The organism is Salipiger sp. PrR003 (genome assembly GCF_010500785.1).
Classification (GTDB): domain Bacteria; phylum Pseudomonadota; class Alphaproteobacteria; order Rhodobacterales; family Rhodobacteraceae; genus Salipiger; species Salipiger pacificus_A.
Map to the genome: position 1 here is coordinate 1 of NZ_JAAGOV010000024.1, position 56,153 is coordinate 56,153.

The window sequence follows — 56,153 nt, forward strand, 5'->3', positions numbered from 1 at the left end:
ATCTTGTTGCCGTATTTCTTCTTGATCGGCCACAGCAGGCGGCGGCCCTTGTCGGTGTTGACGTTGTCGGGCCAACTGTTCAGCGGCGCGAAGCGCTGGTTTCCGGTGCCAGCCCCGCCACGGCCGTCGGCGAGGCGGTAAGACCCAGCGGCGTGCCAGGCGACGCGGGCGAACATGCCGACGTAGGAGCCCCAGTCGGCGGGCCACCACTCCTGGCTGTCCTTCATCAGGGCGCGCAGGTCGTCCTTAAGCGCCTCCACGTCGAGCGATTTCAGCTCTTCACGGTAGTCGAAGTCCGGGGCGAAGGGCTTCGTCTTGCCATCGTGCTGGTGCAGGATGTCGAGGTTCAGCGCGTTCGGCCACCAGCTGGTCACCGAGGTGGCGGTCGAGGTTTGACCGCCGTGCATCACCGGGCATCCGCCCGAGGGTTTCACATCATTTCCGTCCATCGTTGGCTCCGGCCTTCGCTGCGTTTGGTCCATTGGTGCGGGGCCTCTGCGCCATCGACCTTGGGGCCGTGGGGTGATCAGACACCGCGCACCCTTGGTTTAGAGATCGACAGTGATAGAAAGAAATCGTATTTATTTTAATTTTCGATAGGATAAAACTATATCGACATAGCGCATGAGAGGAACGGGCGCAGGACGGTTGCTTTTTCGGGAACTCCTGCGGCTCTGGACGGTTCCGATGGGATGAATAACCTCGGCAGCCCCTCCAGCCCCAGCTTCAGCAGCAGCGAAACGGTCCACCACCCTGCCGAGGAGCGGTCGGTCGACAGCGCGTCGCGGCTCTCGGCCCGGCTGATTTACGAGGTCGTCCGCCGCGACGGCGAGGAGGAGTTGAACCGCCCCTCGGTGTCGCTGATCTGGTCGGGGCTGGCGGCGGGGATCCTGATCAGCCTCTCGGTGATCGCCCAGGCGGTGCTTCTGACCTACCTGCCCGAGGCCCGCTGGACCGTTCTTGTCGAGAGCCTGGGGTATTCGCTCGGCTTCATCGTGGTGATCTACGGACGGATGCAGCTCTTCACCGAGAACACCATCACCACCGTCATGCCCGTGGTGGCGCAGCGCTCGGCGACCTGCCTGCGCAAGATGATCCGGCTCTGGGCGATCGTGCTCTCGGCCAACGTGCTGGGGGCGGTGATCGCCTCGGGCTTCCTGCTGCTGCCAGGGGTGCTTCCGCCAGAGCTGAGCGAGAATCTTCTGGCAGTGGCCCGCCACGGGGTGGAGGGTTCGGCGGGTGGCAACTTCATGCGCGCGATGCCCGCCGGAGTGCTGATCGCCGCGCTGGTCTGGGTGATGCCCGGCGCACGCGGCGAGTCGCTGGTGATCGTGCTGGCGATGACCTGGCTGTTGGCAGTCGCCGGCTTTGCCCATGTGATCGCCGGATCGGTCGAGGCGGGCCTGTTGGTGTGGCAGGGCGCGCTCGGCATCGGCAGCGCGGTCTTCGACTTTTTCCTGCCGGTTCTGGCGGGCAACGTGGTGGGCGGTACTGCGATCTTCACTCTTGTCACCTGGGGACAGGTGAAGAACGAAGTCGCCCAGGCGGATGACGCGCCCGACGTGGATCAGAGTTAAGCGGCTTCGGCCGCCCCGGCGGGCGTGTTGCCAGTCTGCTGGATCCGGAAGTTCCAGGCGATCACTGCGTTCAGTACTGCCGCACCAACGAAGGAATAGAGCACCAGCTCAAGCGGCAGCACGACGCACGAAACCAGGAAGATCATGGCGTCGAAGCTCATCTGGAACCAACCGGTCTTGAAGCCGGTCTTTTCCTCGACGATCAGCGCCAGAACGCCCAGCCCGCCGGCAGAGGCATTGTGGCGAAAGAGCGCGATCAGCCCGGCGCCCGCGCTCGCCCCCGCAAGGATCGCAGCGACGAGCGGCGGCAGTTGATCGAAGGAAACCCAAGCCTGCAAGAGCGGTGTGGTGGCAGAGATGCCGACGACCGCGGCGATGGTGCGCAGGGTGAAGGCCTTGCCCCGGCGTTTCCACGAAAGCCAGAAAAACGGCAGGCTCACCAGCAGGAAGATCACCCCGAAATCGAGCGGCATCACGTAGGAGAGCAGCACCGAGGCCCCGGCGGTCTGGCCGGTGATCAACCCGGCAGCCTTGAGGAATACCACGCTGAGGCTGGCCATGAGGATGCCGAAGGCGATGCCTTGCGCATCATAGAGCGAGATGGGGGATTTGAGCTTCATGGCGTTGGTCTCCAGCGGGGCGTCGTCTTATGGGAGGCGAGACGGGGCAGGGCGGTCAGAGCCTGCGGCCCGGCGCAAGGGCGCGGGAGAGATCGCTTTCCTCGCCCTCCAGCGCGGCGGCAAGCAGGTTCGCGGTGGTCGGGCCGAGAGTGAAGCCTTGGTGGCCATGGCCGAAATGGAACCAAAGCCCCTTGTGGCGCGGCGCGGCGCCGGCCAGCGGCAGCATGCCCGGAAGGCACGGACGGGTGCCGGTCCATTGCGGCTCGGCGATGCGGTCACCGATCTCGAGCATGTCGGACAGCGCGGCGCGGCCGCGGTCGAGCTGCCGCAGGTCGGCGGGCGCGGTGCGGGAAACCAGCGCGGCACCGGTGGCGATGCGCAGCCCGGCCTGCATCTGACCCGCAACCACCCCGTTGTCCATGTCGACGATGGGCCGCAGCGGCGGGCGTGCGGTTGTGTAATGTCCGTGATAGCCGCGCTTGTAGATCATCGGGATGCGATAGCCGAAGCGGCGCAGCAGCGCGGGCGACCACGGGCCGAGCGCCACCACCGCGTGTTCGGCTTCGGCCCGTTCGGCGACCGTGGTCACGCGCCAGCCGCCGCCAGATTGAACAAGGCTGGAGGCGTCGCCCTCAAGCAACCGCCCGCCGCGGCTGGCAAAGAGCTTGGCATAGGCATGCACCAGGCAGCCGGGCGCGTTGCAGCTCCAGCTGTCGGGCCAGTGAATCACCCCGGCGGGATCGGCGCGCAGGGCAGGGTCCTCGCGGCGATAGTCGGCGCCCGCCAGCGCCCTGTGCCGGACGCCGTAGTCGCGCTGGAGCCGCTCGGCATCGGCGGCATCCGCCTCGAAGGCAGCGCGGTTTCGGTAGAGCTGCACCATGCCCTCGCGCGAAACCATGTTGCCTGCGCCTGCGGCCTCGATCAGCGGCGCGTGGTCCTGGGTGGCGCGGGCCGTGAGTTGGGCATAGATGCGGGAAATCCCGGCGTGGCGGCGCGGCGCGGAGTTGAGGAAGTATGACCAGAGCGCCGGGGCCATCTGCGTGACGCCCCGCAGCGACCATGTCACGTCGTTGCTGCGCCCGGTGGCAAAGGACCAAAGCGTGCCGAGGTCGCGCGGCAGCCCGTAGGGTTCCGCGGCCTCCGCCTGGATGATCCCAGCATTGCCGAAGGAGGTCTCGCGGCCGGGCGCACCGCGGTCGACAAGGCTCACCGCGTGGCCACGGGCCTGTAGCGCGAGCGCGGTGGAGACGCCGACCATGCCGGCTCCGAGGACGAGGATTTCAGCCATGCGAGGGCTCCGAAAGTGCGGGGTCTGCAGGTCGGGATGCGCGGCGGGCGAGCCCGTCGATCAACAATTCAAGCAGCGCGGAAAAGCTCTGGTCATAGCAGACCTGCGCGCCGTTCTGCCAACGCAGCACGAAGATCCGGTTGGCGAGTTGGGGCAGCGCGGCATGGGTCAGCGGATAGGCCTCGGCATCGACCGCGGCCAGGCGCTCGGCGACCCGCCGTTCCCAGGCATCGTCCTCCGATGCCGGGCCGGGCGCCAGCTCCATGGTCACGAAACCGCAGAGCCCGCCGATCAGCGCGTTGAAGGCCTCGCGCAGGTCCGAGCCATGAAATCCGCCGTCGGCCAGCGCCCGGAGCACGGTCTCGATCCACTCGAGGCTGGAATCGCCGTTGGACATCATCTGTGCCCCGAGCAGCGGAGAGATATTCGGGTGCCGGTGGACTGCGGCACGATAGGCGTGAAAGACCTGCCTGAGCCGTTCGGTCCAGGGCGCGCCAGGGTCCTGCGCAGCGACGAGACCGCCGGTGATCGTCGCCGCGATGGCGGCAAAGAGGTCTTCCTTGGCGCCGCCGACATGCCAATAGATCACCGCCGGAGAGACGCCGAGCCCGCGCGCCAGTTCGCGCAGCGAGAAGGCCGAAAGCCCGCGCGCGTCGATCTGCGCGATCGCGGCCTCGACAATTTGCGCACGGGTCAGGCCGATCGCGGCGGCGCGCCCGCGGGGCGCCTTGGCGGGTGCGGGGGTTCCGCTGTCGGCAACGCCGTTCACAGCGCAGCCGTTGCCGACTCGCACCGCGGGCGGATGGTCGAGCGCAGGATATGCGGGGCCGTGTCGCACATGGATATGGGTCCGAAGCTGGGGTGTTTCCGCCATAGCCCATCAATTGAACGTCGTTCAATTGAAAAATGTGACCTCGCCGGACCGGACGTCGCGTGTGGCGCGACGCGGTGTCACCGCGGGCCGTTTGGCCGGCTGAGCACGAAGAACGCGGCGCCGCCCATGCAGATCAGCTGGAGAAGCAGAACGCGCTGCGGGACCGCGAGCCAGAGGCTGAGCGCCAGCGCCGCCAGCATCATGCTCACCGCCAAGGCTTTATAGCGCGGCGCAATGGCGCCATGCGCGCTCCAGTCCGCGATCATCGGGCCGAAGCGCGGATGCTCGGCGAGAAAGCGATGCAGCCGCGGCGAGCTCTTGGAAAAGGCAAAGGCCGCGAGGATCACGAAGGGCGTCGTCGGCAGAAGCGGAAGAACGATCCCGATGACGCCGGCGCAGAGCGCGAGTCCGCCAAGCGCCAGCCAGGCGAACCGGAGCCGGCTGCGCGGCGGAAGGTGCGGATCCTCTGGGGGGACTGGACTCATCTGGAACTCGGGCGTGGGGTCTGGACGATCAAATAGCGCCACTTGCAGAGAACGCCACGTGGCAATCTTGATCCGATCCTCGAAACTCAGCTGAAGGCAACACCGACGCATCCCACATCCTCCATGCAAACTTCTGTTTTGATACAGAATTTGCACTTCGGTTGTGAAACCACCCCCGCCACTTAAACAGATCGCATAATGAGCATTATGGTAATAATTGTTTAATAATGGTTCAAAGCGTTCTGGACCGAGGGACACGCTGGGAGTTGGCGCCTGCGCGTTCATCCGAAGAACAATGCGTCACGCGACCGCAAGTGCGGCCGGATCCGTTTTCCTGGCACACGGCAAGGCATTTGCACGTCACTTCGGACGCGCGTGGTCAGGTTTGGCGGCGTTCCTGTCCAGGGGTCACCGGCATCGGCTCGGTTTCCGAGCGCGGGTGCCTTGCGCTGGATCGGTGCAGAGACAGCAGGAAAAGTGCGAGGATCATCGCGGCGGGTGCCATCAGATAGGCCCCGAGCACGATCAACGGGTGCGCTCCTGCGCCCCAGAGCACGAGACCGGCGAGCACGCCGATGCTTCCCGAAAGCGCTGCAATCACGAAACCGCCCCCCGAGGCGACGGCCCGTTCCGTGTCAGTCTCGTTCTTCTTCTGGTTCATGCTCCTCCCTCTCCAGGCACGTTCCAGAAACGGTGCCCAGCAGCATGAATGACACAAAGAAACCCTACAGCCATCTCCCTGCCCGAGCGGAAATGTCACGGAAACCAACGTGGGGGCAGAAAGTTACCCTTAGCATAACCTTGGGGAAGTTACCTAATCCTAAATGCGGACGGCGCTGTGCGCCCGGCGTAGGTCTCTCAGCGTGGGGTTGTGCGTGGGGTGGATTTCTGCCTCGGTCGGTCCTCAGCCGCCGAAGGTGCCGCGGGCTGCCCCGGTCCGGCCGAAACCGCCACGCGAGGCCACGGTGGCGCGGGACATCGGCGGCTTGCCGACCGTCGCCGGCGGTTTCGAGAACATGCTGGTGCCGAGCTTGGCGCGACCGGAGTTGCTCGAGTAGGTGCTGGCGCCGGTGGCATTGGTGAAGCGTCCGTCGGGCGTGCGGTAGAGCGGTTGCGCCGCGGCCATCCCCGAGCGCCCGCCCAGCATGTTGCCGATCAGATAACCCGCCAGCAGCGGCATGAAGATGCCACCCGAGCCGCCCTGCACCTGCTGCGCCTCGCTGCCGCAGGCGCCTTCGCCGTGCTGTTCCTCGCAGACCTGCAGGCTGTCGTAGCGCGGTGCGGATTCCACGTGCAGCGTCTCGGCCTCGGAAAAGGCGGCGTCGCAGTCCTGCGCCGAAAACAAGCCGCCGGTGAGCGCGGCGCTGCGGCAACTCTCGAGGTCGGGAAAGGCCTGCGCGTCGACCTGCTCTTCGCGGCAGCCCGCGAGGGTGAAGGACGCGGCGCCGACAATCGCCAGCGCGACGGTTCTGGAACGTTTACGCATCTTGGTCTCCCTCTGACCGCGCGTCAGTCGCGGATGAAATGCGGCTTGAACCGCGACAGGTCCTGCGTGATCCGGGCGCGATCCTCGCGCATGCCGATCCCGGCGCAGCTCGCGCCGACCATCCAGGCGCCGACCACCGGCCGGAAGCCCTCGAAGATCGGCAGTGGCTGATAGGCCTGCACCACGCGCGGATGTTCCTCGTAGCCCGCATCGGGCGCGGATTCCAGCAGCTTTCCCTGCTGGAAGATACGCACCGAGGCGCCTTCGCGCGAGAAGATGGGCTTGCTGACATGGCCTTGCGCAAAGACATCCGATGCGCGTTGAAACGCTTCGGGGCCGGACTCGCGCCCGGCCAGCGCTTCGGCCACCTCGTCCTCGAAAAACGCCGGCAGCAGGTTCGGGTGGCCCTCGAACATCCGCCAGAGCACCGGCAGCAGGCCCTTGTTCGACAGGACCGCCTTCCAGGCAGGCTCGAGCATCAGGCAACCCGCGGTGCGCAGGTGGTCGGCGTAATCGTCGCGCAGCAGATCTTCCCAGGGGTAGAGCTTGAAGAGCGTGCCGATTACCCGGTCCTCGGAATCGATGAACTGCCCGTCGGTGCTGATGCCGAGCTTTTCCAAATCGCTGTAATGCGCGCCGAGATCAGCCTCGCGCGCGGCCCAGGCCATTGTCTCGACCGTGCCGTAATCCTCGGGGCTGTCGGCGGCGGCGGCAAAGTGGAGGTCCGTGCCGGGGGCGAACAACGCGCGGAAGCGCTCGACCAGCGCCTCGTGGATGCCGTTGAACTGGTCGTCGCCCTCGCGCAGCACGCCGGCCGCGATCTGGTCTTCGAGCCAGAGCCACTGGAACGAGGCGCTCTCGTAAAGCGACGTGGGCGTGTCGGCGTTGTATTCGAGCAGTTTCGCGGGACCCTGCCCGTCATAGGCAAAATCGAAGCGTCCGTAGATCTCGGGATCGCCGCGCTGCCAGCTTTCGGCCACGAGGTCCCAATGGGCGTGCGGAACGCCGAGCCGGGTCATCAGGTCCTCGCTCTGGACGATCTCTGCCACCGCCGTGCGGCACATCTCGTGCAGTTCGGTCGCCGGGTCCTCGAGGTCATCCTCGATCTCGCGCAGGGTGAAGCGATAGGCCGAGGTTTCGTCCCAATAGGGCTCGCCATGCATGTCGGCAAAGGTGAAGCCGAGCTCCTCGGCCTTCTCGCGCCACGTCGGGCGCTCGGTCAGGGTGAGTTTTTCCATGCAGGTCTGTCTTCGGCCTCCTCGGGGCGGATCGGCGCCTCCCGGACAGATAGGTCGGGAGAAGTCAGCGCGGATCGACCGGTCCTGCTGATATAGGAAGCCCCTGCGAAGCTTTGAGGCCCCGCAGCGAAATTGACGCAACGGAGCCCCGGTTTTTTTTCCCGCGGACGGGCCTTTGGAAGATGGACGTAGCGCGCCGTGCGCCCTACTCCGGGCGTTCGGTCAGGCGCAGGACCGTGACACCCGCCGCATTGGTGAGGCTCAGGTTCTTGCCGTTGCGCACGTAGCCGGTGGTCTGCTCGAGCGCCGCGACCATGTCCTGATCGAGCTTCATGCGCGGCTCGGGGCAGGCCCGGCGCGTTCCCGCGAGCGGTTGCAGGATGCTGAGCGTGCCGTCGCCGATCTCGGCCCGACCCGTGAAGCGGTTGCAGCCCCCGTACATGGAAAAGGCGCCATCGTCGTTGAAGGCCATGCTGGGCGGATCCTCGGTCACCAGCATGCGGCCGCCGATCTCGAAGGCGGCCCATGCGATGCCGGTGATGCGGGGCATGTCGGCGACCGGCGCCGCAGCCATCTGCTCAAGCACGATCTCGGGACGCGCCGGCGCGTCGCGGGTGATCGCCGGAAAGGCGGTGGTGGTGCGCAGCAGCACGGTGTCGCCCTCGCGGACCTTGCCGGCGACCACGTAGCTCATCCGGGTGTCTATCTGCGCCTCATCGTAGGGCAGCTTGACGATCGCCGGCAGCATGTCGATGCGGTAGCGGTGCGCCGAAAGCACAGTGGCCGGTGCGTCGGCGCGGGAGACGTCGAGCAGTTCCACCTCGAGCAACGCCTCGTGTGGCAGGCTTGCTCCCTCGGCAAGGCGCACCACGACGGGCAGATCGACGGTTTCGGCCATGGCGGGCATCCCTCCGAGGCTGGCGAGCAGGGCAATCATCCCCGCGGGTCTGAGGACCTGGCGGACCAGGGGTCGAAAAATGCGCATGTCGCGTCTCCTTCCGGGCTCTGCCGCATTGCCTGACACGGCCCCTGCGGCTGCCGCCTCGCCTTCGCAAAGGGGGGGCAAGGGTCGTCGGCATGATGGCGCAAGCCCCCGGACCGGGCAAGCCGGGCGGGCGCGGCGTAGGCGCAGATTTGCCAAGACCTGCCAATGCGATGAGGGTGATCGGCGGGGGCGACGGACGGGTTTCGCTGTGCTAGGCTCACGGCGGATTCATCGCCGCGCGCTCCGCGGTGCAGCGCAGACCGGCGCTCAAGGGCATTCGACCAAGATATTCGACCACGACTTTTGACAAGGTGAGGATTTTGCCATGGCACGGCGCCAACGATCACCCAGATACGTGACGACCCTGATGATGGCCCTGATCGGGGTGCTGCTGATCGCCGCCTTCATGGCAGAGGATGCGGTCGCCACGGGGGGTGTCACCTGGGCCGACCTGCCCAAGGGGCTGATGCTCCGCTACCTGCTGGCAATGGCGCTCGGCGGCGCGCTCTCGGGCTGGCTTCTTGCCGGGATGTTCGGACGCAGCGGCCTCGGCGGCTTCATCCTTGGGTTCATCGGCTCGGTGCTTGCGACGCTGGTGGCCGGTCTCTTCGGCAGCGCGGCGGGGTTGCTGCCGGACCTGCTGCGTGACGGCTGGTCGAGCTCGGACCTGATTCCGATCTTCTACGGGCTCGCAGTGCTGCCGCTGGCCTTTGCGGGGCAACCGCTGCTGCTGGTGGGCTGGCTGGTCATCATGCTCTTTACCCACCTTTGGGCACGGCGGGTGCGGACGGGCTGAGCCGCCCGGCCAGACGAAAGACGGCAGCGCCGAAGCGCTGCCGGTTCCCTACTTGCAAGGGCCCTGCCCTCAGGGCTTCAGCGTCACGCGGCTGATGTGATCGCCGGTGGCATCCTCTTGACCCCTGCTCTTGTTGACCACGAAGACACCGCCGTCCGCCGCGGCGATCAGGTGGTTGGGGAAGCTGCCGATTTGCGCCTTCGCCACGACCTCGCCGTCGGGCGAAACGGCGACCAGCGAATCCGAGCCGCGCACCGCAACCCACGCCAGATCGTTCACCGTGTCGAAGGCGATGTTCAGCGGCCCCGCGCCCACCGGCACGTCGTGCAGCGTCTCGCCAGTGGCGGCATCGACGATCAACACGTTGTCGGTGTTCACCCCGGCGGTGAAGATGCGGTGGGACTTGGCATCATATGCGACCCCGATGGTGCGCTTCGACAGCGGCAGCGGGTAGACCGAGGTCTCTTCGCCCGACGCAAGATCGACCACGGCGACCTCGTCGGTTTCGAGGCTGACCACGTAGAGCGTGCCACTCGCCGCGTCGATATGCATGCTCGCCGTGGCGAAATCGGCGCCGCGCTTGCCCGAGCTCAGTTCGATGGGCGCCAGTTCCTCCAGCGTTGCCGCATCAAAGACGTGGATCGTCGGCTCGAAGGTCGCGGTGACATAGACCTTGCCGTCATGCGCCAGAGCATCGCGGGGATGCGGCACCGCGCCGGCCTCGAACTGCTTGACCAGCGACAGGTCCTCTCCCGCGTAGACGGCTACGGTGTTCTGCCGCGTGTTGGTCACCCAGACCTGCCCCTGCGCATCGACACCCACGCCGTAGACCGCGAAGACCCCGCCGTCGCGCCCGTCCGGGCCGTCGGGTGCGTCCTGCGGCGTGGCTTCGGCAAGGATTTCCAGTGTTTGCGGGTCGAGCTTCATCAGCTTGCTCTCAGTCACCGGCGGGCGGCCGACGGCCGAGGTGACGTAAAGCGCATCATTCCCCGCGGCGACCTGGTAGAGACCCGGTGCCAGCTTCTGCGAGGTGAACTCTAGCGCGCCGCTGTCGGGCAGCACCGGAGAGACCTTGAGATCGAAAGTCATCGCATAGGCCGGATCGGCGATCTCGGCGACCACCGGGTAGAGGCCCGGCTCAGCGCCCTCGGGGATGCTGACCTCGGTGCGGAACGCGCCCTCGCCGTCGGCGATCACCGGGGCCTGCGCGTTCAGCACCGCGCCGTTTTGACGCAAGGTGACGCTCTGGCCTGGCAGGAAGCCCTTTCCGCGCACCTCTGCGGTGCTGCCCGCGGTGATCGGGGCGCGGTTGAGACCGTCGGCGATCATCTTGCCGTCGAAGCCCTTGGCGAGCCCGGCGAAGGGATCACAGAGCGCGGCGCCGGCGATCAGGGTGGAAAGCGCGATCCCGCAGACGCCGGAACGAAGTGCCGTGACAAGGGACATGGAAGTCCTCCTTTGAAGACGCGGGCTTGCCGCGTGAAATGTCGATGGGCTGGCTCGGACCCGCGGGTTCCGTGGCTCTGCGGCAGGGCACGCAGTTCGCACCTGCCTAGGATGGTTGACTGTTACAGTCAAGTATTCTGGACCGCCCCTACGAGCCTGTGAACGACGGGTGCGACCGGCATGTCTCCGCAAAGTCAGTGCGCGCATTGTCGGATTGTCTGGCAATCTGGCGATTGTCTTGCTACCGATGGAGTCGGAGGACGATTTACAGGGAGGAACCTCATGTCCAAGAAACTTGTCGCCGTTCTGGCTGGCGCGACGCTGCTCGCCGGTGCCGCGAACGCTCAGACCACGCTGCGCATCCAGACCCATCAGTCGCCGGAATCGGTCTCGGGCCAGCTCGTGCGCGACTTCGTCGATCAGGTCGAGACCATGTCGGGCGGCTCGCTCGATATCGAGATGTTCTACAGCTCCGCCGTCGTCGCTTCGGCCGAAACCTTCGGCGCCGCCGCCACGGGCATCCTCGATTGCGACATGACCAACGCCAGCTACCAGACCGGCCTCAACCCGGCGTTCCAGTTCGTCGCCGACACGATGGGGGGCTACGACACGCCCCTGCAGTACCTGAGCTGGATCTCGCAGGGTGGCGGCCGCGAGGCAATCAACGAGCTCTACAATGCCAACGGCATGGAATTCGTTGGCGCCTATCTGGGCGGGCAGGAGTCGATGAACTCGACCGCGCCCATCGCCGGGATCGAGGATCTGAAGGGCTGGAAGTTCCGCTCACCGCCCGGGATGGAATCGGAGATCTTCGCCGAGCTGGGCGCGACCCCGGTCGTGATGGACTTCACCGAGATCTTCACCGCGCTGGAAACCGGCATTATCGACGGCGCCGACGCCTCGACGCTGGCCAACAACGTCGGTCTCGGCATCTATGACATCGCCAAGCACACCACCTTCCCCGGCTTCCACTCGATGAGCTCGGATCACCTTGCCTGCAACAAGACCGTCTGGGACGGACTTGAGCCGGCGCAGCAGGAAATCCTCAAGGCGGCGATGGACACGCTCGCCATGAACCTGATGATGCGCACCATCGTGCAGAACGGCGAGGCGCTGACCGAGCTGCCCGAGAAGGGCGTGACGATCTACGACTGGTCCGCCGAGGACCGCGCCGCCTTCCGCGAGGCCGCGATCAGCCGTTGGGATGTCTGGGCCGAGAAAACCCCGGAAGCCAAGGCGATGGTGGAAAGCCACAAGACCTTCCTCAAGCGCATCGGCCTCGGCCAAGACAGCGCGAACTGAGCCGGCAACGGCACCCCCAGGCGGGCGGCCCCACGGCGCCGCCCGCTCCCACCCCAGAGATACGGAAAGACACACGGGATGAACGTTCTGATCATCGGCGGCGGCGGCTTCATCGGCCGCAAGGTCGCCCAAAGCCTCGCCACCCGCGGCAACCTGCGCGACGCGCCCATCGACAAGCTGACGCTGGCCGACATCGCCGCGCCCGAGCCCGTCGAGGCCCCCTTCCCCGTCGAGACCCGCGCCTGCGACATCACCGACCGCGCCTCGATCGACGCGCTCATCGACGACGACACCGACGTGATCTTCCACTTCGCCGCCGTCGTCTCGTCCCACGCCGAGGCCGATTTCGAGGCCGGCATGAAGGTCAACCTCGACGGCACGCTTAACGTGCTGGAACGCTGCCGCGCGCTCGGCACCTGCCCGGTGGTGGTCTTCACCTCCTCGCTGGCGGTCTTCGGCGGCGAGGTGCCCGACCCGATCACCGATCACACCATCCCCAACCCGCAGACCTCCTACGGCATGCAGAAGGCGATCGGCGAGCTGCTTCTCAACGACTATTCGCGCAAGGGCTACGTCGACGGCCGGGGCTTCCGCCTGCCGACCATCTCGGTGCGCCCGGGCAAGCCGAACCGCGCGGCCTCCTCCTTCATGTCATCGATCATCCGCGAGCCGCTGAACGGCGAGCCGGCGATCTGTCCGGTGGACGAGGGGCAGGAGCATTTCTACCTCTCGCCAAAGCGGTGCGTCGAAAACCTCATCAAGGGCGCCGAGCTCGACGCCGAGGACCTGGGGATGCAGCGCTGCATGACCATGCCCGGCCAGCGCCTGTCCATCCGCCAGATGATCGATGCGCTCACCGCCGTGGCCGGGCCGGAGCCGGCGAAGCTGATCAAATGGGAGGAGCAACCCGAGATCGCCGACATCGTGCGCGGCTGGCGCTACGATTACCGTTTCGACAAGGCGCTCGCGCTGGGGCTTGAAGCGGATGCGAGATTCGAGGAGAACGTGCGCTACTACATGGAAGATGACCTTCCAAAAGCCAAAGCCCCCGCCTGAGGCCAAGATCGAGACCCGCCATGCTGACCCCGATCGTCCAGACCCCGCGATATCGGCTGGTGGCCGAGGAGATCGCCGCGCGCATTCGCGCCGGCGACTTCGCCTCCGGCACCAAGATGCCCGCGGACAAGGATCTGGTTGCCCAACTCGGGGTCAGCCGGACGACGGTGCGCGAGGCGATGATCGCGCTCGAACTGATGGGCTATGTCGTCACCCGCTACGGCGCCGGCGCCTTCGTGGCCGACCCGCTGCCCATGGCGCAGGATGAGACGCACCCCGAGACACCGGGCCTGCCCGGGTTCTTCGAACTGGTCGAGGCGCGCTTCGTCATCGAGCCCGAGATCGCCGCCATCGCCGCCAGCACCGTGACCCCCGGGCAAATCGCGCAGCTGACCCGCTGCATCGAGGGCATGTGCGACACCCGCCTGCCCTTCGACCGGATCGAGGCCCATGACCGCGAGTTCCACCTCGTCATCGCGCGCTCCACCGGCAATTCGCTTTTTGTCACGATGGTCGAGGATTTCTGGCACGCCCGCCAGCGCTACCCGGAATGGACGCGCCTCAACAACCGCCAGAACGCCGAGGACATCGCGCGCTTCTCCCGCGACGAGCATGTCGCCATCGTCGACGCCCTGGTCGCGCGGGATGCCGGGGCGGCGCGCGCCGCCATGGCGCACCATTGCCGCAACTCGGGCCAGCCGCTGCTGGAGCGCTGGCATCGCTTCGAGGGCGAAACCGTCGGCGAGGAGGTTCTGCACCGGCTCAAGGCACGGGCGGGTCAGGGCTGACACCTACCACGGCGATGCGCGGGCTCCGCCATCTTTAAAAAAACGGCTCTGACCCCGGCCTGCGGCCCTCTCCGGGGTACGTCTCCCAGGAAGCAAGGGCGGCTTTCTGATCTGAGCAGTATAAAAAAGGCCCGCACATCTGTCACGTGCGGGCCTTTCCTCAACTTCCGCGCGGCCTCACTTCAGGTCGAAGCGGTCTGCGTTCATCACCTTGGTCCAGGCCTTGGCGAAGTCGGCAACGAACTTGCCAGCGTTGTCATCCTGGGCATAGACCTCGGCGTAGGCGCGCAGGATCGAGTTCGAGCCGAACACCAGGTCCATCCGCGTCGCGGTCCATTTGACCTCTCCGGTCTTGCGATCGCGGATCTCGTAAAGGCCGCCGCTCACGGGCACCCAAGTGTAGCCCATGTCCACGAGGTTGACGAAGACGTCATTGGTCAGCGCGCCCTCTCGGTCAGTGAAGACGCCGTGCTTGGTGCCGCCGTGGTTGGTGCCCATGGCCCGCATGCCGCCGAAGAGCACCACCATCTCGGGGGCGGTCAGCCCCATGAGCTGTGCGCGGTCTAGCATCAGCTCCTCGGCCGAGACCGCGTAGTCCCGCTTGAGCCAGTTGCGGAAGCCGTCGGCCAGCGGCTCGAGCGGATCGAAGCTGCCTGCGTCGGTCATCTCGTCGGTGGCGTCACCGCGGCCCGGCGCGAAGGGCAATTCCAGCTCCACGCCCGCGGACTTGGCTGCCCGCTCGACCCCGAGGTTGCCTGCCAGCACGATCACGTCGGCGATCGAGGCGCCGGTCTCGGCGGCGATCGGCTCTAGCGCCGACAGCACACGGGCCAGGCGGTCGGGCTCGTTGCCCTCCCAGTCCTTCTGCGGGGCAAGACGGATGCGCGCGCCATTGGCACCGCCGCGCATGTCCGAGCCGCGGAAGGTGCGGGCGCTGTCCCAGGCGGTAGAGATCATCTCGGCATCCGTGAGCCCGGCAGCCGCGATCTTTGCCTTTACCGCGGCCACGTCGTAACCTGTGGCACCTGCGGGGATCGGGTCTTGCCAGATGAGATCCTCGGCTGGCACGTCGGGGCCGATGTAGCGCGCTTTCGGCCCGAGATCGCGGTGGGTCAGCTTGAACCAGGCGCGGGCGAAGGTGTCAGCGAAATACTCCGGATCGGCCATGAACTTCTGGCAGATCGCATTGTAGATCGGGTCGACCTTCATCGCCATGTCGGCATCGGTCATGATCGGCATGCACTTGATCGAGGGATCCTCGACGTCGGCGGGCATGTCCTCTGGCTTGATGTCCACCGGCATCCACTGCCAGGCCCCGGCGGGGGATTTCTTCAGCTCCCACTCGTGACCGAAGAGCATGTCGAACCAGCCCATGTCCCATTGCGTAGGGTTGGACGTCCAGGCGCCCTCGATGCCCGACACCATCGTGTCGCGGCCGATGCCACGGCCCTTGGTGTTCATCCAGCCGATGCCCTGGTACTCCGGGCCGGCGCCCTCGGGGTCGGGACTGAGGTTTTCCGCAAGGCCGTTGCCGTGGCACTTGCCGATGGTGTGGCCGCCGGCGGTGAGCGCCGCGGTTTCCTCGTCATCCATCGCCATGCGCTTGAAGGTCTCACGGACCTGCTCGGCGGTCTTCTGCGGGTCGGGCTGGCCGTTCACCCCCTCGGGGTTCACGTATATCAGGCCCATTTGCACCGCGGCGAGCGGGTTCTCCATGGTCGCCGGATCGGCCAGGTCGCCGTAGCGGCCATCGGACGGCGCGAGCCATTCCTTCTCGGCGCCCCAGTAGACGTCCTTTTCCGGGTGCCAGATGTCTTCGCGGCCAAAGGCGAATCCGAAGGTCTTCAGGCCCGCGACCTCATAGGCAATCGTGCCCGAGAGGATCATCAGGTCGGCCCAGGAAATCTTGTTGCCGTATTTCTTCTTGATCGGCCACAGCAGGCGGCGGCCCTTGTCGGTGTTGACGTTGTCGGGCCAGCTGTTCAGCGGCGCGAAGCGCTGGTTGCCGGTGCCGGCCCCGCCGCGACCGTCGGCGAGGCGGTAGGAGCCTGCGGCGTGCCAGGCGACGCGGGCGAACATGCCGACGTAGGAGCCCCAGTCGGCGGGCCACCACTCCTGGCTGTCCTTCATAAGGGCGCGCAGGTCGTCCTTCAGCGCCTCCACGTCGAGCGATTTCAGCTCTTCACGGTAATCGAAGTCCGGCCCCATCGGGTTGGTCTTGAAATCGTGCTGGCTCAGAATGTCGAGGTTCAGGCTCTTGGGCCACCAGCTGGTGACCGAGGTTCCGCTCTCGGTCAGACCGCCGTGCATCACCGGGCATTTTCCCCCGGTATCGACGTCGTTTCCGTCCATGTCAGTTCTCCCATAGGATGAGCATCCTTGCGCGGGACAAGGCAGGGCAGCGGGCGAAAACGCGGGCCGTTGGTCCAGCCGGTGCCGCCGCCGAGGTCCCTCCTGCATCGGCAGTCTAACCAGAGGGCGCGGCTGGGTCAGGTGATTCGTAGCCGCTGACCTTGCGCCTGCGGCGGTCCGTCGCGCTCCGAAAGAGGATTCTGAAATCTCACAAATTCATCCCGGTCCCCCAGGGCCGGGGCAGCAGTCTCCCTGCTCCGAAAAACCGCAGCGCCAGTTTCGGCGGGCACGGACGTCGCGGCGGAGCCGCCGTCCCGTGAGGCCGAGGCTCAGACCTTCGCGAGTGCCTCGGCGATAGCCTCCATCCGCCCTGCCCGCTCGGGCAGCAGCGGCAGCAGCGCGGCGAGCAGCAGGCGAGCCTTGGCGGCGCTGAGATCACCGGACAGGATCGCCCCTGCCTCGACCATCGTCACGCCGCCGCTGTCGGCGCCGTAGATGGCCCGGGTCCGCCCCTCGGGACAGCGGGTGGCAAGGATCACCGGGATGCCCGCCGCGACGAGCTTGCGGCAGACCTCGGCAAAGCCCTTGGGGGCATTGCCGCGCCCGAAGGCCTCGATCACCACGCCCGAGACGCCGTTCGAGGCACACCATTCGAGGTAGCGCGGCGTGCTGCCGAGCCCGAGCGCGATAAGCTCGACGTTCGGGTCCAGCGACGGCGCGTCGATCACCTCGCGCGGGCGCGCCGGGCGCGTGTAGAGATGCACCTCGCCCTCGTCGATCTCGCCCAGCTTGCCATGGCCGTTCGAGCGGAAGGTGTCCACGCGCGAGCTGTGCACCTTGCTGACGTAGCGCGCGCCATGGATCTCGCCCTCGAAGACGATGACCGCGCCCACGCCGGTCAGATCGGGCGCCGCCGCGCAGAGCAGCGCGTCGTGCATGTTGCGTGGCCCGTCGGTATCGGGTTGGCCCGCGTGGCGCTGTGCGCCGGTGAAGACCACTGGCTTATCGGACCTGACCAGCAGCCGCGCGAGAAAGGCGCTCTCCTCCATGGTATCGGTACCATGGGTGACGACGACGCCATCGACCCCGGGCTCGGCCAGTCGCGCGTCGATGTGGCGGCAGAGCTTGTAAATCGTCTCGAGCGTCAGCGCGTTGCTGCCCGCGGCCTCGATGTTGTCGACCTCGACGGTGATCCCAGGCAGTGGTGCGTGCAGGCTTTCGAGCAGCCTGTCGCCGCTCAGCCCGGCGGTGACGGCCCCGCCCTCGGTCTTGGCATAGGAGGCAATTGTGCCACCGGTGGCGACGAGAACGATATGGGACATGCGGACCTCCTGCAGGGCTGAACTGACGGTGCGTGATGTCTGCATATGCGCGCGGGCGGGCGAAAGCCAGATCGCTTGGCGGCGCGCGCCTATCAGGAAGCTTGTGGAGGAAGGGAGGATGCGGCGGCCCCAAGGGAGGAGGAGAAGGGCCGCCGCCGATTTCCGGGGCTGAGGGAGGAGGAGAAACACCCCGAAAAAATCCTTGAACGCGTTGCCGCGTCGACAGGGGCACATTTAGGGGCCCTCCCTGGCCCGGGCAACGCACATTCCTGCAGGGCCGAGTTGTCGAGAATGCATGGCCCGCGCAACCCCTTGCAAACGCCCGCTCCAAGGGTGTCCACCGTGGCCGACTTGCTGCACACAGAGGCTGCAGAATTTTTTTGAAGTCGGGCTCGCACAACAGGATATTGACGCATGACCTGCATCCTGTTCTAGATATAGTTGCTTTTCGGTTCATCGAGTCGGGCGACGGCCCGGCGCGGCGCTAAGAGGGAAACCGGTGTAACACCGGTGCTGCCCCCGCAACTGTAAGCGGCGAGTGAAGGCCCAATGAGCCACTGGGACATCCCGGGAAGGCGCGGCCGGACCCACGACCCGCCAAGCCAGGAGACCTGCCGAAGGCCTGACAGAATGACCACGAACGGAGGGTTCGGGGCGTGCGAGGACCGCGTCAGGCACAAGGCCTGCGCGGTGACGCGTCCCCGCCTTCGCAGCTGAGGACGCAAGAGCATGATCACCGTCTATTCGAAACCCGCCTGCGTGCAGTGCACTGCCACCACCCGCGCGCTCGATGCCAAGGGGCTGGACTACAACGTGATCGACCTCACCGAGGACGACGCGGCCATGTCGCTGGTCACCGAGCTCGGCTACCGCCAGGCCCCCGTCGTGACCTTTGGCGAAGACCACTGGTCGGGCTTCCGTCCGGACCTGATCGCCCGCCTCGCGAGCTGATCGCGGCGGGATCGGCAACAAGGGATCGACCATGTCGGGGCTCGTCTTCTTCTCCTCTGCCAGCGGCAACACCGCGCGCTTCGTCGCCAGCCTCGGCCGGGCGGCGCTGCGCATCCCGGTGTCGCCCAAGGAACTGACGCCCGATCCGCGCGATCCCTTTGTGCTGATCTGCCCGACCTATGCCGACGGCGAAGGTCGCGGCGCGGTGCCGAAGCAGGTGATCCGCTTTCTCAACGACCCGTCCCGCCGCGCGCTGCTGCGCGGCGTGATCGCCAGCGGCAATCGCAACTTCGGCGAGACCTTCGCGCTCGCCGGCCGCGTCATCGCGCAAAAATGCAATGTCCCCCTGCTCTACTCGTTTGAGCTGGCGGGAACGACCAAGGATTTCGCCCGCGTCAACGACGGGCTCGACGCTTTCTGGGGGACCCCATGCTTGACCGCCTGAACGAGACGCTGGACTACCACGCGCTCAACGCCATGCTGAACCTCTACGATGCGGACGGCAATATCCGCTTCGAGGCCGACCGGATGGCGGCGCGGCAGTATTTCCTTCAGCACGTGAACCAGAACACCGTGTTCTTCCACTCGCTGACGGAAAAGCTCGGCTACCTCGTCGAGGAAGGCTATTACGAGGCGGAGGTGCTCGAGCAATACCCGCCCGCCTTCCTGCAGAAGATCTGGGACGCGGCCTTTGCCAAGAAGTTCCGCTTCCCGACCTTTCTCGGCGCGTTCAAGTATTACACCTCCTACACGCTGAAGACGCGTGACGGGAAACGCTTCCTCGAGCGCTACGAGGACCGCGTCGTCATGGTGGCCCTGGCGTTGGCACGCGGCGACGAGGCGCTGGCGATGTCGTTCATGGAAGAGATCCTCTCGGGCCGCTTCCAGCCCGCCACGCCGACCTTCCTCAACGCCGGCAAGAAGAGTCGGGGCGAGCTGATCTCCTGCTTCCTGCTGCGCATCGAAGACAACATGGAAAGCATCGGCCGGGCGATCAACTCGTCGCTGCAGCTGTCCAAGCGCGGCGGCGGCGTCGCCCTGATGCTGACCAACATCCGCGAGGCCGGCGCGCCGATCAAGGGCATCGAGAACCAGTCCTCTGGCGTCATCCCGGTGATGAAGCTGCTCGAAGACAGCTTCTCCTATGCCAACCAGCTGGGTGCGCGTCAGGGCGCGGGCGCGGTCTATCTAAACGCGCACCACCCCGACATCCTCAAGTTCCTCGACACCAAGCGCGAGAACGCCGACGAGAAGATCCGTATCAAGACCCTCAGCCTTGGCGTGGTGATCCCCGACGTGACCTTCGAGCTCGCCAAGCGTAACGAGCCGATGTATCTCTTCTCGCCGCATGACGTGCAGAAGGTCTACGGCGTGCCCTTCTCCGAAATCTCGGTCACCGAGAAATACGAGGAGATGGTCGAGGACAAGCGCATCCGCAAGACCAAGATCAACGCCCGCGCCTTCTTCCAGACGCTGGCCGAGATCCAGTTCGAGAGCGGCTATCCCTACATCATGTTCGAGGACACGGTGAACGAAGCCAACCCGGTCGACGGGCGCATCACCATGTCGAACCTCTGCTCGGAGATCCTGCAGGTGGCCGAGGCGTCGGAGTTCAACGACGACCTGAGCTACTCGAAGCTGGGCACCGACATCTCGTGCAACCTCGGCTCGTTGAACATCGCCAAGACCATGGACGGCCCGGACTTCGGCGCCTCGATCGAGACCGCGATCCGCGCGCTCACCGCCGTGTCGGAAATGTCGGCGATCGACAGCGTGCCTTCGATCCGCCGCGGCAACGACGAAAGCCGCGCGATCGGTCTCGGCCAGATGAACCTGCATGGCTACCTGGCCCGCGAGCACGTCCATTACGGCTCCGACGAGGGCGTCGAGTTCACCTCGGTCTATTTCGCCGCCGTGGCCTATCACGCGCTGCGCGCCTCCTGTGCCATGGCGCGGGAAAAAGGCATGACCTTCAAGGGCTTCGAGAAGTCGAAATATGCCGACGGCAGCTTTTTCGAGAAATACGTCACCCGCGACTGGCTGCCCGAGAGCGAAACCGTCAGCAAGCTCTTCGACGGCATCACCCTGCCCACGCGTTCGGATTGGGACGCGCTGAAGGCCGACGTGATGGAGCACGGGCTCTACAACCGGAACCTGCAGGCGGTGCCGCCGACAGGCTCGATCAGCTACATCAACAACTCGACCTCCTCGATCCACCCGATCGTCTCGAAGATCGAGATCCGCAAGGAAGGCAAGATCGGCCGCGTCTACTACCCGGCCGCCTTCATGAACAACGAGAACCTCGAGTATTACCGCGACGCCTACGAGATCGGCCCGGAAAAGCTCATCGACACCTATGCGGCGGCCACCGAGCACGTCGACCAGGGCCTGTCGCTGACGCTGTTCTTCCCCGCCGAGGCCACCACGCGGGACATCAACCGCGCGCAGATCTACGCGTGGAAGAAGGGCATCAAGACGATCTACTACGTGCGCCTGCGCCAGACCGCGCTCGAGGGCACCGAAGTGCAGGGCTGCGTCTCCTGCACGCTCTGAGGGGATGAGACGGGGGCAGCGCCCCCGCAGCCCCGGAGTATTTGAGGAAAGATTAACGGGGCGCGGGCGCGCGCTCCGGATGGGATGAGGGCCGCTGCGCCCGAACAAGGGATGATCCGATGAAGGACACCGTCACTTCCCCCGCCGTGCCGCGGGCGATCAACTGGAACCGGCTGCAGGACGAGAAGGACCTCGAGGTCTGGAACCGTCTCACGGTGAACTTCTGGCTGCCCGAAAAGGTGCCGCTGTCGAACGATGTGCAGAGCTGGGCGACGCTGACCGATGCCGAGAAGCAGCTGACCATCCGCGTCTTCACCGGGCTGACGCTGCTCGACACCATCCAGAACTCGGTCGGCGCACCGGCGATGATGCCCGATGCGCAGACCCCACACGAGGAGTCTGTGCTGACCAACATCGCCTTCATGGAAGCGGTGCACGCGCGCAGCTACAGCTCGATCTTCTCGACGCTCTGCTCGACCCGCGAGGTCGACGAGGCCTTCCGCTGGTCCGACGAGAACCCGCACCTGCAGGCCAAGGCCCGCGCCGTGCTGGAAACCTATGCCGCCGGTGCCGATCCGCTGAAGCGCAAGATCGCCTCGGTCTTCCTCGAGAGCTTCCTGTTCTACTCGGGCTTCTACCTGCCGATGTACTGGTCGAGCCGCGCCAAGCTGACCAACACCGCCGACCTCATCCGCCTGATCATTCGCGACGAGGCGGTGCACGGCTATTACATCGGCTACAAGTTCCAGCGCGCGCTGGAGCGCGAGACCGCCGAGCGCAAGGCCGAGTTGAAGGATTACGCCTTCTCGCTGCTGTTCGAACTCTACGAGATCGAGGCGCGCTACACCGAAGAGCTCTACGACGGGATCGGTTTGAGCGAGGAGGTGAAGGCCTTCCTCCACTATAACGCGAACAAGGCGCTGCAGAACCTTGGCTTCGAAGCGCTTTTCCCACCCGAAGCCGCCGAGGTGAACCCGGCCATCATGGCCGCGCTGAGCCCCGACAGCGAGAACCACGACTTCTTCTCGGGCTCGGGATCGAGCTACGTCATCGGCAAGGCTGTCGCCACCGAGGACGAAGACTGGGATTTCTGATCCCAGCCTGACCTATCTCAGTCCGCGGGCGGGTCTGCTGCCCGCGGCTTTTCGTGCCTGCCGCCTCTGGCCTACCGCGACAACATAAAGATCTGCCCGCAAGATGCGGGCAGATCTTAGTTTTTTTGAGGAACTACTTCGGAGATCAGAAGGTCTTGGTCAGACCGAAGTAATAGGCTCGTCCGGGCTCGTTGTAGGTGTTCGCACCGTCTCCCGAGCGCAGGATCTCGGTGTCGAAAAGGTTGGTCACCCCGGCCTTGAGATCGAAGCCGTTGTCGAACTGATAGGTCATGCCGAGATTGACCAGCGTGTAGGGATCGCGGTCCTCGTCGTCACCCTGGGCGTAGCCGGTCGCGGCGCTGTATTCCGTCGCCTCGATCGGACCATAGTGGGTGAGCGAGGGGATAAGGCTGAACCTGTCGTTTACGTTCCAGGTCACCGCGGCGTTGATCGTGTACTCGGGCACCAGCGACAGCGGCACGTCGACCTCGACGCCGTCATAGGTCTCGCCATCCGAATTGGTGCCGCCCTTGATCTTCAGCTTCTGGCTCGACTCGATCATGTAGGTTCCGTTCACCGCCAGCGAGACCCGCTCGCCGAGAGGCATCGCGAAGCTGCCCTCAAGACCCTCGACCGTCGACTGGGGAACGTTTTCCCATTGGTAGAGCCGCGCCGCGTTGCCACTGACCTGGGTGGTGCCGGCCTGCTCGGTGCCCGCCTGGATCTTGTCGCGGTAGTCGTTGTGGAAATAGGTCAGCGTCGCGTTGACACCATTGAGGCCGGCATAGGCGATCCCGATTTCGGAGTTGATCGAGGTCTCGGGGTCCAGGTCGTCGTTGCCCAGAACGTAGCAGGGGCCGTCGCCGACGTAGGGATAAGGGCAGCCATTGCCGCGCGTCGTGTAGACGTAGGTGTCGGACAGCTGGTAGAGCGTCGGCGCCTTGAAGGCCCGCGCCACGCCGCCCTTGACCGTCCATTCCGAGTTCACCGCGTAGGAGGCATTCAGCCCGCCCGACCAGTTGTAGCCAAAGCTGTCCGCCCAGTCGACACGCACCGAGGGGGTCAGCGTCAGCCGGTCGGTCCACTCGATGTTGTCCTCGAGATAGAGACCGAGGGTCAGTTGCTCGGTGATCTCGTCGCCGCTGGAGGAATTGATGCCACCGTCATCGCTGGTGATCGACGCGAATGAGCTGTAGTCGCCGAGATCGAGCCGCTCGTAGCGCGCTTCGGCGCCGAGCGTCAGCGCCGAGGGGCGGCCGAGGAAGCTGCGGTCGATGTAGGTCTCGGACTTGGCCGCGATGGCATCGAGCAGCGCCGTATCCCATTCGTCGGTTGCATTGATCATGCCCTCGGACCCGCCGGCCGGCCCCTCGGTCAGACGGGTGTTGTCGGTGTGCTCGTATTGCAGGTAGCTGCGCGTTTCGCCCCAGCCGTAGCTGCCGTTGTGGGTGATGGCGGCGGTGTAGCGCTCCATGACGTTGGTTTCGTCGCCGTCCTCGGCAAGGTCATCGACAACCGTGCCGCCGCTGTCGGTCAAGCCGCCACCGAGCAGCTTGTCGCCGGCGTAGATGTTCCCCTGCCGCGACCAGCCGAGATCGAAGTCGAAGCTGTTGCGGTCGCTCGGCGTCCAGCGCAGCAGCAACGAGGCATCCTTGTTGACCACGCCCTCGCTGCCCGCGTCGTAGCCGCATTCGGTCTCTGCGCCGCTCCGGTCGGTGCAGGTCTCGCCCTCGACGGTTTCGGCATTGAGCTCGGGATCATCGGCATCGGTCTTGTTGTAGCTGCCCGAGAAGCGCAGCGAGAAGTCGTTGTTCAGCTTCCTGGCCCACAGCAGGTTGTAGCGCTGGGTCGCGCCCTCGAGGCTGCTGTCGGGCGCGTCGAAGAAGGTGCCGAGCTGCAGCAAGTCTTCTTCCGGGGCCTTGGTGATGATGTTCACCACCCCGCCCGCGGCACCCGAGCCATAGCGGGCCGCCGCCGGGCCGCGAATGACCTCGATGCGATCGACCATCTCGGCGGGCACCCAGTTGGTGTCACCGCGGGTGTCGCGCTCGCCCGAGCGGCCCATCTTCACCGAGGTGCGCGACAGCACCGGCTTGCCGTCGATCAGGATCAGCACGTTCTCCGGACCCATGCCGCGGATGTCGACCTGGCGCTGGTTGCCGCGCTGACCCGAGGGCGAGGTGCCGCTAAGGTTGACCCCCGGCATCTTGCGGATGATCTCGGCCACGTCGTTGACCACGGGCTGCTTCTCGATGTCCGCGGCGGTGATGGTCGAGGTGCCGAGCGCCTGCTTGATCTGCTCCTCGGCGGTCAAAACGATGGTCCCGAGCTCGTAGCCGCTGTCGTCGCCAAGTGTAAGGTCCTGCGCCAGTGCCGGGGTCAGCGGGGCGGCGGACAGGAGAAATACGGCTGTGCCAGAGGCAAGCCGTGCACGTGCGGATGCCATGAGCGATCCTCTCTGCGCTGAAGTTTCACGATGTTCTGAGGGTCGCTGGCGGAAGCTGGCCCGCGGAGGAAAACCATCATCGCCCCCAGGCGACAATATACCAGATAAAAATACTCAGTTACTTGTCGCATTTCCGCAACAAGGCGGGATACGTCGGGCTCGGCGCCGCGCGCAGCACCCCGGCTGTGGGCACCCCGGTCGTTTCCCCTCCGGCTGTTTCTCTGGGTGGTCGGCGCGCGGCCCACCCGTCGCCCGGCTGGGTCATGGCGCCTCCGCGGCGCCACCGGCAATTGCCCACCCGCGTGGCACTGACGCGATATCGCCCGTTCCATTGCCGCGAAACTTCTGCAAACGTGATTGCAAAATCTTCCCGTCGAGGCCCACATAGGCCGGATCGGGAGACAGATAACAAAACCCGAACAACCACAGAGAGGTACACTATGAAACTCACCGCAGCCGCAGTCCTGACGCTGACCACCGCGCTCGCTGGCGCCGCCTCGGCCGAGACCTGGGACATGCCGATGGCATACCCCGCCAACAACTATCATACCGAGAACGCGCAGACCTTCGCGGATGCGGTCAAGGAATGTACCGGCGGCGAGCTCGAGATCGTCATCCACGCTGGCGGCTCGCTGTTCAAGGGCGACGAGATCAAGCGCGCCGTGCAGCTCGGTGAAGCGCAGATCGGCGAGCGCCTCCTGTCCGCCCATGCCAACGAGAACGCCGTCTTCGCCTATGACTCGATCCCCTTCCTCGCGACCTCCTTCGAGGCGTCCGAGAAGCTGCGCGCCGCCGCCGAGCCCGTGCTGGCCAAGGTGCTCGAAGAGCAGAACATCGTGCCGCTCTACTCGGTGCCCTGGCCGCCGCAGGGTCTCTATTTCTCCAAGCCTGTCGAGACCCCCGAGGCGATGGAAGGCACCAAGTTCCGCGCCTACAACTCGATCACGGCGCGCGTCGCCGAGCTTGCCGGCATGGTGCCGACGCAAGTCGAGGCCGCGGATCTGAAGCAGGCACTGGCGACCGGCGTCGTCTCGGCGATGATTTCCTCGGGCGCCACCGGCGTGGATGAGAGCGTCTGGGAAGACATGACCAACTTCTACGATGTGAAGGCCTGGCTGCCGCGCAACACCGTCTTCGTCAACAAGGACGCGCTGGACGGGCTGTCTGACGCGGCGCGCACCTGTGTGCTCGACGAGGCGGCGGCCGCGCAGACCCGCGGCGCCGAGAAGGCCTCCGAACTGGCCGGCGGTTTCGTCAAGACACTGGCCGACAACGGCATGGACGTGAACCCGCCGAGCGAGGCGATCACCGCCAAGCTGCAGGAGATCGGCAAGACCATGACCGCCGAATGGCTGGAGAACGCGGGCGAGGATGGCAAGGCCATCGTTGACGCCTACGAGGCCCAGTAAGCACTGGCCCCGCAAGCACGGGCTCGACAGACGCAGGGTGCCCCGGCAAGACCGGGGCGCCGACCCTGCTTCCAGCGAGGCAGGTGCGTCCGCCCTGGGCTGACAAAGCCACGACATCACCTACAAACACGGGAGGCCGCGACGCGATGACTGCTGGCTCTACCTTGCGCCGCCTGACCGACGGGCTCTACACACTCTCCGGCTTCGGGGCGGCTCTGGCGCTGGTCTCGATCCTTTGCCTTGTCGTCGCCCAGATGGTCACCCGCTGGACCGGGGTGCTGTTCCCCGGCGGCGCGAATTACGCCGGCTATGCCATGGCCACGGCGTCCTTTCTCGCGCTGGCCGACACGTTCCGCCGCAACGAGCACATCCGGGTCGGCATGCTCGTCGAGCGCGGCGGCGCCTTGCGCCGGGGCATCGAGATCTGGTGCTACACCGCCGGCGCAGCGGTCGCGCTTTTCTTTGCCTGGTACGCCGTGCAGGCGCCGATCCTGAGCCACAAGATCAACGACATCAGCCAGGGCCAGGATGGCACACCGCTGTGGATCCCACAGATCGCCATGGCCGTGGGCGCAGTGCTGCTGGCCATCGCGGTGATCGACAGCCTGCTTGGGCTGCTCTTCACCGAAAAGATGGGTGTCGATGCCCCGCGCGGTCCGATGCTGCGCGATGCACTGGGATCGACGAAGGTCCGGCTCGCCATGTTCGCGGCATGCGCGCTGGTGCTCTACGCCGCGGTCCACCTGATGACCGGCTTCGACCGTGATGCGGTGGGGCTGAAGATCGGGGTCTTCCTCTTCGTTCTGTTCTTCCTTCTCGGCTCCGGTCTTTGGGTCGGGCTGGCGCTGATGGGCGTGGCTTATATGGGGATGATCGGCTTCACCCCGCGCAACCCCGGCAGCTCGATGAGCATCACCGTCTGGTCCTCGTCCTCGAGCTGGACTCTCACGTCGCTGCCGCTGTTCATCTGGATGGGCGAAATCCTCTATCGCACAAAGCTTTCCGAGGACATGTTCAAGGGACTCGCGCCCTGGCTTTCGCGCTTCCCCGGTGGCCTACTGCATTCAAATGTGGTCGGCTGCACCGTCTTCGCAGCAGTCTCGGGCTCCTCGGCGGCGACGCTGACAACCGTGGGCAAGATGTCGATCCCCGAGCTGCGCAAGCGCGGCTATCCCGAGTTCATGATCATCGGCACGCTCGCCGGGGCGGCCACGCTCGGGCTGATGATCCCGCCCTCGCTGACCCTCATCGTCTATGGCGTGACCGTGCAGCAAAGCATCACCGGGCTCTTCATGGCGGGCGTCATCCCCGGCATCGTGCTCGCAACCATGTTCATGGCCTATATCGCGATCTGGTCCGTGGTCCGCAAAGACCAGACCCCCACGCCCGAGCCGCAGACCACCTTTGCCGAGAAGCTGCGTGCCTCGACCCTGCTGATCCCGGTGATCGTGCTCATCCTCGTGGTCATCGGCTCGATGTATCTCGGCGTCGCCACAGCGACCGAGGCGGCGGCCTTCGGCGTCATCGGGGCGCTGGTGCTGGCGGCGCTGCAGGGCTCGCTGAGCTGGGAGGCCTTCCGCCAGAGCCTGATGGGGGCCACCCGCACCTCCGCGATGATCGCGCTGATCCTGATGGGGGCGAGCTTCCTGACACTGGCCATGGGCTTCACCGGCGTGCCGCGCGCGCTCGCGGGGGTCATCGCCGCGTGGGAGCTGTCGCCGGTGGCGCTGATCGCGGCGCTCACGGTCTTCTACATCATCATCGGCATGTTCCTTGACGGGATCTCGGCGGTGGTGCTGACCATGGCGATCATCGAGCCGATGATCCGCGCCGCGGGGATCGACCTCATCTGGTTCGGCATCTTCATCGTGGTGGTGGTCGAGATGGCGCAGATCACCCCGCCAGTGGGCTTCAACCTCTTCGTGCTGCAAGGGATGACCCGCCACGACATGAGCTACATCGCCCGCACCGCCTTGCCGATGTTCCTGATCATGGTGCTGATGGTGGGCGTGCTGGTTGCCTTCCCCGGCCTCGCCACCTGGCTGCCGGACATGGTACAGGCCAAGCAATGAGACCCGCCGGGAGCGCCTTTCGCGCTCCCGGCCCTTCCCCGAGGCACCACATGTCCCCCTTTGTCGGCATCCTAAGTCTCGACACGCGCTTTCCGCGCATCCTTGGCGACGCGGGCAATCCGGAAAGCTACCACCTGCCCGCCCGCGTCCGCGTCGTGCCCGGCGCGGGCAGCCCCGACATCGTCAAGGACGGCCGCCCCGCGCCCGCTTTGGTCGACGGGTTCCGCAGGGCCGCCGAGGATCTGGTGTCCGAAGGCGCCTGCCTGATCACCTCGACCTGCGGCTTCCTGATCACCGTTCAGCGCGAGATCGGGGCATCCTTGCCCGTGCCGGTGCTGCTGTCGGGCCTTTGCCTCTTGCCGAGCGTGCGGCTGATGGTCGGCGGACGGCCTGTCGGAGTGCTCACCGCCTCGGCTTCGGCGCTTGGCTCGGAGGCGCTCCGCGCCGCCGGGGCCGGCCCCGAGGACGTGCGGATCGGCGGGCTGCAGGACAGCGCACTTTTCGCGGAAACGTTTCTTGCCCCCAAGCACAGCCAGCACGCCTCCTTCGATGCCGCGCGGATGCAGGCCGAGGTCTGCCGCGCCGCCGAAGCGCTCGTCGTCCGCGCGCCCGAGATCGCCGCCATCGTGCTCGAATGCGGCAACCTGCCGCCCTATGCCAAGGCGATCCGGCAGGTCACCGGCCGGCCGGTCTTTTCTATCCTCGACGCCGCGCGGTTGGTGCCCGGGCTCTAGGCCAGCGCGGGATCCGCCGGGCACAGCGCGTCGAGCTGGCTCACGTCCTTCAAAACCGAGGCGAGGATGCCGCGGATCGCGGTGCGTCGCAGCAGAGCCTGCCCCGCCTCGCCAAACAGCTCCGGGCCGAAGTTGGTCGAGAAGGTCGCGCGGTTGGCGACGTTGAAGAAGCTGACGGCGCTGATCTGCCAGTGCAGCGTGACCGGCGAGATGTCCGGGCGGAAGAGCCCCGCCTCGCAGCCCGCCCGACAGATCCGCTCGACCACCCCGATGGCGCGTTCGTTCTTTGCCGCCAGCGCGTGCATCTTCTGCATATGCCGCGCCTCGTGGATGTTCTCGATCATCACCAGGCGGATGAACTCAGGGTTGCGGCGGTGGTGGTCGAAGGTGAATTCCAGCAGCGCCCGCAGCGCCACGTCGGGCCGCAACCCTTCCAGGTCGAGCTCCAACTCCCCCTCGCGCACCTCGGCATAGCAGTCTTCGAGCACCGCCTCGTAGAGCGACTGCTTGTCCTGGAAATAATAGAAGATCATCCGCTTCGACGTCTTCGTGCCCGCCGCGATGTCCTCGATTCGGGTGCCCGAAAGCCCGTTCTTGGCGAATTCGGCCCGCGCGACGCGCAGGATATCCGCCTTGACCGCTTCCGGATTCTGTTTCCACTTCCGGGACTTCTCGCGACTTTCCATGGGCTTTCCCTGCTGCCTCACCGGGGACCATCCTACATTTTTAACCCGTGGGTTCAATTATCTTGACAATTTAACCCGTGAGTTCAATGTTGATGCCAATTAACCCGGGAGTTCAAAGCATCCGGGCCTGGTTGCCGCGAGGCCGCCAACACGACGCAAGGGGGAGAAGACCGCTTTGGACACCGCGCAAACACGGGAAGACTGCCTGCTGGCCGGGCTGATCGGTCAGGGTATCGCGCTGTCGCGCACGCCTCTCATGCAAATGCAGGAGGCACGCGCGCAGGGTCTCTTTGCCACCTACAAGAAGCTCGACATGGACGCGCCCGAGCGGCGCGACATGACGCTGGCGCAGATGGTGCAATCGGCCGAGGCCGCGGGCTTCGATGGCCTCAACATCACCTACCCCTACAAGATCGACGTGATCCCCCTGCTCGACGAGTTGAGCGAGAACGCGCGCGCCGTCGGCGCGGTGAATACCGTTGTCTTCCAGGATGGCAGGCGGATCGGTCACAACACCGACATGTGGGGCTTTGCCGAGAGCTTCCGCCGCGGTCTCGACGGCGCCGATACGGATCACGCGGTGTTGCTGGGGGCCGGTGGCGCAGGCGTCGCCGTCGCACACGCGCTGGCCGATTGCGGCGTGAAGAACCTGTCGATCTTCGACACCGATCCTGCCCGTGCCGAGGGGCTGGCAAGGCTCGTCGCCTCGAACCGTCCGGACACCAAAACGCAGGCAGTCAGCGATCTTGCCGCGCTCTTTGCGCAGGACAAGCCGAACGGTGTGGTCAACGCGACCCCTATGGGCATGGCCAAGCTGCCGGGCATGGCGATCGACGAAGACCTGATAGACGCCGACCTCTGGGTCGCCGACATCGTCTATTTCCCGCTGGAAACCCAGCTCATCGCCACCGCGCGCGCCAAGGGGTGCCGGGTGCTGCCGGGCTCGGGCATGGCGGTCTTCCAGGCGGTGCGCGCCTTTGAACTCTTCACCGGGCGGCCCGCCGATCCGGTTCGCATGAAGGCGACCTTCGACGCCTTCGATCAGCCTGCGCAGGACGCGGGCACACAGAAACGCTAAGGGAGGAACTCATGCGTTCGATCACCAAGACACTGCTCGCCGCCACCGCACTCTGCGGTGGCCTCGTCGCCACTGCCGCCGGGGCGCAGACCCTGCGGGTCGCCCACGTCGACCCCGACGACTGGACCGGCTCGAAGAAAGGCGCCGCGGCGCAGATCTTCAAGAACATCGTCGAGAGTGAATCCGACATGACTGTCGAGATCTTCCCGGCCGGCGCGCTTGGCAACGAGGACGAGCTGGTGGCGCAGGTGCAGGACAACCTGACCCAGGTCGCGCTGATCTCGGGCGCGATGTCCAAGGTCTGCCCGGCAGCCTCCGTGCTCGACATCCCCTACACCTTCTCGTCGGCGACCGTCGCCTGGGACGTGCTCGACGGACCCTTCGGCGACGAGCTGGCGCAGCACTGCCTCGAAGAGACCGGCCTGCGCACCCTCGCCTACGGCGAGACCGGCTTCCGCAACTTCACCAACAACACCCGCGAGATCAAATCGCCTGCGGACATGGAAGGCCTGAAGTTCCGCGTCCAGCCGATCCCGCTCTACGTGGAAATGGTCAAGGGCCTCGGCGGCGAGCCGACCCCCATCGCCTGGACCGAGCTGCCGAACGCGCTCTCTACCGGCGTGGTCGATGGCCAGGAGAACCCGGTCGGGGTGATCTACAACAACGGTCTGCACAAGCTGCAGAAGTACATGACGCTCGACGGCCACGTCTACGCGGCGGACTTCATCGTGATCTCGGACGAGTTTTATGACATGCTCGAGCCGGCGCAGCAGGAAGTTGTTCGCAAGGCAGCACGCGTTGCCGGCACCATGGGCCGCGCGATCCAGCAGTGGAACACCGCCGAAGGCGTCGGCAAGGCACAGGCCGAGGGCATGCAGGTCTATGCACCGACCTCGGACGAGATCGCAGCCTTCGCCGAAAAGGCACAGCCCGCGGTGATCGAATACCTGCGCGGCGAGCTTGGTGACGACGCCGAGTGGATCGATCGCCTGCAGTCGGCTGTCGCAGACGCGACCCAGTAACACCGCATGACATCCGGCCGGGCCCGCCCTGCGCGGCCCGGTCTTTCCCATGGAGGAGCCAAGATGGATCGTCTCATCCGCGGCGCGAGGTGGGTCTTCGCCTTCGGCGCAGGTCTCAGCATGGCGCTGGTCTTCATCATCATCTTCGTCAACTCGTTGCGGCGCTACGCCGTGGGGCGTTCCGTCCCCTGGGGCGAGGAGCTGCCGATCTACCTGACGATCTACGGGGTGATGTTCGGCCTGGCGCTGGCCTATCTTGGCGACAACCACATCCGCTTCACCGTGGTCTCGGACATGCTGCCCAAACGCCTACGTCACTGGTTCTTCGTGGCCGCTGACGCCGTCGGCGTCGCCACCGGCATCGCGCTCGCCTACGCCGGGCACGTCTTTGCCCTGCGCCGCGGCGATGTCGCCTCCTCCGGTCTCAAGAGCACCGCCGACGCGCTGGCGCAGGGCACCGGCATCGAGGCGCTCACGTGGCTCGGCAAGGTGGGCCCCTATCAATACGCCATCGCCTTCGGCGGCGCGCTCCTCGCCATCGCGGCGGCACTGAAGCTCATGCAGCGGCTCTCCGGCCGCGACGCAGAGGTCTGATCCATGGTCTACGTCATCCTCATCGGCGGCCTGCTGGCCGGAGCCCCCATCGCGGTGGCCATCCTCGCGGCGCTGCTCTTCTTCATGGGCATGGGCGAAGCGCCTTACACGTTGCGCATCGTGCCGACCGAGATCTTCAAAGGTCTCAACTCCTTCCCGCTGCTGGCAATCCCGCTCTTCGTGCTGGCGGGCGAGCTGATGAACGAAAGCGGCATCACCGGCCGGATCATCGCCTTTGCCAACGTGCTGGTGGGCCGCATGCGCGCCGGCCTCGCGCTGGTCAATATCTGGGCCTCGGTGATCTTCGCGGGCCTGTCGGGTTCGGCCGTGGCCGACACTTCGGCGATCGGCCGCGTGTTCATCCCGGAGATGGAAAAGCACGGCTATGACCGCGCCTTCGCCGCGGCGCTGACTGCCGCCTCTTCGGTCATTGGCCCGATCATCCCGCCGTCGATCCCGGTCATCATCTACGCGCTGATCGTTTCGGGCGTATCGGTACCGGCGCTCTTCCTCGCAGGCGTGATCCCCGGCATCCTGCTGGCGGTGTTCCTCTCGGCCTACGTCATGATGACCGTCAAGGTCGACGCCGGCCACGAGGCCGGCGATCTCGGCGGCCCCTCGAACGCTCAGGCGCTGCTGCAGGGCATTCTGCCGCTGCTGATGCCGGTGCTGGTGGTGGGCTCGATCCTGCTGGGCATCGTCACCCCGACCGAGGCTGCGAGCTTCGCCGTCGGCTACGCGCTCATCCTCGGGCTCTTCGTCTACCGCAACATCCGTCTCTCGGCGCTACCGCGGATCTTCTCGGGTGCCATGCGCGACAGCGCGGTGATCCTGATCATCATCGCGGCGGTTTCGGCGGCGAACTGGCTGCTGACCTACAACCGCGTTCCAAACATGCTGACCGACTGGGTCCTGGGGAACGTCGACAGCAAGACCACCTTCCTGCTGGCGGTGATCGTGCTCTTCCTCTTCGTGGGCCTGTTCCTCGAGGGCATCGCGGCGATGCTGGTGCTGGTGCCGATCCTGCACCCGATCGCCGTGTCGATGGGCGTCGATCCCACACATTTCGGCATTCTGGTCATCTTCAACCTGATGATCGGCCTGATCACCCCGCCGCTGGGCCTGTGTCTCTTCGTCGCCGAAGGGGTGGCGAACGTCGGCATGGCCAAGCTCATCCGGGCGATCATGCCGTTCTTCCTTGTTGAAGTGCTCGTGCTCATCATCCTGACCTTCGTGCCCCAGACCGTGATATGGCTGCCGCGCGTGCTCGGCTACTGAGGAGGCCCCCGCCATGAAAACCGCGATCGCCACCGTCTCGATCTCGGGCACCCTGCCCGAGAAGCTCGAGGCCATCGCCGCCGCAGGCTTCGATGGTGTCGAGATATTCGAGCAGGATTTCATCGCCCATGATGGTGGCGCGCGGGACGTGGGGCGGATGATCCGCGACCACGGGCTCGAGATCCCGCTGTTCCAGCCCTTCCGAGATTTCGAATGCCTGCCCGAGCCGCTGCGCTCCAAGGCCTTTGACCGCGCCAAGCGCAAGTTCGACGTGATGCAGGAGCTTGGCACTGACCTGATCCTGATATGCTCGTCGGTGCACCCGCGCTCGCTGGGCGGCATCAAGCGGGCCGCGGGCGACCTCGCCGAACTGGGCGAGATCGCCCGCGAGCGCGGCATCCGTCTTGGCTACGAGGCGCTGGCCTGGGGCCGTCACATCAACGACCACCGCGACGCCTGGGAGATCGTGCGCCAGGCCGATCACCCCAATGTCGGGATCATCCTCGACAGCTTCCACACACTCGGCCGCAAGCTGGATCCGGAGTCGATCCGCGCGATCCCTGGCGAGAAGATCTTCTTCGTGCAGCTCGCCGACGCGCCCGCGATCGACATGGACCTGCTCTACTGGTCGCGCCACTTCCGCAATATGCCCGGCGAGGGTGATCTCGAGGTGCAGCGCTTCATGCAGGCTGTCATGGCGGCGGGCTACACCGGGCCGATCAGCCTCGAGATCTTCAACGACCAGTTCCGCGGCAGCAATGCCCGCGCCACGGCGCAGGACGGCTACCGCTCGCTGATCGCGCTGATGGACGACGTGCGCCGCGCCGAACCCGAGACGCGCATCGACCTGCCCGCCATCCCGCCGCGCGTCCGCGCAGAGGATGTCAGCTTTGTCGAATTCGCCGCCCGCGACGGCGAGGTCGAGACGCTGACCGCCATGCTGCGCACCCTCGGCTTCCGCAACGCCGCCAAGCACCGCAACAAGGCGATCACGCTCTGGCAGCAGGGCGACGTGCGCATCGTGGTGAACTCCGAGACCGAGGGGCACGCCGCGCACGTCTGGAATACCCGCGGCCTGTCGGTGTGCGACATCGGCCTGCAGGTCTCCTCTGCGCAAGACACCGTGACCCGCGCCAATGCGCTTGGCTCGCCGACCTTCTCGCAGCCCACCGGGCCGGGCGAACTGGCAATCCCGGCGATCCGCGGGCTCGGCGGCTCGGTTCTGCATTTCATCGACCGCACCAGCGGGCTCGACGAAGTCTGGGACGTAGAGTTCGACGCATTGCCGACCGAGCCGCACGCCGGTGCCGGGATCACCCATGTCGACCACCTCGCGCAGACCATGTCCTATGAGGACATGCTGAGCTGGACGCTGTTCTACAGCACGCTCTTTGACATGAAGAAATCGCCCATGGTCGACGTGATCGATCCCGACGGGCTGGTGCGCAGCCAGGTGGTTGAAAGCGCCGCGGGCCGCTTGAAGATCACCCTCAACGGCGCCGAGACGCATCGCACGCTGGCGGGCCGCTTTCTCGCCTCGACCTTCGGCGCCTCGGTCCAACACATCGCGCTGTCGACCGAGGATATCTTCGACACCGTGGCGCGGATGGGGGAGCTCGGCTTCGAGCCACTGCCGATCCCGGGCAACTACTACGATGACCTGGCCGCGCGTTTCGACATGCCCGAGGGGCTGCTCGAGAAGCTGCGGGCCGGAAACATCCTCTACGACCGCGAGGGCGAGGCGGAGTTCTTCCAGGTCTACAGCCGTGCCTTCGCCGGCGGCATGTTCTTCGAGATCATCCAGCGCGGCCCGGGCTACAAGGGCTTCGGAGGGCCGAACGCGCCCTTCCGCATTGCCGCGCAAAAGCGCCTCGGGCCGCCCAAGGGCATTCCCCAGTCCTGAGCCGGCCAGTGGCGCTCAAATGAAAACCGCCGGACCAGCGATGGTCCGGCGGTTCTGCTTTGCGGAAGGTTCAGCCCCCAAAACTCGCTATGAAGCGCCGCTTGATGTCGGCGCCGTCGCAATTCAGCGCAACGCCAATCTCGGGACGCCCGCTCGCACGGCGGGTGCGGCCAATCTCCGGCCCTTCCAGCACCACGTCCACCGCCGTGTGCTCCAATCCCACCAGCCCGGGCATGACGCAGGCCATCACGGCGAGCGGATCGTGTAGACCGCAGCCCTCTGCGCCGACAGTGCGGTAGAACTCGAGGTAGAAATGGCTCATTTCACGCAGGAAGGCGCCATGCTCGGGGTCGCGCCGCTCGAGTTCCTCGAAGTCCTCTGCGGTGAGCAGCACCTCCATCGTCACGTCGAGCCCGATCATGCGAATCTCTGCCCCGCTTTGTAGCACGATGTCGAGCGCATGCGGGTCATGGTAGGTGTTGGCCTCGGCGTAGGGCGTGATATTGCCGCGCGCGTCGAGCGCGCCGCCCATGAACACGATTTCGCGCAGGTTCCGAGCGAACTCGGGATCGAGCGCGATGGCGTCGGCGACATTGGTGATCGGGCCGATCGGACAGAGCACCAGCTCGCCCTTGTGCGCGCGCGCCATGCGCACGAGGAACTCGGCGGCGCTCTCGTCGATCTTGGTGCCCTTGGGGGCCATCTCGGGCAGGTGGCCGAACCCCTCGGGGCCGTGCACATGATGGCTTGGGGTGAAGGGCGGCAGCTGCATCGGCTTGGCCGCGCCCTCCGCCACGGGGATGTCGAGCCCTGCGCGCTCGACCAGGTAGAGCGCGTTGCGGGTCGCCTGTTGCACGGTGACATTGCCGAACACGGTGGTCAGCCCCAGCAGCTCGATCTGTGGGTGCGCGGCGGCGTAGAGGATGGCCAGCGCGTCGTCGACTCCGGGGTCGGTATCGATGATGAGTTTCATGTCTGCCTCGGTCTCGAACGGCCGAGACTGTGCCTCGGCGGGATATCGGAAAGGCTTACCCTTCCGCGCCGGACAAGGAAACCGCCGAGATGCGGAGAATCGCAGAGGTCCCAGTGCGCGGTGCCAAGAAGCGGATCAAAGCTTGGGGGAGCGGGAAGTGCGGCGATCCCAGGGAGGAGGAGGGGGATCGCCGCCAATTTCCGGAACTCAGGGAGGAGGAGAGAGTTCCAGGAAACCCGTTGACGCATCGCTGCGTCGTGAAATGAAACTAGCCATTCTCACGGCTGCGAACAATGTACAGGATTGCAGACCCGCTCTGAACTGAGCGCATGGCACGCATCTCGGGCGGATCGCGGAGGTGCGATCCCTGGCAAAGCGCTTGGTGGCCGCTGGCGCGCCGTGCCCCCGACTCTGCTCGCCGTGACGGTCTCCTCGCCGCTCCGGGACCGGGCGCAATTGCCCATGAAATGAGCAATTGTTCTCTCGGCCTTGCGAGCGGGGTGCCGGATCCGCGATTTTGCGAGGAAGCGGCTTGCGTCGCCTGGCTGCATATCCTGTAAGAAAAGTATCCGGCCGCCCCAACACCTCCGAAGGGGCGACCGGATCGCTGAAGATGGCCACTCCTCCCAAAGCGCCATCTTCCTGGTCGGCCTGCCGGACATCGTATCCGGTTGGCCGACCCAAATTCCGTTGCCCACAACACATGAAGATTCTGTAACTGTCCAGCGGATTTTTGCGCAGGCATCTTGAACCTTGCGTAAAAGCAAACGGTTCCGGGGGGTTTGAAAGCGCCGGGCCGAGGCCTATACCAAGGGCGACAGACGCCACTAGGAGTGCAGGACCATGGCCAATCCCACCGCCGCAATGCTGGTCATCGGAGACGAAATCCTCTCGGGCCGGACCCGCGATTCCAACATGCACTACCTTGCGCAGGCTCTCACCAAGCAGGGCATCAATCTTTGCGAGGCGCGCATGGTCTCGGACGACAAGCAGGCCATCGTCGGCGCGGTGCAGGCGCTCAGCGCCAGCTTCGACCACGTCTTCACCTCGGGTGGCATCGGCCCGACTCACGACGACATCACCGCCGATGCGGTCGCCGCGGCCTTTGGCGCCGCGATCGGAGTGCGGCAGGATGCCTACGAGCTGCTCGCGGCGCACTATCGGCGCCAGGGCTCCGAGTTCAACGAGGCCCGCCAACGCATGGCGCGTATTCCCGAAGGCGCGACGCTGATCGACAACCCGGTCTCCATCGCGCCCGGTTTCACGCTTGGCAATGTGCATGTGATGGCCGGGGTGCCCGCGGTCTTCGAGGCGATGGTGGCGAGCGTGCTGCCGACGCTGACCGGCGGCGCGCCGCTGCTGTCACAATCGCTGCGCATCCAGCGTGGCGAGGGCGAGATCGCCGGCCCGCTCTCGGCGCTGGCCGCCGAGTTCTCTGACCTCTCGATCGGCTCCTACCCGTTCCAGAAGGACGGCGTCTACGGTGCCAACATCGTCATCCGCGGCGCCGAGGGCGCCCGGGTTGATGCGGCAATGACACGTCTCGCCGCGCTCTTTCCCCAGAGCTGAGCCCCCGCCCCGCCGCGGCGATTGCCCTCGGGCACCGCTGCCGCCATAGATAGGGACAAAGACCGTAACCCGTTCCGGCCCGCGCGCGCCCTGCCCGCGCCGCGGCCCGGCAGAGTGCAAGAATGACGCCAGACCTTCCCCGCCTTTACGCCACGCTCGACACCACCTGGCCCGCCGCTTCGACGGTGGCCGCCGGCCCCTGGCTGCTGCGCGAGGGCGGCGGCGGCGGCAAGCGAGTCTCTTGCATCACCGCCGAGGACGGCTGGAGCCCGGACGACCTGCAGGCCGCCGAACAGGCGCAGCGGATGATGCGGCAGGAGCCTCTCTTCATGATCCGCGCCGGCGAGACGGCGCTCGACGTGGCGCTCGAGTCGCGCGGCTACGGTATCATCGACCCGGTCAACCTCTGGGTCTGCAAGATCGGCCTGCTGACCGAGAAACCGCCGCACCGGATGAGTGCCTTTGCGCTCTGGGAGCCGCTCGCGGTGATGCGCGAGATCTGGGCCGCGGGCGGTATCGGCCCGGCCCGCGTCGGCGTGATGGAGCGCGCCAGGGGCCCGAAGACCGCGCTCTTCGGTCGGGTCTCGGACAAGCCGGCGGGCGCGGGCTACTGCGCGATCCACGACGGCATCGCCATGGTCCACGCGCTCGAGGTGCTCGAGGCCCACCGCGGCAAGGGCGTCGGCACGGCCATGATGAGGCGCGCGGCGGTCTGGGCCGAGAGCAAGGGCGCACGCTACATGTCGCTGGCCTGCCTCACGGATAACGCCGCGGCCAACGGGCTCTATGCTTCCCTCGGGATGGAGCTTGTGGGACAGTACCACTACCGCATCAAGCCTGGAACCTGAACGCATGACCAAGGACCTGCCCACCGCCCTCGACCTGCCGATGGTTGACCCGCTCCCGGAGCGGACGCAGAAATACTTCGATGTCTGCGAGGAGAAGCTGGGCATGGTGCCGAACGTGCTCAGGGCGCATGCCTTCGACATCGCCAAGCTCGATGCCTTTACCGGGATCTACAACGAGCTGATGCTGGCGGATTCGGGGCTGAGCAAGCTCGAGCGCGAGATGATTGCCGTGGTGGTCTCCTCGATCAACCGCTGCTTCTACTGTTTGACCGCCCATGGCGCCGCGGTGCGCGCGCTCTCGGGCGATCCGAAGCTCGGCGAACTGCTGGTGATGAACTGGCGCGCGGCTGATCTGAACCACCGTCACCGGGCGATGCTGCACTTCGCCGAGAAGATGACCAAGAGCAGCGCCGAGATCGCCGAATACGACCGCGAAGCGCTGCGCGACGCGGGCTTTTCCGAGCGCGACATCTGGGACATCGTCAACGTGGCGGCGTTCTTCAACATGACCAACCGGGTGGCCAGCGCCACAGACATGCGGCCGAATGACGACTACCACGCGCAGGCGCGCTGAGCGCCTTCTTCCTGGGCTGGTGCTGGCCGTCCTTGCCGCCCTTCCGGCGCAAGCCTTCGAACTCTCCCTGCCCGGCTCGGCCAAGCTCGCCGAGGAACGGATCACCGATCCCGGCAGCTACGCCGTCCCCTTGGCCCCTTGGACCGAGATGGAGGGGCTGCTCACCGAAACCGTCGAGGGCCGCATCCAGCGGCAGGCCTGGCGGATCGAGACCACCGGGCTCACCGTGCTGCAGATCATGGCACCGCTCCGCGCGCAGCTCGAGGACGCCGGATGGGAGATCCTGCTCGATTGCGCCGCGCGCGCCTGCGGCGGCTTCGACTTCCGCTTCGCCACCGAGGTGATGCGCGGCCCGGCGATGTACGTCGATCTCAGCAGCTACCGCGCCCTCTCGGCACGCAGCCCCGAGGGCGAATTTCTGACCCTTCTGGTCAGCCGCAGCCCCGCCGTGGGCTTCGTGCAGGTGATCCGGGCCAGCGCCGCCGCGCCCGGGGCCGTTCCCGCGCCGGAGGAGACCGCAGAGGCAGAGCCGGTGATCGCCAGCAGCACGCCGGACCTCATCCAGACGCTCGAGGCGCGGGGCCATGCAGTGCTGGGGGATCTCACCTTTGCCAGCGGCGCAGACGAGCTGGAGCCGGGCGACATCGCCTCGCTCGACGCGCTGGCGGACTATCTTGCCGCCGATCCCGCGCGGCGGGTGCTCTTCGTGGGACACACCGATGCCACCGGCTCGGTCGCCGCCAATGTCGAGATCTCGCGTCGCCGCGCGCGGGCCGCGCGCAGCTACCTGCAGGCCAAGGGTGTGCCCGAGAGCCAGATGGAGGCGGATGGCGCGGGCTATCTCGCGCCGGTTGCGAGCAACCTCAGCGACGCGGGCCGCGAGCAGAACCGCCGCGTCGAGGTCGTGCTGCTGCCCGCCGTGGAGTGAGCGCCGCACGCGTTGCGGCGCAGCCCTCGATCAGGGGGCCAGATCGCCGGCGCGTCCGGCCAGCGGCGCGCCCTGCTCGCGCAGCGCGCTGTCGAGATAGGACTGGAATTGCATCGCCAGTTCGCGCGCCGGACCACCGCTCTCGGTGCGCGACAGGATCACCCGGTGCGCGGAATCGTAGTCGGGCAGAACCCGCGTCAGACGCCCGACGCTGAGGTCCCGCGCCACAACGAAATCGGGCAGGCAGGCGATCCCGAGTCCCGCAAGGCAGGCCTCGAGCACGGAGCGCGTGTCGGCCATCTCGATCCGCCGCTCGGCGGTGACCGGGGTGACCGCACCGCGGCGATCGGTCAGCGTCCAGATCACGCCCTCCTGCTCGGACGGCAGGTGCAGCAGCCGGTGGTTTGCCAGATCGCTGGCGCTCTCCGGGCGGCCATGGCTGGCAAGGTAGAGCGAGGAGGCGACGACCACATGGGTGCTGACCGCGAGCGGCCGGCCGTCCATCGCCTCGCCGGTCTCGGCGCTCAGCGTCAGATCGCAGCCCTCGGAGCCCCCCGTCTCGAAAACCACCGAGCTGTCGGGGTGCGACGAGAGGAACCGGCCAAGCCGCGGCAGGATCATGTGCTCGACCAGCTCGGCGGGCGCCGCGACGCGCAGCGCGGCGACCTGCGGTTCGGCCAGCGCGCGGGCACAGGTGTCAGCCCAGTCGGCCTCGGCAAGCAGTTGGCGGGTCCAGCGGTAGTAGTGGTTGCCCTCGGTAGTCGGACGCACCTGACGCGTGGTGCGTTCGAAGAGCTTGAGCCCAAGCCGACGCTCGAGCGCCGCGACGTTCTTGGAAACCGCCGCCTTGGACATGCCAAGCGCTTCCGCCGCTGCTGTGAAGCCGCCGTGGTCCATCACATGTGTGAAGGCGCGCAGCTCAGCAAACTTGTCCATTCAAGTCTCTCCAGATACCTAGGGTACTCGTCACCCGCCCGCGGCTTATGTCTCGCGGGCGACAGATTTTCAACATTGTTAGTAACAATGTCATAGACTTTCCTGTTTCGTGCCGTAATCTCAAGCAGATGGACAGCCCAGCGAGCCGCCGACGAAGCCGTGACGAGAAGAGCGCCGCAACCCGTGCGCGCCTGACCGCAGCTGCCCGCACTCTCTTCGATGAGCACGGCTACCACAACGTTTCGGTCACGCAAATCGCCCGGATGGCCGGCGTCACCCATGCGATGATCAACGTCTACTTCCATTCCAAGGCCGGCCTGCTCTACGCCCTCATCCGGGAAAACAATGCTTCCCAGATAGATAGGCTGTGCGGCTCGGTGCCCTTGCACGCCAGCTTCGAGGAAAAGCTGCGCCACATCGTGACCGTTTACGTGGAGGGAGACCTCGAGGATCCGCGGCTTCTCGCTGTGATGCAGGCCTACTTTTGGCAATGGCCTGCCGACACCGAGATCGAAAACCGCCTGCAATTGAGGCAGGCGCTCGCTCCGATCCTCCAGGCGCTGCGGGACTCGCCACAATTCACCCATAGAAGCGGGGAGGAACTCGAGGATGCGCTCGACTCCTTCTATGCGATCTACACCCATGGGCTGCGTGCGGCGATCTACGACGGTGCCAGCCCTGGCCAATGCGTCGAGACGATTCTGCGCCGCGGCAAAATCCTGTTTGACGGGCTCGCCCTGCCGGCGGGCGCGGGGAGCTGAGACCCCTGTCCCCGCGGACAAAAGAACGCCCCGGTGACGAACCGGGGCGCAGGTGGGCCGTGAACGATCGCAGCCCGAGGAAAACAAGGTCACCAGTCGTGCGGGCCCTTCTCTGCGAAGGCATGCACGAGGAAATCGATGAAGGCGCGAACCTTCGGCTGGGTAAAGCGGCCCGGCGGGTAGACGGCATAGATGCCCTGCGTCTCGACCGGAAGATCGGGGATCGCGTCCTCGACCAGCCCCTGCTTCATGGCATCCGCGTAGAGGTAGGACGGCAGGTAGGCGATGCCGAGCCCGGCGATGCAGGCATTGAGCAGCGATTGCCCGTCGTTCACAGACAGCCAGCCCGCGGTGCGCACCTGCCGCTTCTCGCCCGAAGGCGCGGTCACCTTCCAGACGTTGCCCGAGGACTGGTTGGAATAGTGCAGCAGCTTGTGTTCGTTCAGATCGTCGATCCGCTGCGGGCGTCCGAACCGCTGGAAGTAATTCGGCGAGGCGATCATCCGCTTGGTGGTGTCGGTCAGCTTGCGGGCGCGCAGCGTGCTGTCCTCCAGCTCGCCGATCCGCACCGCCATGTCGAAGCCTTCAGAGATCAGCTCGACGTAGCGATTGTTGAGCACCATGTTGACGGTGATGTCGGGAAACTCGGCAAGGAATTCTCCCAGCACCGGGCTCAGGTGGTTCACTCCGAAATCCGTGGCGACGGAGATGCGCAGCAGCCCCGAGGGTGCCGATTGCATCGAGGTGACCAGCGCGTCAGCCTCGCCGGCATCATTCAGCACGCGGCGGGCACGGTCGTAATACGCAAGGCCAATCTCGGTGGGGGAGACGCGCCGCGTGGTGCGGTTCAGCAACCGTGCGCCGAGCCGCGCTTCCAGCGAGGAGACATGTTTCGATACGGCCGATTTCGAGATTCCCATCTTCTTCGCCGCGTCGGTGAAACCACCCTGGTCCACCACCGTGGCGAAGGCTTCCATTTCGGTCAGCCGATCCATACCCGTCACCTCGTAAACGTTCTTCACAAACTGGTATTGCCCCGGATTGGGGCAGGACTTGGACAGAGCGGGGACAATATCGGGGTTTTACTGCGCACTGTACGTGCCCTCGAAACCGGGAGGTAAAATCTGCCGCAGGAGCGTTTCCGCTTGTTGAACGACCCTATCCAACGCCCCCACCCGTCTCTTGCGCCCGCGTTGATGCGCCACAAGCGCACTCTCGCGCGTGAGCCGCGAGCGAGGCGCCTCGGGTGTGGCATGGCTCGACCGCCAGGGGACGCCGACAGGGCTCTGCGTCTTCGAGGGCTCGGCTTGATACGTCAAAAAGCCGCGCCGGTTGCCCGGCGCGGCCAGTCTTCGCAAGGCCACCACGGAAGGTTATGCGGCCGTACGGTTGTGCTGACCTTCCTCGATTTCCTCGACGATCTTGGCCACGAAATCCTTGAGGTCGTCCGGCTTGCGGCTGGTGACGATGCCCTTGTCACAGGCCACGGGCTCGTCCACCCAGGTGCCGCCTGCGTTGATGACGTCGGTCTTGATCGAGTGGTACGAGGTCACCTCGCGGCCCTTGACGATACCCGCCTCGACCAGCACCCAGGGTCCGTGGCATACGGCGGCGATCACCTTGCCTTCATTGTGGAAATCCTTCACCAAGTTGATCACCGCGGGCTCGACCCGCAGCAGATCGGGGTTGATCTGTCCGCCCGGGATCACCAGCGCATCGTAGTCATGCGAGTTGATCTCCGAGACCTTGGCATCCGCCTCGGCCTCGCGGCCCCAATCAGAGCCCTCCCAGCCCTTGATCGCCTTGCCATCCAGCGTGGCGACATGGACCTCCGCGCCCTTCACGCGCAGCTGGTCGCGGGGAAACTCCAGTTCGGACTGTTCGAAACCGTTGGTGGCAATGATCAGGATCTTGGCTTTGTCGATGGCAGTCATGGCGTGCCTCCTTGCATCTGTCTTCATTCCGGCGCCGCAATCGGCGCGTCTGGATATGCAACGGCAAGGTCCCGACGCGTGTTCCATCGGATACAGACACAGCTTCTTGACTCGCAGGCGGGAACCCGCGCGCCCCTTTTTTGCCGCTTGCCGTCAGCGGCCGCTGCGGGTCCAGGGCTCCGCGCCCTTCACGTCGACGAAGACGCGGTACACCGAACTGGTCGCGGTGATATACATGCGCTGACCGTCCGGCCCTCCGAAGCAGAGGTTGGCCACCACCTCGGGCACGAGGATCTTGCCCAGCAGCGTGCCGTCCGAGGCAAAGCAATGCACCCCGTCCCCGGCGGACGACCAGAGGTTGCCGAGCGCATCGCAGCGCATCCCGTCCGGCAAGCCGCAATCGAGCGTGGCGAAATCTCCCAGCGGTGTAAGCGCGTCGCCGTCGACGGCGTACTTGCGGATGACCGGGGGCACGGTGTCGTCATGGCTCGATCCGCTCTCAGCGACGTAGAGGATCGACTCGTCCGGCGAGAAGCAGAGCCCGTTCGGCTGGGCAAAATCCGAGATCACCGGCACCGGCGCGCCACCCTCCGGCGGGATGCGGAAGACGTGGCGGGCGGGTTGCTCCGGCTCGGCGCGGTTGCCCTCGAAATTGGAGATGATGCCGTATGTGGGATCGGTGAACCACACGGCGCCGTCAGAGCTTGCCACCACGTCGTTGGGCGAGTTGAGCCGCTTTCCGTCGTGCTCGGCGGCCAGCACGGTCAGCGACCCATCGTATTCGGTCCGCACCACGTCCCGCGTGCCGTGCCGACAACCCACCAGCCGTCCCCAGGGATCTCGCGTATTGCCGTTGTTGAACTGGCTTTGCGCGCGGTAGACGCTGAGCCCCTGCCCTTCGGTCCACTGGTACAGCGTCTGCGAAGGGATTTCGGAGAAGATCAGCGCGTTCCGATCGCCGAACCAGACCGGCCCTTCGGTCCAGGTGAAGCCGGTGCAGAGCTGCTCGAGTTTGCCCATCGGGTGCACGAGGCTGCGGAACCTTTCGTCATGGATTTCCAGATGCTCGGGTGTGCGGATCATCTCTGGACCCTCCTCGTGCTGGCGGCAATGACGATGCCGATGATGATGAGACCGGTCAGCACCATGCGCACCCCGGCGCCCGCGCCATAGGAGTTGAGCATGGAGACGACGAGGAACATGAAAAGCGAGGCACCCCAGACGCCGGGCACGTTGGACATGCCCCCGGCGATCGAGGTGCCGCCGATGACCACCACGGCGATCGACATCAGAAGATACTCGGCCCCCATGTTGAGCGCCGCGCCGCCCGAGAAGCTCGCCAGCAGGTAGCCGGCGATGGCGGCAAAGACGGTGACCGCGACATAGGTGGCCGCCCGCACCGCCTCGACCGGCACGCCGGCGAGCCGCGCGGCGCGCAGGTTCTGCCCCGAGGCAAGCAGCCAGCGCCCCCAGACCGAGCGTTCGAGCAGCAGCCAGATCAGGATCGACAGGCCAAGCCCCACCAGCGCCACGTTGGGGATCCCGAAGCTGCGGCCCGTGGCGAAGTCGGCCAGCCCGGCGGGCGGCTTGATGCGCAGGCCCCGGTTCGACCAGATCGCCAGCGACTGGTAGACGAGCGAGGCGGCGAGCGTGGCGATGATGGGCGGCAGTCGCAGCAGGTAGATCAGCGCGAAATTGGCCAGCCCTGTGCCAAGGCCGACGAGGATCGCCACCCCCAGCCCCATCCACGCTGTGCCGGGATCAGACCCCATGGCCTTCAGCGCCAAGGTGCCTGAGAGCGTCATGGTGGCCGGGATCGACAGATCCACGTTGCCCGGACCGAGCGTGATCACCAGCATCTGGCCAAGCCCGACGATGGCCGCAAAGGCGCCAAAGCTGAGCGCGGCATAGGCGAGCTCTCCGGCGCCGCGCCCCTCGGTCAGTGCCACGGTGAGCGCGAAGGCAGCGGCGGCGGCGACCCAGGACCAGAGCCAGGGTTTCTGTATCAGTTTCATGCGCGCCTCCTCATGCCTGCGCGTCGCGGCGGGTGAAGAGCAGCCGCGCCGTCAGGACTAGGATCAGGATCGCCCCCTGCGCGCCGATCTGCCAATCGGGCGAGAGCCGCAGGAAGCTCAGGAAGGAGGCCGCGAGCGTCAGCGTCAGCGCACCGATCACCGCGCCCACCGGGCTCACCTTGCCTCCGGTGAACTCGCCGCCGCCGAGGATCACCCCCGCGATGCTGAGCAGCGTGTAGCGCAGCGCGATATTGGCATCCGCCGAGGTGGTGAGCCCCACCAGCGCCATGCCCGCAAAGACCCCGAAGAGCCCCGCAAGGCCATAGGCCAGCGCCTTGAGCCGCACCACCGGCCAGCCGGCGCGCTCGACCGAACGGGCATTGCCCCCGACGCCGCGCAGCACGGTGCCGATGCCGGAGCGGATCACCACGAGATGGGTCACCAGGGCGATGAGCACCGCGGCGCAGACGGCCATGGGAATGTAGGGCGGCTTGACGGTCATCAGGGTGCGCAGCCAGCCCGGGCTCTCGCCGCCGGGGCTGGGCAGGATGAAGAGAGCCAGCCCGCCCCAGACGAAGGACATCCCCAGCGTCACAACAATGGCCGGCAGATCGAGCGCATGGATCACCGCACCAAGAGCGGCGTAGCACAGCACCAGCGCCAGCAGGATCAGCACGCCGAGCATGGGACTGTCGTTGAGGAAGGTCGCCGTCACGCAGGCCACCAGCGAGACGAAGGCCCCGAGCGACAGGTCGATGTCGTTGACCATGATGATCATCATCTGCGCGATGGTCGCCAGCGCGATCGGCACCGCGAGGTTGAACAGCAGGTTGATGCCGAAGTAGCTCATCGCCCGCGGCTGCATGTAGAAGGTCGCCGCCAGCAGCACCGCCAGCGAGACCACGGGCAGCAGAATCCGGTATTTCGCGAAGAGCTTCACGTCACGCCCCTTCCATCTCGAAGGAGGCCTCGAGGATACGCTCCTCGGTGATCTGATCGCCGGTCAGCTCGGCAGAGATCTCGCCATCGCGGAACACGAAGACCCGGTCGCATTGGCAGACCTCTTCTGTCTCGGTGGAATACCACAGGAAGGTGCGGCCCCGGGCGGCCTCGGCGCGGATCATGGCATAGACGTCCTGTTTGGTGCCCACGTCGACCCCGCGCATCGGATCGTCCATCACCACCACCGGGGCGGAGGAGGCGAGCGCGCGGGCGAAGAGCACCTTTTGCTGGTTGCCGCCCGAGAGCGACAGGATGGGGTTGGTCACGTCATCGGTGCGGATGCCGATGCGTTTCTTCCACTCGGCGACGATCTCGGCCTCACGGCTCCGGTCGACCATGCCCCGCCGCGCGATCTGCGGCAGGATCGAGATCGAGGCATTGCGCAGAATGGACCAGAGCGGCAGCACGCCGTCCCGGCCCCGGTCCCCGGCGACAAACACCATCCCCGCCGCGCGCGGGCTGCGCCACGACGAGGTGGCCCCGAGGTAGAGCCGGGCCAGCGCCTCGGCCTGCCCGTGGCCCGCGAGCCCAGAAAGGCCGACAATCTCGCCCTTGCGGGCGCGCAGGCCCTCGGGGGTATGCAGCACTTCCTCGCCCTGCACGCGCGTGGCCTGCGCCGCTGCGGCCTCGCTCGCCACATGGCCCATGGCGTCGACAAGCCCCTGCCGGGTGAAGTCCCTCGCCGGGCGTTCGGCCACCACCTTGCCGTCCTTCATCACGATGATGCGGGTGGCGACCTCGAAGATCTCGCCCAGCATGTGCGAGATGAAGATCACCGCGCCTCCGCCCGCGCAGAACCGCTTGATATGGCTCAGCAGCTGTTCGGCGATCCCAGCATCGAGCGACGAGGTCGGCTCATCTAGGATCACCAGCCGCGCCTCGGTCCCGCGCGGCGCAAATCCGATGGCGATCTCGACCATCTGCCGCTCGGCGATGCTGAGCGTGTCAACCGCGGCGTCGGCGTCGATGCCATGGCCCGGAAAGACCTCATCCAGCGCGGCGCGGATCTCGGCCCGCGCGGCGGCGCGCCAGTTCATGCCCTTGAGCGCGGAATGCGAGATGCGCAGGTTTTCGGCCACCGTCAGGTTTGGGCAGAGCGAGAGCTCCTGGAACACCGAGCGCACCCCCGCGGCAAGCGCGGTCGCCGCGCCGGAGGCCGGGAAGTCGACGGAACCGGCGGAGGGCGCGAGCCCGCCATTGACCACGTTCACAAGCGTGGATTTCCCGGCGCCGTTGTGGCCGACGAGGCCGAGGCAGTCGCCGGGAGAGATGGACAGGCTCACGCCGTCGAGCGCCCTGACCGGACCGAAATGCTTGGCGGCCTCTGTCAGGGCGACGATCGGCGCAGCCGCGTGGGCTGCGGTACTCATGCTGGATTACATCGCCTCGGAGATCACGCCCTTGGCGTCGTCGAGCGAATAGACGGTATTGGCGACAGACCCCTCGGGCGTGCTCTCCAGCGCCTCGTCCAGCGTGTCCTGCGTCACCTTCAGGAAGGGCACGGTCAGATCCTTGGGCACCTCGGCCCCGTCGAGGATCTGCTGCGCCACCCAGAAGGCCAGCGAGGCCACGCCCGGCGCGATCGACAGCGAGAGCGTCTCATAGCCGTTGGCGTCGCGCTGGTCGGCCCACCATTGCATCTCGTCCTGGCGGTTGCCGAGCACGATCAGCGGGGTGTCGCGGCCGGCGGCCTTGAAGGCCTGCGCCGCGCCGTAGCCGTCGCCGCCCTGGGTCACCACGCCAACCACGTCGGGCAGTGAAGGCAGCACGCCCGCCACGGCCTTTTGCGCCACGTCTTGCGCCCAGTCCCCGTGCACCGAGCCGACGATCTCGAACTGGTCGTTCTCGCTCACGCCTTCCTCGATGCCCGCGTGGATCTCGTCATCGACGAAGACGCCGGCAAGGCCCCGGATCTCCAGCAGGTTGCCGCCCTCGGGCAGACGGGAAGCAAGGTAGTCCACCTGTTCCTTGCCCATCGCCTTGAAGTCCACCGCGATGCGCCAGGCGCAAGGCGCGGTGACGATCCCGTCGAAGCTGACCACGGTGACGCCCGCGTTGCAGGCTTCCTCCACGGCGCCGTTCAGAGCCGTCGGCGAGGCCGCGTTCAGGATGATCGCGTCATAGCCCTGCAGGATCATGTTCTGGATCTGCGCGGCCTGCTCCGTGGCCTGGTTCTCGGAGGTCGTATAGGCATCCGCCGCAGCGACCACGCCCTCCTCGACCGCCTTGGCGCCGACCTCCTCGAAGGTCTGCAGCATGGCCTGCCGCCACGAGTTGCCCGCGTAGTTGTTGGACAGCGCGATGCGCTTGCCCGAGGTGTCGGCGAACGCGCCGCCTGCCGCCATGGCAAGCCCCGCCGCGCCGAGCAGCATCATTGTCTTGGTCATATTCCCTCCCACCGCCCTATTCCGGACGTTCACTGGACGCCCGTCCTCCACGGGCACTCGCATGCTGCCGTGACCGAGGCCGCACGTAAAGTGTGCCCCCCGCAGATCACTTGCGGGTTTCCGCACCTCAACTGCGGGAAAGGGTGTTTTCTTCTTCACCAAGACAAGCCATCTTGCGGAGACGCGCAAGAGGAGGCGCGTGGGGAGGGATCATGAGTTCACCGCAGACGGCCGCGGCCGTACCCGCGCGCCGCGCGCCTTCGGGCGTGCAGCCCGGCGCCGCCGGCGTCTTTGCCGAGGCCTTCAAGCGGATGTCCGCGCGGCTCTCGAGCGAGGTCGAGATCGGCTCGGCGCTCACCGCCGTCGCGCCCGAGATAGCGACCGTGTTGCCCTTCAGCCATGTCGACATCTGCCTGCACGACACGCCCGGCTGGGTGGTGAGCTTCGAGGCGGGGATCGAGACGCGCTGGTCGCAGCGCCGCACCCGCGTGCAATATTCGCCGGTGCGCGACGTGCTGCAGGGGCGCAGCGCCGCGATGCTCTCGGCCAATGCCATGGAGGATCCGCAGCAGACCTTCCCCGGCGCCTGCTGCGAGCCGATCCTGAACCACCGGCTGCGCGCGCGGATCAACGTGCCGCTGCGGGTCATGGGCCGGGTCACCGGCACGCTCAATTTCTCGCATGGCACAGAGGGGTTCTACGGCCCCGAGCAGGTGCCTGTGGCGCAGGCGCTGGCGGATCTGCTCGCGCCTTGGTTCCACGCGCTGCACGGTGCGGCCAAGGCCAGCCAGGCGGCGCAGATGCGCGCCCGCGCGCAGGAACAGGCCGAGGGGCTGCGGCAGGGCGCGCTGGAGCTAACCCAGACTCTGGAGCAGGAGCGCCAACGCATCGGCATGGACCTGCACGACCAGACGCTCGCCGACCTCACCCGCATCCTGCGCGAGCTGACCGGCGAGGCGCCGCTCGACCGCGACCTGTTGGCCGAACGCGTGACCGACACGATCGACGACCTGCGCGCGCTGATCGACACCGCCGTCCCCACCCTGCTCGATCTTTTCGGCTTCGCCCACGCGGTCCGGGTGCATCTTGAACGCGCCGTCGGCGCCGAGGCCGTCGAGGTGGATGTCGAGGACGAGACAGATGGCGCCCCCGACCGTCTCGGCCCCACCGAGCGCACGGCGCTCTTCCGTATCGCGCAGGAGGCGATCAACAACGCCGCCCGCCACGCCGGCGCGCGGCGCATTCTCGTCACCGTCAGCTCCGAGCCGCAGAACCGTCTGCGCATCTGCATCAGCGACGACGGCATCGGTATCGACCCAGAGATCGGCCGCCGCTCGGGCCTGTCGCACCTGCGCACCCGCGCCCACCTGATCGGCGCGGATCTCGAAATCGTGGCGGATGCGGGCACCCGCGTCACCGTCACCCTTCCCGAAACCTCCGCATGAAAGACCAGTCCGCATGAAAGTCCTGCCCCGATGAAAGTCCTGCTTGTCGAGGATGACCAGTTCCACGCCTCCTACCTCCAGGACGCCCTCGCCGAGGCCCTGCCCGAGGTGACCGAAATGCTGCACGCCACCGACGGGGCGGCGGGCGAGGCCGAGGCCCGCGCCGCCCGCATCGAGGCGGTGGTGATGGACCTGCAGATGGATGGCCGCAACGGCATCGAGGCGGCCCGCGCGATCTGGGCCGAGCGGCCGGGCACGCGCATCCTCTTCTGGTCGAATTACTCCGACGAGGCCTACCTGCGCGGCATCTCCCGCATCGTGCCCGAGGACAGCGCCTATGGCTACGTGCTCAAGACCGCCACCCGCGAGCGGCTGAAGCTTGCGCTGCGCGCGGTGCTGCTTGAGGGCCAGATCATGGTGGACCGCGAGATCCACCGTCTGCAGCGCCGCAGTGCCTCGCCGCGCAACGCGCTCGACGACAGCGAATACGCGGTGCTGCTGGATCTGGCACTGGGGCTGCAGGACAAGCTCATCGCCGAGCGACGCGGCATGTCCTTGCGCACCGTGCAGAACCGGCTGCTGTCGCTCTACGATAAGCTCGGTGTGGACGGCGAGGACATTGGCCCGGCGCTCAACAAGCGGGTGAAGGCGCTGTCGCGCGCCTTCACAACTCGCACGCTGAACGTCGAGACGCTGGAGAGCGCGCAGCGCGACTACGAGCGCTGGCTGGCGGGGCGGGCAAGGTCGGTGCACTAGACGCATCGCGTCACCCGCCCGGAATCAAGCCGGAGGCGCCGGGCAGGCGCCCGCCCCGCTCACGTTGCACCCGGCCCTTTCGCGCAAGGATCAGCCGCCCCCAACGCGGCCTCTTGGCGCAGCCGCGCGGCGGGGCTACACCGGCCTTCCCGAAGACCCAAAGGAGACCGCCCCCGTGGACACCCAGACCCGTATCGCCAGCACCATCGCCCGGGAAATCCAGGCCAGTCCAAAGCAGGTGACGGCGGCGGTGGAGCTGCTCGACGGCGGCGCCACGGTGCCTTTCGTGGCGCGTTACCGCAAGGAAGTCACCGGCGGGCTCGACGACACCCAGCTGCGCAATCTCGCCGAGCGCCTCACCTACCTGCGCGAGCTCGAAAGCCGCCGAAAAGCCATCCGCGAGTCGATCAAGGAGCAGGGCAAGCTCACCGACGCGCTCGAGAAATCCATCGCCGGGGCCGAGACCAAGGCCACGCTCGAGGACATTTACCTGCCCTACAAGCCCAAGCGCCGCACCCGGGCAATGATCGCCCGCGAGAACGGGCTCGAGCCGCTGCTCCGGGCCATCGAGAGCGACCGTACCGCCGATCCTGCCAAGCTGGCCGAGGCATATCTCGGGGAAAACGTCGCCGACGCGAAGGCCGCGCTGGAAGGCGCCCGGGACATCCTCGGCGAGGAGCTGACCGAGAACGCCGCTCTCCTCGGCAGCCTGCGCGAGTTCATGCGTGCCGAGGCCTTCATCTCGGCCAAGGTCGCGCCCGGCAAGGAGCAGGAGGGCGCCAAGTTCTCCGACTATTTCGACCACCGCGAGAAATGGGCCGATATCCCCTCGCACCGCGCGCTGGCGATCCTGCGCGCCTCGAAGGAAGAGGTGGTCACTGTCGACATCGCGCCCGACCCCGAGGTCTCGACCCGCCGCGGCGAGGACATCGTGGCAAGCGCCATCGGCATTCGCGGCAACACGCCGGGCGATCAATGGCTGCGCGGGGTTGCCGACTGGACATGGCGCGTGAAGCTGAGCCTTTCCATGTATGTCGACCTGATGACCGAGCTGCGCCGCCGCGCCCATGAAGAGGCGATCAACGTCTTTGCCCGCAACCTCAAGGACCTGCTGCTCGCCGCCCCCGCCGGGTCGAAGGCGACGCTGGGCCTCGATCCCGGCATCCGCACCGGGGTGAAATGCGCCGTGGTGGACGCCACCGGCAAGCTGCTCGACACCGCAACGATCTATCCCTTCCAGCCGAAGAACGACACGCGCGGTGCCACCGCCGCGCTCATGGAGCTGATCTCGCGTCACAAGATCGAGCTCATCGCCATCGGCAACGGCACCGCCAGCCGCGAGACCGAACGGCTGGTGGGCGACGTGCTGAAACTGCTGCCCGCGAGCGTGAAAAAGCCGACCAAGGTGGTGGTCTCCGAGGCCGGCGCCTCGGTCTATTCGGCCTCTGAGACCGCAGCGAAGGAGTTCCCCGACCTCGACGTCTCGCTGCGGGGTGCCGTGTCGATCGCCCGCCGCCTGCAGGACCCGCTGGCCGAACTGGTGAAGATCGAACCCCAAAGCATCGGCGTCGGCCAGTACCAGCACGACGTCGACCAGCGCAAACTGGCGCAGTCGCTCGAGGCAGTGGTCGAGGATGCGGTGAACGCCGTGGGGGTCGATCTCAATACGGCCTCGGCGCCGTTGCTCGCCCATGTGGCGGGCCTCGGCCCGTCGCTGGCGCAATCCATCGTCAGCCACCGCGACAGCACCGGCGCTTTCTCTTCGCGCAAGGCACTGCTGAAGGTGGCGGGGCTGGGGCCGAAGGCCTTCGAGCAATGCGCCGGATTCCTACGCATCCGCGACGGGGCCGAGCCGCTCGATGCCTCCTCTGTGCACCCCGAAGCCTACGGCGTGGCGCGCAAGATCGTCGCCGCCTGTGGCCGCGACATACGGCAGATCATGGGCCAGCCGCAGGCGCTCAAGGGCCTGCGCGCCGAGGAGTTCGTCGATGGTGCCTTCGGCCTGCCCACGGTGCGAGACATCCTGTCGGAACTGGAAAAGCCCGGCCGCGACCCGCGACCCGATTTCGTCACCGCCAGCTTCACCGATGGCGTGGAAGAGATCACCGACCTGCGCCCCGGCATGATACTCGAAGGCACGGTGACCAATGTTGCCGCCTTCGGTGCCTTTGTCGACATCGGGGTGCATCAGGACGGGCTGGTGCACGTCAGCCAGCTCGCCGACCGCTTCGTCAAGGACCCGCATGAGGTGGTGAAGGCCGGCGACGTGGTGAAGGTGCGGGTGACCGAGGTCGATGTGCCGCGCAAGCGCATCGGCCTTTCGATGCGCAAGGACGGCGCGGGCCGCGAGGCCGCGCAGGAGCGGCGCGGCGCCCCCGACAAGGGCCCGCGCGGCAAAAGCGGCGCAGGCGGAGGCCGCGGCGGCAACGCCCCGCGCGGGCCGATGAGCGCCGCGCCGAAAGGTGGCAAGGGCGGCGGTCAAGGCGCGCTCGGCGCGGCGCTGCTGGACGCGATGAAGAAAAAGCCCTGAGAAATAGCCCAGGGCCGCACCGGCGCGGAGCGGGGCCAGTCGCCCCCCTTTCTCCGCGCCGGTCGCCGCGCTATGCTTGCCTCCATTCCGCTCACCTCTCTTTGCGCACGCATATCCCCACCATGGATCACCCGCTCATCGACCTGATCAATGCCCGCATCGCCAAGGCCGAAGCCGAGGGCGCCTTTGAGAACCTGCCCGGGGCGGGAAAGCCGCTGCCCGAGTGCGACGATCCGGAAAACGCGGTGCTGACCCGCATTCTCAAGGACAATGGCGCCGTGCCGCAGGCGGTGGCGCTCACCCGCGAGCTCGCAACCCTGCGCGAGGCGCTGCGCGAAACCTCCGACCGGGACCAGCGCCGCCGTCTCATAAAGGACATGGCGCTGCTCGAAACAAAGCTCGAGATCGCCCGCAAGTCACGCTGAGGCTTGGCCTATCTGCCCTGCCGTGCCAGAACGTCCGCACGGAAAGGGAGAGCGCATGGTCACGGTCAAGGAACAGTACGAGAGCTACCCCTATCCCGAGCGTGACCCGAAGGACGAGACCACCCGGCTCATAACAGGCTCGCCCTCGCACCCGCTCGAGATGGACCACTGGCTGTGGCGCGGCAGCCGCGACTGGTCGCAACCGCTGCGGGTGCTGGTCGCGGGCGGCGGCACTGGCGACGGGCTGATCCAGCTCGCCACTCTGCTGACCGCGGCGAAGAAACCCTACAAGATCACCTACCTCGACCTCTCGACCGCCTCGCGCGGGGTGGCCGAGGCGCGGGCCAAGGTCCGCGGCCTCAGCGGTATCACCTTTCACACCGCCAGCCTGCTCGACGCCGCGGACTACGGCAGTTTCGACTACATCGACTGCTGCGGCGTGCTGCACCACCTGCCCGACCCCAAGGCGGGCTTTGCCGCCCTGCGCGCCGCCCTCGCCCCCGGGGGTGGTCTCGGCTTCATGGTCTACGCGCCCTATGGTCGCTCCGGCGTCTACCCGCTGCAGGAGGCATTCGGCGCGCTCTTCGAGGGGCTGGCGCCGCAAGAGCGCCTTGCCCGCGCGCAGCGGCTCGTGGCCGATCTGCCCGAGGGACATCCGTTTGCCGCCAACCGCAATCTCGGCGATCACCACGCCTCGGATGCCGGGTTCTACGATTTGCTGCTGCACGGGCAGGACCGCAGCTACGCCGTCCCCGAGCTTCTGCAGACACTCGCGCAGACCGGCTGGCGGCTGGCCGGCTTCACCACGCCCGCGCTCTACGATCTGGCTCAGATCACCGAGGTTCCCGAAGGGATGGACGCGGCAACCCAGATGGCCACCGCGGAAAAGCTGCGCGGCACCATCCGGATGCACACCGCCTATGCCGTGCCCGCGGCGGCAGAGGACACCAGGGCCGCCCCCTCTGACCGCAAGCTGGTGCCGCACCTGCGTGGCGTGCAGCGCGCGGCGCTTGCGAAGGCCGTGGCGCAGGGCCGTCCGCTGCCGGTGAAGATAGGTGGGGTCCAGGCCACGCTGACGCTGCCCAAGGGCACCGCGCCGCTGCTTGCTGGCGTCGACGGTCGCCGCAGCCTGAGCGATATCGCGCAAGCCGCAAGGTTCGACCCGATCACCTTCGGCACCGGCTGGGCGCAGGTCCACAAGGCGCTGGAGCCTTGGGGCCTGCTTCTCTACTCGTCGCTGCTGCGCTGAGCGGCCGACTGCCTCGAGGCGCACGGCCCCGTCACTCGTAGCTACGCGCGTCCTCGATCACCACGCCGTCGCGAGGCAGCCCGCCGGGCGCCACCAGCTCGACCTTGCCCTTGAGTTTCAGCAGCTCCGTCACGCTGGCCTCGAAGGCTCCGGCATCGGGCGCGCCGCCCTGCCCCGAGGTCTCGATCCGCACGGTCATCACGTCCATTTCGCCCTCGCGGCTGGCGACGACCCGCGCCCGGCCAATCTCCGCATGGCGCGCGACCAGAGCCGCCACCTGCTCGGGGCGCACGAACATGCCCTTGATCTTCGTGGTCTGGTCGGCGCGTCCCATCCAGCCCTTAATGCGCATGTTGGAGCGTCCGCAGGGGCTCACCCCCGGCAGC

51 protein-coding genes, 1 pseudogene and 1 riboswitch (1 of these 53 running past the window's edge) are annotated in these 56,153 nt (G+C 66.5%); of the genes and pseudogenes, 28 read left to right on the forward strand and 24 right to left on the reverse strand.

Going from position 1 to position 56,153, the window contains the following annotated elements; genetic code table 11:
• On the reverse strand, positions 1 to 449 hold a 449-nt coding region (locus G0D83_RS02120), incomplete at its 3' end, for a peroxidase family protein (protein ID WP_304610662.1).
• Between the two features lie 243 nt (positions 450 to 692).
• On the opposite strand from G0D83_RS02120, the gene G0D83_RS02125 reads away from it, so the two are divergent.
• Complete coding sequence (locus tag G0D83_RS02125; protein WP_164189089.1) at positions 693 to 1,577, forward strand: formate/nitrite transporter family protein; 885 nt, start codon at positions 693 to 695, stop codon at positions 1,575 to 1,577.
• Here the strand turns inward: G0D83_RS02125 and G0D83_RS02130 are convergent.
• The 8 genes from G0D83_RS02130 to G0D83_RS02165 all read right to left on the reverse strand — a co-directional run bounded on the left by G0D83_RS02130 (position 1,574) and on the right by G0D83_RS02165 (position 8,553).
• Complete coding sequence (locus tag G0D83_RS02130) at positions 1,574 to 2,197, reverse strand: YitT family protein (protein ID WP_164189091.1); 624 nt, start codon at positions 2,195 to 2,197, stop codon at positions 1,574 to 1,576. The genes G0D83_RS02125 and G0D83_RS02130 overlap by 4 nt on opposite strands.
• Before the next feature lie 55 nt (positions 2,198 to 2,252).
• Positions 2,253 to 3,485: an FAD-binding oxidoreductase gene (locus tag G0D83_RS02135; RefSeq protein WP_164189093.1), complete on the reverse strand. Its 1,233-nt coding sequence runs from the start codon at positions 3,483 to 3,485 to the stop codon at positions 2,253 to 2,255.
• Positions 3,478 to 4,359 (reverse strand): TetR/AcrR family transcriptional regulator, encoded by an 882-nt coding sequence (locus G0D83_RS02140; protein WP_164189095.1) that lies wholly within the window; start codon positions 4,357 to 4,359, stop codon positions 3,478 to 3,480. Before G0D83_RS02140 ends, G0D83_RS02135 begins: the two co-directional genes overlap by 8 nt.
• A 77-nt stretch (positions 4,360 to 4,436) precedes the next feature.
• Positions 4,437 to 4,844, reverse strand: a complete 408-nt coding sequence (locus tag G0D83_RS02145; RefSeq protein ID WP_164189097.1) for a YbaN family protein — start codon at positions 4,842 to 4,844, stop codon at positions 4,437 to 4,439.
• Positions 4,845 to 5,223: 379 nt separating this feature from the next.
• The gene (locus tag G0D83_RS02150; RefSeq protein ID WP_164189099.1) at positions 5,224 to 5,505 is read right to left on the reverse strand and encodes a hypothetical protein; all 282 of its coding nucleotides are present in this window, start codon (positions 5,503 to 5,505) and stop codon (positions 5,224 to 5,226) included.
• A 243-nt stretch (positions 5,506 to 5,748) separates the two neighbouring features.
• Positions 5,749 to 6,330 carry a DUF1190 domain-containing protein gene (locus G0D83_RS02155; protein WP_108969172.1) on the reverse strand — a complete coding sequence of 194 codons (582 nt, stop codon included), beginning with the start codon at positions 6,328 to 6,330 and terminating at the stop codon, positions 5,749 to 5,751.
• Positions 6,331 to 6,353: 23 nt separating this feature from the next.
• Positions 6,354 to 7,568, reverse strand: coding sequence for a glutathionylspermidine synthase family protein (locus tag G0D83_RS02160; protein WP_164189101.1), 1,215 nt, complete (start codon positions 7,566 to 7,568; stop codon positions 6,354 to 6,356).
• Between the two features lie 205 nt (positions 7,569 to 7,773).
• Positions 7,774 to 8,553: an META domain-containing protein gene (locus G0D83_RS02165; RefSeq protein WP_203595150.1), complete on the reverse strand. Its 780-nt coding sequence runs from the start codon at positions 8,551 to 8,553 to the stop codon at positions 7,774 to 7,776.
• 325 nt (positions 8,554 to 8,878) lie between these two features.
• Between G0D83_RS02165 and G0D83_RS02170 the strand changes: the two genes are divergently transcribed.
• Entirely contained in the window at positions 8,879 to 9,349 is a 471-nt protein-coding gene (locus G0D83_RS02170) for a hypothetical protein (RefSeq protein WP_164189103.1), read from the forward strand.
• Positions 9,350 to 9,418: 69 nt separating this feature from the next.
• Here G0D83_RS02170 and G0D83_RS02175 read toward each other — a convergent pair whose 3' ends face one another.
• Positions 9,419 to 10,795, reverse strand: coding sequence for an ATP-binding protein (locus G0D83_RS02175; RefSeq protein ID WP_203595151.1), 1,377 nt, complete (start codon positions 10,793 to 10,795; stop codon positions 9,419 to 9,421).
• Positions 10,796 to 11,077: 282 nt separating this feature from the next.
• Here G0D83_RS02175 and G0D83_RS02180 point away from each other — a divergent pair, with 282 nt between their 5' ends.
• The 3 genes from G0D83_RS02180 to G0D83_RS02190 all read left to right on the forward strand — a co-directional run bounded on the left by G0D83_RS02180 (position 11,078) and on the right by G0D83_RS02190 (position 13,941).
• A complete protein-coding gene (locus G0D83_RS02180; protein ID WP_164189105.1) occupies positions 11,078 to 12,097 on the forward strand; it encodes a TRAP transporter substrate-binding protein in 1,020 nt (339 codons plus the stop codon).
• Positions 12,098 to 12,175: 78 nt separating this feature from the next.
• On the forward strand, positions 12,176 to 13,153 hold the full coding sequence (gene denD, locus G0D83_RS02185; RefSeq protein ID WP_164189107.1) for a D-erythronate dehydrogenase: 978 nt from the start codon (positions 12,176 to 12,178) through the stop codon (positions 13,151 to 13,153).
• 20 nt (positions 13,154 to 13,173) lie between these two features.
• Positions 13,174 to 13,941, forward strand: a complete 768-nt coding sequence (locus tag G0D83_RS02190) for a FadR/GntR family transcriptional regulator (RefSeq protein WP_108969162.1) — start codon at positions 13,174 to 13,176, stop codon at positions 13,939 to 13,941.
• 177 nt (positions 13,942 to 14,118) lie between these two features.
• Here the strand turns inward: G0D83_RS02190 and katG are convergent, their stop codons facing one another.
• Together katG and G0D83_RS02200 are read right to left on the reverse strand one after the other, a co-directional pair.
• Entirely contained in the window at positions 14,119 to 16,293 is a 2,175-nt protein-coding gene (katG, locus tag G0D83_RS02195; protein ID WP_164189109.1) for a catalase/peroxidase HPI, read from the reverse strand.
• A gap of 329 nt (positions 16,294 to 16,622) precedes the next feature.
• Positions 16,623 to 17,615: an asparaginase gene (locus G0D83_RS02200; RefSeq protein ID WP_164189112.1), complete on the reverse strand. Its 993-nt coding sequence runs from the start codon at positions 17,613 to 17,615 to the stop codon at positions 16,623 to 16,625.
• A 432-nt stretch (positions 17,616 to 18,047) separates the two neighbouring features.
• A riboswitch (cobalamin riboswitch) is annotated at positions 18,048 to 18,249 on the forward strand.
• Between the two features lie 95 nt (positions 18,250 to 18,344).
• Between G0D83_RS02200 and nrdH the strand changes: the two genes are divergently transcribed.
• The 4 genes from nrdH to nrdF all read left to right on the forward strand — a co-directional run bounded on the left by nrdH (position 18,345) and on the right by nrdF (position 22,213).
• The gene (gene nrdH / locus G0D83_RS02205; RefSeq protein ID WP_095881531.1) at positions 18,345 to 18,566 is read left to right on the forward strand and encodes a glutaredoxin-like protein NrdH; all 222 of its coding nucleotides are present in this window, start codon (positions 18,345 to 18,347) and stop codon (positions 18,564 to 18,566) included.
• 31 nt (positions 18,567 to 18,597) lie between these two features.
• On the forward strand, positions 18,598 to 19,011 hold the full coding sequence (gene nrdI / locus G0D83_RS02210) for a class Ib ribonucleoside-diphosphate reductase assembly flavoprotein NrdI (RefSeq protein WP_108969157.1): 414 nt from the start codon (positions 18,598 to 18,600) through the stop codon (positions 19,009 to 19,011).
• Positions 18,996 to 21,119 (forward strand): class 1b ribonucleoside-diphosphate reductase subunit alpha, encoded by a 2,124-nt coding sequence (gene nrdE, locus G0D83_RS02215; protein ID WP_164189114.1) that lies wholly within the window; start codon positions 18,996 to 18,998, stop codon positions 21,117 to 21,119. Before nrdI ends, nrdE begins: the two co-directional genes overlap by 16 nt.
• 119 nt (positions 21,120 to 21,238) lie before the next feature.
• Positions 21,239 to 22,213, forward strand: a complete 975-nt coding sequence (gene nrdF / locus G0D83_RS02220) for a class 1b ribonucleoside-diphosphate reductase subunit beta (RefSeq protein ID WP_108969153.1) — start codon at positions 21,239 to 21,241, stop codon at positions 22,211 to 22,213.
• Positions 22,214 to 22,358: 145 nt separating this feature from the next.
• Here the strand turns inward: nrdF and G0D83_RS02225 are convergent, their stop codons facing one another.
• Positions 22,359 to 24,659, reverse strand: a complete 2,301-nt coding sequence (locus G0D83_RS02225) for a FepA family TonB-dependent siderophore receptor (protein ID WP_164189116.1) — start codon at positions 24,657 to 24,659, stop codon at positions 22,359 to 22,361.
• Between the two features lie 440 nt (positions 24,660 to 25,099).
• On the opposite strand from G0D83_RS02225, the gene G0D83_RS02230 reads away from it, so the two are divergent.
• The 4 genes and pseudogenes from G0D83_RS02230 (at position 25,100) to G0D83_RS02240 (ending at position 28,874) form a co-directional block, all read left to right on the forward strand.
• Positions 25,100 to 26,068, forward strand: a complete 969-nt coding sequence (locus G0D83_RS02230; RefSeq protein WP_164189119.1) for a TRAP transporter substrate-binding protein — start codon at positions 25,100 to 25,102, stop codon at positions 26,066 to 26,068.
• Between the two features lie 146 nt (positions 26,069 to 26,214).
• Positions 26,215 to 26,676 (forward strand): annotated as a pseudogene (locus tag G0D83_RS32030) (TRAP transporter small permease); the annotation flags it as partial.
• 138 nt (positions 26,677 to 26,814) lie between these two features.
• A complete protein-coding gene (locus G0D83_RS02235) occupies positions 26,815 to 28,140 on the forward strand; it encodes a TRAP transporter large permease (protein WP_235940376.1) in 1,326 nt (441 codons plus the stop codon).
• A gap of 50 nt (positions 28,141 to 28,190) precedes the next feature.
• The gene (locus G0D83_RS02240; protein WP_164189123.1) at positions 28,191 to 28,874 is read left to right on the forward strand and encodes an aspartate/glutamate racemase family protein; all 684 of its coding nucleotides are present in this window, start codon (positions 28,191 to 28,193) and stop codon (positions 28,872 to 28,874) included.
• Here G0D83_RS02240 and G0D83_RS02245 read toward each other — a convergent pair.
• On the reverse strand, positions 28,871 to 29,560 hold the full coding sequence (locus G0D83_RS02245) for a TetR/AcrR family transcriptional regulator (RefSeq protein ID WP_108969145.1): 690 nt from the start codon (positions 29,558 to 29,560) through the stop codon (positions 28,871 to 28,873). The genes G0D83_RS02240 and G0D83_RS02245 overlap by 4 nt on opposite strands.
• Positions 29,561 to 29,735: 175 nt before the next feature.
• Between G0D83_RS02245 and G0D83_RS02250 the strand changes: the two genes are divergently transcribed.
• The 5 genes from G0D83_RS02250 (at position 29,736) to G0D83_RS02270 (ending at position 35,435) form a co-directional block, all read left to right on the forward strand.
• Positions 29,736 to 30,638 carry a shikimate dehydrogenase gene (locus G0D83_RS02250; RefSeq protein ID WP_164189124.1) on the forward strand — a complete coding sequence of 301 codons (903 nt, stop codon included), beginning with the start codon at positions 29,736 to 29,738 and terminating at the stop codon, positions 30,636 to 30,638.
• An 11-nt stretch (positions 30,639 to 30,649) separates the two neighbouring features.
• Entirely contained in the window at positions 30,650 to 31,660 is a 1,011-nt protein-coding gene (locus G0D83_RS02255; RefSeq protein WP_108969142.1) for a DctP family TRAP transporter solute-binding subunit, read from the forward strand.
• Positions 31,661 to 31,723: 63 nt separating this feature from the next.
• A complete protein-coding gene (locus G0D83_RS02260; RefSeq protein ID WP_164189126.1) occupies positions 31,724 to 32,254 on the forward strand; it encodes a TRAP transporter small permease in 531 nt (176 codons plus the stop codon).
• 3 nt (positions 32,255 to 32,257) lie between these two features.
• Positions 32,258 to 33,532 carry a TRAP transporter large permease gene (locus G0D83_RS02265; RefSeq protein ID WP_108969139.1) on the forward strand — a complete coding sequence of 425 codons (1,275 nt, stop codon included), beginning with the start codon at positions 32,258 to 32,260 and terminating at the stop codon, positions 33,530 to 33,532.
• Positions 33,533 to 33,545: 13 nt separating this feature from the next.
• On the forward strand, positions 33,546 to 35,435 hold the full coding sequence (locus G0D83_RS02270) for a bifunctional sugar phosphate isomerase/epimerase/4-hydroxyphenylpyruvate dioxygenase family protein (RefSeq protein WP_164189128.1): 1,890 nt from the start codon (positions 33,546 to 33,548) through the stop codon (positions 35,433 to 35,435).
• A 70-nt stretch (positions 35,436 to 35,505) separates the two neighbouring features.
• On the opposite strand, the gene G0D83_RS02275 is transcribed toward G0D83_RS02270, so the two are convergent.
• Positions 35,506 to 36,408 (reverse strand): nucleoside hydrolase, encoded by a 903-nt coding sequence (locus G0D83_RS02275; RefSeq protein ID WP_164189130.1) that lies wholly within the window; start codon positions 36,406 to 36,408, stop codon positions 35,506 to 35,508.
• Positions 36,409 to 37,251: 843 nt separating this feature from the next.
• On the opposite strand from G0D83_RS02275, the gene G0D83_RS02280 reads away from it, so the two are divergent.
• The 4 genes from G0D83_RS02280 to G0D83_RS02295 all read left to right on the forward strand — a co-directional run bounded on the left by G0D83_RS02280 (position 37,252) and on the right by G0D83_RS02295 (position 40,327).
• Positions 37,252 to 37,977, forward strand: a complete 726-nt coding sequence (locus tag G0D83_RS02280; protein WP_164189132.1) for a molybdopterin-binding protein — start codon at positions 37,252 to 37,254, stop codon at positions 37,975 to 37,977.
• Between the two features lie 122 nt (positions 37,978 to 38,099).
• On the forward strand, positions 38,100 to 38,825 hold the full coding sequence (locus G0D83_RS02285; protein ID WP_164189134.1) for a GNAT family N-acetyltransferase: 726 nt from the start codon (positions 38,100 to 38,102) through the stop codon (positions 38,823 to 38,825).
• Positions 38,826 to 38,829: 4 nt separating this feature from the next.
• The gene (locus G0D83_RS02290; RefSeq protein ID WP_164189136.1) at positions 38,830 to 39,399 is read left to right on the forward strand and encodes a peroxidase-related enzyme; all 570 of its coding nucleotides are present in this window, start codon (positions 38,830 to 38,832) and stop codon (positions 39,397 to 39,399) included.
• Entirely contained in the window at positions 39,371 to 40,327 is a 957-nt protein-coding gene (locus G0D83_RS02295) for an OmpA family protein (protein WP_164189138.1), read from the forward strand. Before G0D83_RS02290 ends, G0D83_RS02295 begins: the two co-directional genes overlap by 29 nt.
• Before the next feature lie 30 nt (positions 40,328 to 40,357).
• Here the strand turns inward: G0D83_RS02295 and G0D83_RS02300 are convergent, their stop codons facing one another.
• Positions 40,358 to 41,263, reverse strand: coding sequence for a LysR family transcriptional regulator (locus G0D83_RS02300; RefSeq protein ID WP_164189140.1), 906 nt, complete (start codon positions 41,261 to 41,263; stop codon positions 40,358 to 40,360).
• A gap of 128 nt (positions 41,264 to 41,391) precedes the next feature.
• Between G0D83_RS02300 and G0D83_RS02305 the strand changes: the two genes are divergently transcribed.
• Complete coding sequence (locus G0D83_RS02305) at positions 41,392 to 42,024, forward strand: TetR/AcrR family transcriptional regulator (protein WP_164189142.1); 633 nt, start codon at positions 41,392 to 41,394, stop codon at positions 42,022 to 42,024.
• An 89-nt stretch (positions 42,025 to 42,113) separates the two neighbouring features.
• Here G0D83_RS02305 and G0D83_RS02310 read toward each other — a convergent pair whose 3' ends face one another.
• The 7 genes from G0D83_RS02310 to G0D83_RS02340 all read right to left on the reverse strand — a co-directional run bounded on the left by G0D83_RS02310 (position 42,114) and on the right by G0D83_RS02340 (position 49,362).
• Positions 42,114 to 43,019, reverse strand: coding sequence for a LysR family transcriptional regulator (locus G0D83_RS02310; RefSeq protein WP_092420218.1), 906 nt, complete (start codon positions 43,017 to 43,019; stop codon positions 42,114 to 42,116).
• A 378-nt stretch (positions 43,020 to 43,397) separates the two neighbouring features.
• Positions 43,398 to 43,958 carry a type 1 glutamine amidotransferase domain-containing protein gene (locus tag G0D83_RS02315; RefSeq protein ID WP_164189144.1) on the reverse strand — a complete coding sequence of 187 codons (561 nt, stop codon included), beginning with the start codon at positions 43,956 to 43,958 and terminating at the stop codon, positions 43,398 to 43,400.
• Between the two features lie 153 nt (positions 43,959 to 44,111).
• Positions 44,112 to 45,041: an SMP-30/gluconolactonase/LRE family protein gene (locus G0D83_RS02320; RefSeq protein ID WP_164189146.1), complete on the reverse strand. Its 930-nt coding sequence runs from the start codon at positions 45,039 to 45,041 to the stop codon at positions 44,112 to 44,114.
• Complete coding sequence (locus tag G0D83_RS02325) at positions 45,038 to 45,973, reverse strand: ABC transporter permease (RefSeq protein ID WP_164189148.1); 936 nt, start codon at positions 45,971 to 45,973, stop codon at positions 45,038 to 45,040. The genes G0D83_RS02320 and G0D83_RS02325 overlap by 4 nt, the downstream gene beginning before the upstream one ends.
• 10 nt (positions 45,974 to 45,983) lie before the next feature.
• The gene (locus G0D83_RS02330; RefSeq protein ID WP_370457136.1) at positions 45,984 to 46,913 is read right to left on the reverse strand and encodes an ABC transporter permease; all 930 of its coding nucleotides are present in this window, start codon (positions 46,911 to 46,913) and stop codon (positions 45,984 to 45,986) included.
• A gap of 1 nt (position 46,914) precedes the next feature.
• Positions 46,915 to 48,345, reverse strand: coding sequence for a sugar ABC transporter ATP-binding protein (locus G0D83_RS02335; protein ID WP_164189150.1), 1,431 nt, complete (start codon positions 48,343 to 48,345; stop codon positions 46,915 to 46,917).
• 6 nt (positions 48,346 to 48,351) lie between these two features.
• Complete coding sequence (locus tag G0D83_RS02340) at positions 48,352 to 49,362, reverse strand: ABC transporter substrate-binding protein (RefSeq protein ID WP_108969112.1); 1,011 nt, start codon at positions 49,360 to 49,362, stop codon at positions 48,352 to 48,354.
• A 212-nt stretch (positions 49,363 to 49,574) separates the two neighbouring features.
• Here G0D83_RS02340 and G0D83_RS02345 point away from each other — a divergent pair, with 212 nt between their 5' ends.
• The 5 genes from G0D83_RS02345 (at position 49,575) to G0D83_RS02365 (ending at position 55,767) form a co-directional block, all read left to right on the forward strand.
• Positions 49,575 to 50,807, forward strand: coding sequence for an ATP-binding protein (locus tag G0D83_RS02345; protein WP_164189152.1), 1,233 nt, complete (start codon positions 49,575 to 49,577; stop codon positions 50,805 to 50,807).
• Between the two features lie 30 nt (positions 50,808 to 50,837).
• On the forward strand, positions 50,838 to 51,563 hold the full coding sequence (locus tag G0D83_RS02350) for a response regulator (RefSeq protein WP_108969109.1): 726 nt from the start codon (positions 50,838 to 50,840) through the stop codon (positions 51,561 to 51,563).
• Between the two features lie 175 nt (positions 51,564 to 51,738).
• A complete protein-coding gene (locus G0D83_RS02355; RefSeq protein ID WP_164189154.1) occupies positions 51,739 to 54,093 on the forward strand; it encodes a Tex family protein in 2,355 nt (784 codons plus the stop codon).
• Between the two features lie 122 nt (positions 54,094 to 54,215).
• Positions 54,216 to 54,518 carry a DUF1992 domain-containing protein gene (locus tag G0D83_RS02360; RefSeq protein WP_164189156.1) on the forward strand — a complete coding sequence of 101 codons (303 nt, stop codon included), beginning with the start codon at positions 54,216 to 54,218 and terminating at the stop codon, positions 54,516 to 54,518.
• 55 nt (positions 54,519 to 54,573) lie between these two features.
• A complete protein-coding gene (locus G0D83_RS02365) occupies positions 54,574 to 55,767 on the forward strand; it encodes a bifunctional 2-polyprenyl-6-hydroxyphenol methylase/3-demethylubiquinol 3-O-methyltransferase UbiG (RefSeq protein ID WP_164189158.1) in 1,194 nt (397 codons plus the stop codon).
• 31 nt (positions 55,768 to 55,798) lie between these two features.
• On the opposite strand, the gene G0D83_RS02370 is transcribed toward G0D83_RS02365, so the two are convergent.
• Positions 55,799 to 56,153 carry the 3' portion of a phenylacetate--CoA ligase family protein gene (locus G0D83_RS02370; protein WP_164189160.1) on the reverse strand. The gene runs 878 nt beyond the window's last position, so the window shows 355 of its 1,233 coding nt (coding positions 879-1,233); the start codon falls outside the window, past its right edge; the stop codon is at positions 55,799 to 55,801.

Coding starts and splice junctions, on each gene's coding strand:
- G0D83_RS02125 (WP_164189089.1), top strand. CDS start 693: ATGAATAACCTCGGCAGCCCCTCCAGCCCCAGCTTCAGCAGCAGCGAA.
- G0D83_RS02130 (WP_164189091.1), bottom strand. CDS start 2,197: ATGAAGCTCAAATCCCCCATCTCGCTCTATGATGCGCAAGGCATCGCC.
- G0D83_RS02135 (WP_164189093.1), bottom strand. CDS start 3,485: ATGGCTGAAATCCTCGTCCTCGGAGCCGGCATGGTCGGCGTCTCCACC.
- G0D83_RS02140 (WP_164189095.1), bottom strand. CDS start 4,359: ATGGCGGAAACACCCCAGCTTCGGACCCATATCCATGTGCGACACGGC.
- G0D83_RS02145 (WP_164189097.1), bottom strand. CDS start 4,844: ATGAGTCCAGTCCCCCCAGAGGATCCGCACCTTCCGCCGCGCAGCCGG.
- G0D83_RS02150 (WP_164189099.1), bottom strand. CDS start 5,505: ATGAACCAGAAGAAGAACGAGACTGACACGGAACGGGCCGTCGCCTCG.
- G0D83_RS02155 (WP_108969172.1), bottom strand. CDS start 6,330: ATGCGTAAACGTTCCAGAACCGTCGCGCTGGCGATTGTCGGCGCCGCG.
- G0D83_RS02160 (WP_164189101.1), bottom strand. CDS start 7,568: ATGGAAAAACTCACCCTGACCGAGCGCCCGACGTGGCGCGAGAAGGCC.
- G0D83_RS02165 (WP_203595150.1), bottom strand. CDS start 8,553: ATGCGCATTTTTCGACCCCTGGTCCGCCAGGTCCTCAGACCCGCGGGG.
- G0D83_RS02170 (WP_164189103.1), top strand. CDS start 8,879: ATGGCACGGCGCCAACGATCACCCAGATACGTGACGACCCTGATGATG.
- G0D83_RS02175 (WP_203595151.1), bottom strand. CDS start 10,795: ATGTCCCTTGTCACGGCACTTCGTTCCGGCGTCTGCGGGATCGCGCTT.
- G0D83_RS02180 (WP_164189105.1), top strand. CDS start 11,078: ATGTCCAAGAAACTTGTCGCCGTTCTGGCTGGCGCGACGCTGCTCGCC.
- denD (WP_164189107.1), top strand. CDS start 12,176: ATGAACGTTCTGATCATCGGCGGCGGCGGCTTCATCGGCCGCAAGGTC.
- G0D83_RS02190 (WP_108969162.1), top strand. CDS start 13,174: ATGCTGACCCCGATCGTCCAGACCCCGCGATATCGGCTGGTGGCCGAG.
- katG (WP_164189109.1), bottom strand. CDS start 16,293: ATGGACGGAAACGACGTCGATACCGGGGGAAAATGCCCGGTGATGCAC.
- G0D83_RS02200 (WP_164189112.1), bottom strand. CDS start 17,615: ATGTCCCATATCGTTCTCGTCGCCACCGGTGGCACAATTGCCTCCTAT.
- nrdH (WP_095881531.1), top strand. CDS start 18,345: ATGATCACCGTCTATTCGAAACCCGCCTGCGTGCAGTGCACTGCCACC.
- nrdI (WP_108969157.1), top strand. CDS start 18,598: ATGTCGGGGCTCGTCTTCTTCTCCTCTGCCAGCGGCAACACCGCGCGC.
- nrdE (WP_164189114.1), top strand. CDS start 18,996: ATGCTTGACCGCCTGAACGAGACGCTGGACTACCACGCGCTCAACGCC.
- nrdF (WP_108969153.1), top strand. CDS start 21,239: ATGAAGGACACCGTCACTTCCCCCGCCGTGCCGCGGGCGATCAACTGG.
- G0D83_RS02225 (WP_164189116.1), bottom strand. CDS start 24,659: ATGGCATCCGCACGTGCACGGCTTGCCTCTGGCACAGCCGTATTTCTC.
- G0D83_RS02230 (WP_164189119.1), top strand. CDS start 25,100: ATGAAACTCACCGCAGCCGCAGTCCTGACGCTGACCACCGCGCTCGCT.
- G0D83_RS02235 (WP_235940376.1), top strand. CDS start 26,815: ATGACCGGCTTCGACCGTGATGCGGTGGGGCTGAAGATCGGGGTCTTC.
- G0D83_RS02240 (WP_164189123.1), top strand. CDS start 28,191: ATGTCCCCCTTTGTCGGCATCCTAAGTCTCGACACGCGCTTTCCGCGC.
- G0D83_RS02245 (WP_108969145.1), bottom strand. CDS start 29,560: ATGGAAAGTCGCGAGAAGTCCCGGAAGTGGAAACAGAATCCGGAAGCG.
- G0D83_RS02255 (WP_108969142.1), top strand. CDS start 30,650: ATGCGTTCGATCACCAAGACACTGCTCGCCGCCACCGCACTCTGCGGT.
- G0D83_RS02260 (WP_164189126.1), top strand. CDS start 31,724: ATGGATCGTCTCATCCGCGGCGCGAGGTGGGTCTTCGCCTTCGGCGCA.
- G0D83_RS02265 (WP_108969139.1), top strand. CDS start 32,258: ATGGTCTACGTCATCCTCATCGGCGGCCTGCTGGCCGGAGCCCCCATC.
- G0D83_RS02270 (WP_164189128.1), top strand. CDS start 33,546: ATGAAAACCGCGATCGCCACCGTCTCGATCTCGGGCACCCTGCCCGAG.
- G0D83_RS02275 (WP_164189130.1), bottom strand. CDS start 36,408: ATGAAACTCATCATCGATACCGACCCCGGAGTCGACGACGCGCTGGCC.
- G0D83_RS02280 (WP_164189132.1), top strand. CDS start 37,252: ATGGCCAATCCCACCGCCGCAATGCTGGTCATCGGAGACGAAATCCTC.
- G0D83_RS02285 (WP_164189134.1), top strand. CDS start 38,100: ATGACGCCAGACCTTCCCCGCCTTTACGCCACGCTCGACACCACCTGG.
- G0D83_RS02290 (WP_164189136.1), top strand. CDS start 38,830: ATGACCAAGGACCTGCCCACCGCCCTCGACCTGCCGATGGTTGACCCG.
- G0D83_RS02295 (WP_164189138.1), top strand. CDS start 39,371: ATGACGACTACCACGCGCAGGCGCGCTGAGCGCCTTCTTCCTGGGCTG.
- G0D83_RS02300 (WP_164189140.1), bottom strand. CDS start 41,263: ATGGACAAGTTTGCTGAGCTGCGCGCCTTCACACATGTGATGGACCAC.
- G0D83_RS02305 (WP_164189142.1), top strand. CDS start 41,392: ATGGACAGCCCAGCGAGCCGCCGACGAAGCCGTGACGAGAAGAGCGCC.
- G0D83_RS02310 (WP_092420218.1), bottom strand. CDS start 43,019: ATGGATCGGCTGACCGAAATGGAAGCCTTCGCCACGGTGGTGGACCAG.
- G0D83_RS02315 (WP_164189144.1), bottom strand. CDS start 43,958: ATGACTGCCATCGACAAAGCCAAGATCCTGATCATTGCCACCAACGGT.
- G0D83_RS02320 (WP_164189146.1), bottom strand. CDS start 45,041: ATGATCCGCACACCCGAGCATCTGGAAATCCATGACGAAAGGTTCCGC.
- G0D83_RS02325 (WP_164189148.1), bottom strand. CDS start 45,973: ATGAAACTGATACAGAAACCCTGGCTCTGGTCCTGGGTCGCCGCCGCC.
- G0D83_RS02335 (WP_164189150.1), bottom strand. CDS start 48,345: ATGAGTACCGCAGCCCACGCGGCTGCGCCGATCGTCGCCCTGACAGAG.
- G0D83_RS02340 (WP_108969112.1), bottom strand. CDS start 49,362: ATGACCAAGACAATGATGCTGCTCGGCGCGGCGGGGCTTGCCATGGCG.
- G0D83_RS02345 (WP_164189152.1), top strand. CDS start 49,575: ATGAGTTCACCGCAGACGGCCGCGGCCGTACCCGCGCGCCGCGCGCCT.
- G0D83_RS02350 (WP_108969109.1), top strand. CDS start 50,838: ATGAAAGTCCTGCTTGTCGAGGATGACCAGTTCCACGCCTCCTACCTC.
- G0D83_RS02360 (WP_164189156.1), top strand. CDS start 54,216: ATGGATCACCCGCTCATCGACCTGATCAATGCCCGCATCGCCAAGGCC.
- G0D83_RS02365 (WP_164189158.1), top strand. CDS start 54,574: ATGGTCACGGTCAAGGAACAGTACGAGAGCTACCCCTATCCCGAGCGT.